A 51765-nucleotide genomic window follows, 5' to 3' on the forward strand; every position below is an offset into this window, starting at 1 on the left:
CCTTGCGCCTCGTCACCGTCGGCCGGGCGGTGGCGAAGAAGGGGTTCGACGACCTCCTCGACGCGCTCGCCGCCCTGCCCCCCGACCTGCATTGGCGCCTCGCCCATCTCGGCGGCGGCGAGGCATTGCCGTCGCTGCGCGAGAAGGCCGCGGCCCTCGGCCTGTCGCAAAAGGTGATGTTTCTCGGCGCGAAGCCCCAGCCCGAGGTGGTGACGCTCTTGCGCGAGGCCGACCTGTTCGTGCTGCCGGCCAAGCGCGCGCCCTCCGGCGACCGCGACGGGCTGCCCAACGTCATCATGGAAGCGGCGTCCCAGGGCCTGGCGGTGGTCGCCACCGACTTCGCCGGCATCCCGGAATTTCTTCGCGACGGCATCGAGGGCCGGCTGGTGCCGCCGGGCGACTGGGGAGCCCTCTCGAACGCCATCAACCTGCTCGCCCGCGATCCCGACGAGCGCGCCCGCCTCGCCGCGGCGGCCTTGGCCCGCCTCCGGGCCGAGTTCGGCGCCGAGGCCGGGTTCGAGACGGTGGCCCGGCTTCTCCGGGACGCCGCGGGGCGATGAGCCGAATCGCCTTCTACGCGCCCCTGAAGGCTCCCGATCACCCGGTCCCCTCCGGCGAGCGCACGATGGCGCGGCTGCTCATGCGGGCGCTGGCCGCGGCCGGCTTCGCGCCGGAGCTTGCCAGCACGCTCCGCACCCGCGATCCCGAGGGGTCGCGGCATCCAGCCCTGCGAGCGGAATCCCGGGCGGAGGCCGGGCGCCTGATCGCCGCCTACCGGGCCGATCCGCCCGCCCTCTGGTTCAGCTACCACGTCTACTACAAGGCGCCGGACTGGATCGGCCCGGCGGTGGCGCGGGCGCTCCGCATCCCCTACGTGGTGGCGGAGGGCTCGCGGGCGGGCAAGCGCGCGGCCGGCCCGCACGCCCTCGGCCATGCCGGGGCCGAGGCCGCCCTCGACGCCGCCGACTTGATCCTGGTCATGAACCGCCGCGACCGGCCGGCCTTGGAGGCGGCGCGGCCGGAGGGGCAAGTCATCACCGACCTGCCGCCCTTCCTCGATCCGGCCGAGTGGCCGCTGACGGAGGCCGTGCGGGCGCCCGGCCCCTTGCGCCTCGTCACCGTCGCGATGATGCGGGAGGGCGACAAGCTCGCCTCCTACCGCTTGCTGGCCGAGGCCCTGGCGCAGCTCGGCGACCGTCCCTGGATTCTCGACGTGGCCGGGGACGGGCCGGCCGCGATGGAGGTCGCGTCCCTGCTGGCGCCGTTCGGCGATCGGGTGCGTTGCCACGGCGCCCTGGCGCCCGCCGGCCTCTCGCACCTCTACGCCGCCGCCGACCTCCTGGTCTGGCCGGCCGTCAACGAAGCCTACGGGATGGCGTTGCTGGAAGCGCAGGCCCATGGCTGCCCGGTGGTGGCCGGTGGTTATGGCGGGGTGCCGGACGTGGTCGGCGACCGCGTGACCGGCCGGGTGGCGCCACCGGGCGACGCCGCGGCGCTGGCCGCCGCGATCCGCGATCTCGCCGGGGCGCCCGACACCCTGGCGGCGATGCGCAGCGCTGCCCTCGCCTTCGCCCGCCACCAGCGCGGGCTGATCGCCGCCGCGGCGCGGCTTCGCGCGGCGCTCGCCCCGCTGCTTCGGGGGCGCGCATGAGCCGGGTCCTGATCGTCGTCACCCATCTCCTCGGGGCCGGGCATCTCACCCGGGCGGTCTCCCTGGCGCGGGCCTTCGCGGGAGCCGGGCACACCGTGACGCTGGTCTCCGGCGGCATGCCGGTGACGCTGCCGCGCCTCGACCGTATCCGCCTGGTGCCGTTGCCGCCGGTGAGGATCACCGGCACCGCCTTCACGGCGCTCCTCGATCCGGAGGGCATGCCGGTGACCCCGGAGCACCTGGCGGCCCGCCGCGACGCCCTGCTCGCCGCCGTCGCGGAGGCCGCACCGGACGCGGTCATCACCGAACTCTACCCGTTCGGCCGCCGGGTGCTGGCGCCCGAATTCGAGGCGCTGGTCGCGGCCGTGCGGGCGGCCACGCCGCGCCCCCTGCTCCTCGCCTCGATCCGCGACATCCTGGCGACCCCGAGCCGCCCGGAGCGGATCGCCGCCACCCATAAGCGCCTCGACGCCTACGACGCGGTGCTGGTCCACGGCGATCCGGCCTTCCTGCCCCTCGACGCCTCCTGGCCGGTCGGGCCCGAGGTCGCGGCACGTCTGCATTATACCGGATACGTCGACGAGGCCGAGGCTGTCTCGGCCCCCGCCGGTTCGCGGTCCGGCATCGTGGTCTCGGGCGGCTCCAGTGCCGCCGGGCTGCCGTTGCAGGAAGCGGCGGTCGCGGCGGCGGCGCGGACGCCCGGCCTGTCCTGGCGCATCCTCGTCGGCCGCGCGGTGCCGGAGCCCGCCTTCGACGCGCTCGCCGCGGCGGCGCCGCCGAATGCGGTCGTCGAACGGGCCCGGCCGGATTTCCGCGCGCTCCTGGCGCGGGCCGCCCTCTCGGTCAGCCAGGCCGGCTACAACACGGTGCTGGATCTCCTGCATGGTGGCTGCCCGGCGCTGCTGGTGCCGTTCGAGGCCGGCCACGAGACCGAGCAGCGCCTGCGCGCCGAGAGCCTGGCGGCCCACGGCCTCGCACGGGTGCTGCCGGAGCGCGAGCTGACGGCCGAACGCCTCGCGCAGGCGGTCCTGGCCGCGCCGCCGCGAGCCACGGATCACGCCATCGCCCGCGACGGCGCGCGGCGGAGCGTGGCGATCGTGGAGGGGATGCTGGCGAGCGTCGAATCGGATCTTCCAGATCGCGAGGCGAAGCACCTCCTCTCCCCCTTGTGGGAAGGGGCTGAGCAGATTTCGCCGAAGTGGTCACCGGTTCGGCGGCAAAAATCTGCGGTCAAACAAGAGACTAAGCGGACGAAGCGTTGGCCTGCCAACGCAAGTCTGCTTAGGGATGGGGGTGGTGCGGGAGGCACCGCCGAGCCAGATGGGGCACCACCCCCATCCCTGGCCCCTCCCCACAACGTGCAGCGATACCGGGCAAGCCCGGGATCGCCCGGGGAGGCGAAGGCGCCTTGCCTCCATACCTCCTTCGACATCACCCCCCTCATCGACGCCCTCGCCCGCGCGGCCGATGAAGGCCGCATCACCCCCCTGTGGTGGCGCGACGACGACGCCACCGCCCACACCGCCGCCCTCGACCGCCTGCTCGCCCTGGCGGCGCGAACCGGCTGGCCGGTTGCCATCGCGGCGGTGCCGGCCCGGGCCGAGCCGTCGCTGGCGGCACGGGTCGCCGATGAAGCGGATGTGGATCTCCTGGTCCACGGGCTCGCCCACGCCAACCACGCCCCCGCCGACTCCAGGAAGGCGGAGTTCGGTCCGCACCGGCCCCTCGCGACGCTGAAGGCCGACGCGGCGGCCGCTCTGGCCCTCGCCGAGGCGCGCCTCGGCCCCCGCCTGCTGCCGGTGCTGGTGCCGCCCTGGAACCGCCTCGCGCCCGACCTGCCCGCGACCCTGCCGGCCCTCTTCTATCGCGGCCTCTCGGCGGCCCATCCCCTGCCCGCGGTGCCAGGCCTCATCCAGGCCCATGCCGCGATCGATCCGATCGCCTGGCGCGTCGGCGGCGGGTGCGCCGATCCGGCCTGGGTGATCGACCGTGCCGCCCGGGCGGTGGCGGAGGGCGGCCCGGTCGGCCTCCTCACCCACCACCTCGTGCAGGACGAGGCGACCTGGGATTTGTGCGAGCGCCTCCTCGATCGCCTCGCCTCTCACGCTGCGAAAGACCAGGCATTCAGAATGTCGCGGGCCGCCGCTTTGTTTGCGCCCACGGCGTCGCCCGTGTCACAAACGAACCCTATCTTCCGGTGAAGGTCCGGGGACGCCCCCGCGCCCGAGAGGACAGCACGGCCCAGGATGACGGCACCGCTCCTGTCGATCCGCGACCTCACGGTCGATTTCACCACCGATACCGGCTCGTTCCGGGCCGTCGACGGCCTGTCCCTCGACGTGCCGGCGGGCCGGACCGTCGCCCTCGTCGGCGAATCGGGCTCGGGCAAGTCGGTCACCGCCCAGGCGATCCTCCAGATCCTGCCCAAGGTCGCCCGAATCACCGGCGGTGCGATCCGCCTCCAGGATCCCTCCGGTCCCGCGGGCGGCACCGACATCGCGGCCCTGAAACCCGATTCCGCCCGGATGCAGTCGCTCCGTGGCGGACGGATCGCGATGATCTTCCAGGAGCCGATGACCTCGCTGTCGCCGCTCCACACGGTCGGCGACCAGGTCACCGAGGCGCTGCGGCTCCATGCCGACGTGTCGGCCGACCAGGCCAAGGCCCGGGCGATTGAGGTGTTCGAGCGCGTCGGCTTCCCCGACCCGAGGCGGGCGCTCGTGACCTATCCGTTCGAGTTGTCGGGCGGCCTGCGCCAGCGCGCGATGATCGCCATGGCGCTCATCACCAAGCCCGCCCTCCTCATCGCCGACGAGCCGACGACCGCCCTCGACGTGACGACCCAGGCCCAGATCCTCGAGTTGATGCGCGACTTGCAGGCCGAGACCGGCATGGCGATGCTGCTCATCACCCACGATCTCGGCGTCGTCGCCAACATGGCCGACGACGTGGTGGTGATGTATCGTGGCCGCGTGATGGAGGCGGGCGCGCGGGAGGACATCTTTCGCCGTCCCGGCCATCCCTACCTCAAGGCGCTGATGCGGGCGGTGCCCCGGTTCCACATGGCGCCCGGCGAGCGCCTGACCCCGATCCGCGAGGTAAGGAGCGCGGTGCTCGCCCGCAAGGCCGGCGAGCCGCATGCGCCCGATCCGGCCGGGCCGCTCCTCGCCATCGAGGGGGTGCGCAAGTCCTTCACCCTGCGCTCGGGCTGGTTCAAGGGCCAGACCCGCACCGTCAATGCCGTCAACGGTGTGTCGCTCTCGCTGCATCCGGGCCGGACGCTGGGCCTCGTCGGCGAATCGGGCTGCGGCAAGACCACCCTCTCGAAGGTGGTGATGCGGGCGCTGCGGCCCGATGCCGGCACCGTCACCTTCGACGACGGGTCGGGCCGCGGCCCGCGCGACGTCTTCGCCCTCAAGGACCGGGAGCTGAAGGACTTCCGCCGCGCGGCGCAGTTCGTGTTCCAGGACCCGTTCTCGTCGCTCAACCCGCGCATGACGGTCTACGAACTCTTGACCGAGCCCCTGCGCATCCACGGCATCGGCAGCTCGGACGAGCGCTACGAGCGCGCCAAGGAACTCCTGGACATGGTCGGGCTCGACCAGTCGTCCCTGCGTCGCTACCCGCACGCCTTCTCGGGCGGCCAGCGCCAGCGCCTCGGCATCGCCCGGGCGCTCGCCCTCAAGCCCCGGGTGCTGCTCTGCGACGAGCCGGTCTCGGCCCTCGACGTCTCGGTCCAGGCCCAGGTGCTCAACCTGCTGAAGGATTTGCAGGCGAGCCTCGGCGTCTCCTACCTGTTCGTCTCCCACAACCTCGCGGTGGTCGATTACATCGCCGACACGATCGCCGTCATGTGCCGGGGCTACATCGTCGAGGAGGCGCCGAAGGAGGCCCTCTTCCGGAACCCGGCCCACCCGTACACCCGGGCGCTCCTCGCCGCTGTCCCGGAACCCGATCTCGACCATCCCCTCGATCTCAAGCTGCTGATGAGCGACCGCTTCTCCGATCCGGCGAGCTGGCCCGAGCCGTACCGCCTCACCGGCGGTGCCGCCGGGACCATGACCGAGATCGAGCCTGGGCATCGCGTCCGGGTTGCCGGCCCGGTGCTCCAGCACGCCGCCTAACCGTGTTTCAAGAGCCCCCGATGTCCCACGGCGCCGCCCTCCGTCCCCACCCCTTCGTCGAGCGGCTGCGCCGCCGCTTCCTCGGCCGCCTGTTCGACCGGCTCGGCTACGATCTCGTTCCGGCGGTCTCCGACTGGAATCACCGCCCGCTCTCCGGCCCCGAGACCGACGCGCTGATCGCAGGCGCCGCCGCGCGCCTCGACCACGACCTGGCCGAAGCCGGGCTGTCGCTGCCCGGCGGCGCTGCCCCCGCCGTGGCGACCTTCTGGGACCTGATCGCCATGGCGCCGGTCGCGCAGAAGCGCGGCGGCAACGGGTTCAACGGCGCGCTCCAGCTCTACGTGCTGATGCGGGCGCTCTCGCCCGAGGTGATCGTCGAATCGGGCGTGTTTCGCGGATTGACCACCTGGGTGATGCGGCAGGCCTGCCCGCAGGCCGAGATCTTCTGCTTCGATCCCGACCTCTCGGGCCTGCGCTACCGCGACCCGCGCGCCCGCTACCACGCCGTCGACTGGTCGAGTGTTAGCCTGCCGCGCCTCGACCCTGACCAGACGGTGGGCTTCTTCGACGACCATATCAGCCAGGCCCGCCGGGTGCTGGAGGCCCGCGAGCGCGGCCTGACGCGGCTGATCTTCGACGACGACGCCGCGGCCCACCGCCTCCACGCCCATGGGGGGCCGGCGTTTCCCACCATCGCGATGCTGACCGCGCCCCGCTCCGGCGAGCCGGTGCGCTGGCGCCGCAACGGCCGGGAATTTGTCTACCGGCCCGACGACCCGGAGGCGACAGCCGCCCGCGCGGCCATCGCCGCCACCCACGCCTTCGACGACCTGCACGCCGCGACCGGCTACTCGCCCACCCGCCTCACCTGGGTGCGCCTGCACGGGAGGGACGGGACATGACGGTTCGGTTCCAAGATCTTTTCAGGAGCGCTGCCGCTGCTGAACCCTCTCCCCTCTGCGGAGGAGGGCGCCCCGCGGATGCGGGGCGGGAGAGGGGCAGCGCGACGCCGATCCAGGGAGCGCCCTTGGGAATGGTCGCGACCTCTCCGGAAGCGGCGTCCCCTCTCCCGGCCCCCTCCGGGGGCCACCCTCCCCCGCAGAGGGCGGAGGGTTGGGCGCGCGTCGCCGTTCTGTCCGTTCTGCTTCCGCTGCTTGTCTCCCCTGCCCTCGCCGAGTCCGCCTCCGACCGCCTGCCCAAGCAACCCCTGGTCGTCGATTCCACCGCGCAAGGGCGCCAGATCGGCAAGCCCGGCGGCGACATCGTCACGCTGGTCTCGAAGGCCCGGGACATTCGCTACATCTCGACCTACAGCTACACCCGTCTCGTCGGCTACGACGAGACCTTGGCGCTCAAGGCCGACATTCTGGAAAAGTTCGAGAACGACGGCGATCGGATCTACACCTTCACCTTGCGCGAGGGCCATCGCTGGTCCGACGGCCAGCCGTTCACGGCGGAGGACATTCGCTACTGGTGGGAGGACGTCGCCCTCAACAAGGAGCTGAGCCCGTCCGGCCCGCCGGAATTCATGATGGTCGATGGGCAGCCGCCGCGTTTCGAGGTGATCGACCCGCTGCATGTCCGCTTCACCTGGGACAAGCCGAATCCCCGCTTCCTGCCGGAACTGGCCTCGCCGCGCGATCCCTTCATCTATCGGCCCGCGCATTACCTGAAGAGGTTTCACGCCCGCTACACCCCGAAGGCCGAGATCGAGCCGCTGGTGAAGCAGGCCAAGGTCAAGGGCTGGGCGGCGCTCCACAACCGGCTCGACGCGATGTTCGAGCAGACCAATCCCGACCTGCCGACGCTCCAGCCCTGGCGGGTCACCAACACCGCGCCGGCAGCACGCTTCGTCTTCGTGCGCAATCCCTATTACCACCGTGTCGACAGCAACGGGCAGCAACTCCCTTACATCGACAAAGTCAACATGGATGTCTCGGCCGGCGGCCTGCTTGCCGCCAAGGCCAATGCCGGCGAGGCCGACCTCTTGTTCCGCGGTCTCAACATGGAGGACATCCCGATCCTGCGCGAGGGCGAGCGGGCCAAGGGCTACCGGACCCATCTCTGGCCCACCGCCCGCGGCTCGGAACTGGCGCTCTACCCCAACCTGACCGTCACCGATCCGGTCTGGCGCAACCTCAACCGCGACCTGCGCTACCGCCGCGCCCTGTCGCTCGCCATCGACCGGCGCACCCTCAACAATGCCCTGCTGTTCGGGCTGGGCACCGAGGGCAACGACACGGTGGTGGAGAAGAGCCCGCTCTACAAGCCGGAATACCGCACCCTCTATGCCGGCTACGATCCGGCCCAGGCCTCCCGCCTCCTCGACGAGATCGGGCTGACGCAGCGCAATGGCGCTGGCATCCGCCTGCTGCCGGACGGGCGCGAGCTGGAGATCGTGGTCGAGACCGATGGCGAGAGCAGCATGCTCACCGACGGGCTGACCCTGATCTCCGAGTTCTGGCGCGAGGTCGGCGTCAAGCTGTTCGTCAAGCCGCAGGACCGCACGGTCCTGCGCAACCGCGCCTATTCGGGCGCCTCCGTGATGGTGGCGGCGCAAGGACTCGATCTGGCGATGCCGACCGCCGAGATGTCGCCCGACGAGCTCGCCCCGGTCCACCAGGATACGTATGCCTGGCCGAAATGGGGCCAGTACGTCGAGACGCGGGGCAAGGAGGGCGAGCCTTGCGACATCCCCGAGGCGAAAGCGCTGATCGATCTCAACGCCCGCTGGATGGCGACGGCCGACAATGCCGAGCAGGCGGCGATCTGGGGCGAGATGCTCAAGAACCGCGCCGAGAACCAGTGGGTGATCGGCACCGTCTCGGGCGCGCTCCAGCCGGTCGTCGCCAAGACCCGGCTCCGCAACGTGCCCGACACGCAGACCTATAGCTGGAAGCCGACCGCCTTGATCGGAATCTACCGCATGGACCAGTTCTTCTGGGGGCCGAACCCGAAGGAGGCGTCGCGGTGATCCGCTACCTCGCCCGCCGCTTCATCACCATGGCGGTCACGCTGCTCATCATCTCGGCTGTGGTCTTCGTCATCATCAAGCTGCCGCCGGGCGACTTCCTCACCAACCAGATCGCCGAGCTCCGCTCGCAGGGCGAGGCGGCCTCGGTCGCCAAGGCGCAGTTCCTGATGCAGCAATACGGCCTCGACCGCCCGGTCTGGGAGCAGTACCTGCGCTGGGTCGGGCTATGGCCCAATCCCGAGGGCGCCTTCAACGGCCTGATCCAGGGCAATTGGGGCTGGTCGTTCGAGTATGACCGCCCGGTGCGGGAGGTGGTGGGCGACGCGCTCTGGCTGACCCTCGTCGTCAACCTGGCGGTGGTGATTTTCGTCCATCTGGTGTCGATCCCGATCGCCATCTACTCGGCGACGCGGCAATACTCGATCGGCGACTACGTCGCGACCTTCATCGGCTATATCGGGCTCGCCACCCCGTCCTTCCTGCTGGCGCTGGTGATGCTGTTCTACGCCAACCGCTGGTTCGAGGTGTCGATCGGCGGGCTCTACGACAGCGCCTATTCGGGCCTGCCCTGGACCTGGGAGAAGGTGCGCTCGCTGCTCGCCCATCTCGTCGTCCCGACCCTGGTGATCGGGTTGGGCGGCACCGCCGCGATGATCCGGCGGATGCGGGCCAACCTCCTCGACGAATTGGGCAAGCAATACGTCGTCACCGCCCGCGCCAAGGGCCTGCCGCCGACCCGGGCGCTTTTGAAATATCCGTTCCGGATGTCGCTCAACCCGTTCATCGCCGATATCGGCAACCTCCTGCCCCATCTGGTCTCGGGGTCGGTGCTGGTGTCGCTGGTGCTGAGCCTGCCCACCGTCGGGCCGATCCTGCTCGCCGCCCTCAAGAGCCAGGACCAGTTCCTGGCCGGGTTCATCCTGATGTTCGTGGCGATGCTCACGGTGATCGGCATGCTGATCTCCGACCTGCTGCTCGCCTGGCTCGATCCGCGCATCCGCCTCGGAGGGGACGGTCGATGAGTCGGGAACTGCGGGACCGGCCGCACCATTTCGTCGACACCGTCCCGTTCGATCCCGGCCGGACCGAGCCGGTCGGAGCGGAAAGCAGCGCCGTCGACCGCGCCTCGTCCTGGCGCCTGACCTGGTGGAAGTTCCGCAAGCACCGCGTGGCGGTGGCGGCGGGTCTGATCCTGATCGCCTTCTACGCGCTGATCCCCTTCGTCGAGGTGATCGCGCCCTACAACCCGGCCAAGCGCCACGGTGACTACCTCTACGCCCCGCCGCAATCGATCCACCTGTTTCACGAGGGCCGCTTCGTCGGGCCCTATACTCATCCGTACCACTTCACCTTCAACATCGAGACCTTCCACCGCGACTACACGGTCGATCGGAGTAGGGTGCAACCTCTGCGCTTCTTCTGCCGCGACGAAGGTTATTCCTTCTGGGGCCTGATCGATACGGACTGGCACGTCGTCTGCCCGCCGAAGGACGGGACGATGTTCCTGCTCGGCACCGACCGGCTCGGACGGGATCTGCTCTCGCGGATCATTTCGGGCACGCGGATCTCGCTCACCGTCGGCCTCGTCGGCATCGCGGTCTCCTTCGCCCTCGGGCTGTTCTTCGGTGGGCTTGCCGGCTATCTCGGCGGCTGGGTCGACAACGTGATCCAGCGCATGATCGAGATCCTGCGCTCGCTGCCCGAGCTACCGCTCTGGCTCGCCCTCTCGGCGGCCCTGCCGCCGAACTGGAGCCCGATCCTGGTCTTCTTCGGCATCACGCTGATCCTCGGGCTCCTCGACTGGCCGGGCCTCGCCCGCGCCGTGCGCTCGAAGCTCTTGGCGCTGCGCGAGGAGGATTACGTCCGCGCCGCCGAGCTGATGGGCGCCTCGAAGAGCCGGATCATCGCCCGGCACCTGATCCCGAACTTCATGAGCCACCTGATCGCGTCGGCAACGTTGTCGATCCCCTCGATGATCCTCGGCGAGACGGCCCTGTCGTTCTTGGGTCTCGGCCTGCGCCCGCCGGTGACGAGCTGGGGCGTGCTGCTCAACGAGGCGCAGAATCTCGCGGCGGTGCAGCTTCATCCCTGGCTGCTGGCGCCGATTCTGCCGGTAGTGATCGTGGTGCTCGCCTTCAACTTCCTCGGCGACGGGCTGCGCGATGCGGCCGACCCCTACCATTGAGAGCGTGATGCGCGAGCGCCCCGCCTCCCGGCTCCTCGTCCTCGACGGGGAGGACCGCCTGCTCCTGTTCCGCTTCGTCTTCCGCACCGGAGCGCTGGCCGGCGAGGCATACTGGGCGACGCCGGGCGGCGCCGTCGAGCCGGGGGAAAGTTTCGTCGACGCCGCCATCCGGGAATTGCGCGAGGAGACCGGGTTGCTCTGCCCGGCGGCGGCCCCGGAGATCGGCGAGCGCACCTTCACGATGCGGCTGGTGGATGGCGAGTGGGTCCAGGCACGGGAGCGCTTCTTCGCCGTGCGGGCCGAGAGCGATCTCCTCTCGCGCGATGGCTGGACGGCCCACGAGGTCGAGGTCCTGGCCGAGCACCGCTGGTGGTCGCGGGCTGAGCTGGCGAATCCCGCCTCGCAAATCCAACTGGAGCAAATCTACCCGGAGGATGTCGTGGACCTGTACGACGCGGCGCGGACTGCCCTGGACGATCCCGCGCCGTAGGAGCCGGGGGACCTGACGGCGTCCGCTGCCAAGCAGGTTTCGCCGAAGTGATCACCGGCCCAGCGGCAAAAAACCGCGATCAAACAAGAACCTAAGCCGACGAAGCGTTGGCCTGCCAACGCACGTCTGCTTAAAGGGTGGCCTCTTCGACGTCGAGAGAGGCCAGTTCGCTGCGTGCCTGCGAGATCAGGCGGGCATGCTGGAGCTGGAGGGCGCGGCTGTTGGCCCCCAGCCCCGCGGATGAGCGGATCTCCGCGAGGGCCCGCTCGTAGTCCTGAAGCTGCGCTTCGACGCGCCGGCGGCGCTCTGCGATGCTGTGCGGCATTCCGGTTTCCCTTGGTTGTGGGGCGGGCCTGCCCATTGGGCATTCCCGCTCAAGATGCCACGCCAGGCCGCCGGAACGGCCAGGCTTGTACAGCCAAGGTCATGGATGCGGCGAGAATGCGGCACGGCCGCCCCGGATGGGGCTGCCGGCCGGCGAGACGGTTCAGAAACCGCGATAATAGCCGCGCGGGCCGTGACCCCAGCCGCGGTGGTGGCCCCAATGCCGGTGATGACCCCAGTGGCGCGGGCCCCCGAAGCCATAGCGCGGCCCGAAATGGCGACGGTGGCCGTAATAGCCGTGGCGGGGTCCCCAATGGCGGTGGCGGCCATAGCCGTAGCCGTATTGCGCCCAGGTGGTCGGGACCGCGGAGATGTCGGGCGCGGCGGCGGTCTCGGTCAGGGGAGCGGCGATCACGCCCTGCGGCATGGCGGCAACGCCGCCCAGGATCAGGCCAGCGGCCAGCATCACGGTCTTCAGCACGTCGTCGGTCCTTACTCGTGCGGGCCTCCGGAGGGAGGCGTGGACGGCTGAAACGCGCGGGAGCGGAAAAGCGTTGCGCGGCTCGCGCCGAACCACCGCCCCAAGCGTTGGTCGATGCTTGACGACACGTTGCCACTGTCGGTTCGCGGCTGTCCCGGCAGGAGATGATCGACAGATGCGCGTCACGGACACGGTCCATGCCGGCACGGTGATGGCAGAGCGGAGTCTGGACACCGGGTGGGGCGAACGAACGGTTCGTCAGCCTGGCTAGGCCGAGCCGGATGGGAGAGATCCGGCCCTTCTCCGGGATGTGCGTTGCGCCGACGTGCCGGTCGCCAAGAGGTCAAGCTCGGCCTCATCCTCGACGTCGGCGCGAACCGCCGCCGCGCCGTCCTGGACATCCGCGACGCCTCGGCCTCGCTCGCGGCTGGCGCCGGTGTCCGGAAACTCGGCTCCGAGGCAGCGTGAGGTCGCTCGCGGCTGTCAGGCCATCTTGAGCGTCATGTCGACCACCCGCGCGTTGGTCGCCCCCTTCACCAGGGCGATTCCATGCTCGCAATCCTCGCGGCGGACATAGCCCTCGCCCGAATCGGCCACCACCTCGCCGTTCTCGGCCCGCAGGCGCCAGCGCCACTCGCCCTTGCCGTCCCGGTAGAGTTCGAAGCGCATCGTGGGCCTCCTGCGGTGATGATGTCGCACCACAGATGGGGCACGCAGGGAACGGCGACAACGCCGGCCGGTCCTCGGGTCCGACGGACAAGGCGACCTGGCCCCGGTTTCCTGAGGGCGATTTCGGCCGGATCCGCGCTGCGTCCGTCCCGATCAGTGCCCGCTGTCAGTGCCCGCCATGCGAGCTGCGCACGTCGCGCGGGGCCGCCAGGATCTCGTTCAAGGAAGTGGCGACGTGCCGCGCCTCCTCGTCGGTGAGGCGGAGCTGGAACGGCGGCAATCCACCGGCCTGGAGCGCCACCACCGCCTGACCCTGCTCGTCTGTGCCGACCTCGATCGCCGGGGAGGTCACGTCCAGCATCGCCGCCTCGTCGTCGCCGAGATCGTCCGCCTCGGCCTCGTCCGGCTCGTGCATGACCGTGAGGAGCTGGCCCACCGCGCGCACGAGGGCGCGGGCCGCGCTCGCATCCATGATGACCGCGGTCGCCTGGTCGTCCTTCTGGAACGAGAGCTGGATGTTGGAACCTTCGAGGGAAACCGAGATACCCGCCATGGAGCGTCCGACACTGCGCAATGTCGTCCGTATATGGGAGCAATCTCCCGGACGCGACAGGGAATTCCACGTATGGCCGGGCTGCGCCATCCGAAACGCCCTCGGCCTCGCCGGCGTTGATCCGCCGAAGACGGGCGCTCGAGCGCCCGCAGACGCGCGGATGACGCCATGGCCACACGCACAAGACGACGCAGGCGACCACCAAAGCCCAGAAGGGTACGATCGCCCGGGTGATGCACGCCTTCAAGGACGGCGCCCTGGAGCGGCGCGACGGCGAACCGGTGACCGACCGCCGGCAGGCCCTCGCTATTGCCTTGCGCGAGGCCGGCGCCTCGACGCAGGAAAGCCCGGCCGACAACCGGGCGAATGTCCGCCGCACCCGGGCCAAGGAGCGCGACACGCGGTCCCATGCGACCCGCGCCGCCCTCTACGACGAGGCCCGGCGCCGGACCATCAAGGGCCGCTCGCGCATGACCCGCACCGAACTGGAGCAGGCCCTCAACCGTTGAGCGGGCCCCGACCAGGAGCACCCGCATGACCTCCAAGCAGCCGAAGACCACCACCCCCACCGATGCCGACCTGAAGGGGAATCCCGGCATCGGCACCTCGAAGGGCATGACGATGTCCGGCGGTGATCCCCAGGATCTTGCCGGGGACAATACCGACGAGGGTGACGTGGGCAACGATGCCACGCCGCAGGGCGGGGTCGACCCGAACCAGCGCGGGCGTACCAACCGCTGACGGCAATCCGTACCGATCCGGCCACCCTGCCTTGTTCCGGACAGAGTGGGTTCCTACATGGGGTTCAGCGGCAACGGGCGGGCGCCGGGCGATTGAGCCACGCATGGGCTTTCAGGCCTCGCGAACACGAGCCCCCTCCCGAACAATTGGCGCCGTCGCGCCGCGCTGCTCTCACCCTTGAGGGCGGCCCGCTGCGACTTCTAACGAGACGAGGACGACCGCGTGAATACTGGTACTGTCAAGTGGTTCAACGACCAGAAGGGCTTCGGCTTCATCCAGCCGGATAACGGGGGCAAGGACGTGTTCGTCCACATCTCCGCGGTGGAGCGGGCTGGCCTGCGCGGCCTCGTCGAGGGCCAGAAGGTCTCCTACGAGCTTCAGGCCGACCGGCGCGACAGCACGAAGATGTCGGCCGTGAACCTACAGGTCGCCTGAGGGCGACCGATCGGCCCAGGTTTACGCGGCCTTAACGATAATCCCGTTAAGGTGGCGGAACCTAGGCCGCAAAGGAGCGTCATGAGCCTGCGGGCTCATCGCACGCTCCGCCGGCGGCCACAGGGCCGCCTGCCACGCACAGTCGCTCCCTGGCGGAGCGCCGCAACGATAGAAGAAAAGACATCATGTTGTTCGAATTCACCCGGCGCGACGGCGCGCCCTCCGTCTTCAACGACGGCACAACCTTTCATGTTGACCAGATCAGCCGTTTCGGCGAGGGCAAGAGCCCGATCGACGTGAGCCATCTGATCGACAAGAGCTACGGTTACCACTCCTCGCGCGAGCTGCGTTGGCACCTCGCCGAGCGCTTCGGCCTGACGCCGAACACCGTGGCCGTCCGCGAAGCCCATTAACGGCCGCGGGTCACCTCCAGACCGCCGTCACTGTACGAGGCGGGCCGCGCGCGAGCGCGGACCCGCCTTTGTCGTGTCTGGAGCCGGGGTGCTGCGATGTTCTGCGGGGCGTTCATCCCACCCGCAGCAACTCGGCCAACGCCGCCACATCCCCCGGATTGTCCGACAAGAGCGCGTCGATCTCGCCGTTGGCCAGGGCCCTGACATGCCGGCAATCGGGCCGGAACCGCGCCCCGGCGCAGGAGCAACGCAGGCGCGGACCGCCGCGGCCCTCGACCAGCCGCACGTCGTAGGGCGTGCCGGTGCTGCCACGAACGACGAAATGGAGCAGCGGCGCGCGGGTGCGGCTCGGCGCCACCCCGCGCAGCGCCCGGGCGGCGATGCCGTCGGGCGCGCGCACGCCCTCCCCGGCCCGCTCGCGGGCAAGGCCCAGGCGTCGCGCGAGGCTGGCGATGTCCGGCGCGCCGGCCTCCCGCATCACCGCGAGTGCGATCTCCGCGCAGGCATAGGCGTCCTCGCCGGCATCATGGTGGCGAAACGTCACGCCGACGCGGGCGGCCAGCGACGAGAGCCGGTAGGATCCCTGTCCCTGGCCGCCCTCCCCCGGCCAGTGCCGGCGGGCGAGCTGCACAGTGCAGAGCGAGGTATAGGCCGGTTGCGGCAATCCGTAAGCCTGAAGCGTCGCGGCCAGCACTCCGACATCGAAGCTGGCATTGTGGGCGAGCACCAGGCTGCCGGCGATCTCCGGAAAGGACGGCGCCCCCGCCACGTCCCGCGGCCGGATGCCGTGGACCCGGATGTTGCCCGGAGCAAAGCGCATCTCCGCCGGCCGGATCAGCCGTGATTCCCGCCGCACCACCCGGCCGCCCTCGATCCAGGCGAGGCCGACGGCGCAAGGGCTGTCGCGGCGCTCATTGGCGGTCTCGAAGTCGATCGCGAGGGTGCGGGAGCAGGTCATGCCCGCGCTCTCCCCCGCGAAGGCGCCGAATTTCAGGCGCTGGCCACCATCGTCAGCCACTCGTCCTCCGAGACCACCTTGACCCCGTGCTTCTCGGCATCCTTGAGCTTGCTGCCGGCGCCTGGCCCGGCCACGACGAGATCCGTCTTGGCCGAGACCGAGCCCGAGACCTTGGCGCCGAGACGCTCGGCCGTCGCCTTGGCCTCGCTGCGGGTCATCCTTTCCAAGGTGCCGGTGAAGACCACGGTCTTGCCGCTGAACGCCGCTCCTTGCGCCGCGGCCACCGCCCGCTCGGTCTCGACCTCGGCGAGCAGCGCCTGCACCGCCGCGACGTTGTGCGCCTCGGAGAAGAACTGGATCAGCGAGGCGGTGGTGACCGCACCGATCTCGCCATCATCGGCGAGCGCCCGGTAGGCGTCGCCGGGCACCTGCGCCGCCGCCCGCTCCACCGCCGCCCGCACTCCGGCGGAATCACCAAAGACCTCGACCAGGGCCTCGCGCTGCGGCGCCGACAGGCGGGCCACCGCGCCGCCGGCCAAGAGATCGACCTCCGGATCCCGTGCGGCGTCGAGCAGCCGGTCGCGGGTGGTGGCCCCGACCCGGTTGAGGCTGGCGAGCGCGATCCAGTCCGGCCCCGGCTGGCAAGCGGCCGCCGCGGCGACGCCCGCCATCAGGGCCGGCATGTCGGAAAAATGCTTGGCCAGCGCCTTGGCGGTGGCCTCGCCGACCTGCTCGATGCCCAGCGCGAAGATGAACCGGTTGAGCGGGATGGTTCGGCGTGCCTCGACCCCGGCGAGCAGGTTCTTGATCGCCTTGTCCTCGTCGTCCTTCTTCTTGGCCGCTTTCTTGATCTCCTTGCCGGCGGCGAGCGCCCGCTCGGCCGACAAAGCCTGGCGCCGCGCCACCAAGGCGGCCTTCAGGGGTTCGAAATCGAGGCGAAACAGGTCGGCGGGCTGGCGCACCAGGCCGGCCTCGAACAGGGTCTCGATCGAGGTCTCGCCGAAGCCTTCGATGTCGAAGGCATTTCGCGAGACGAAGTGCTTCAGCCGCTCCTGCCCCTGCGCCGGGCAGATCAGCCCGCCGGTGCAGCGGCGCACCGCGTCGAGCTTGCCCGTGCGCGGGTTGAGGCCGCGCACCGCGTGGCTGCCGCAGGCCGGGCAGGTCTCGGGGAAGCGGTAGGGCACAGCGTCCTTGGGCCGGCGCTCCAGCACCACGTCGGCGACCTTCGGGATCACGTCGCCGGCGCGCAGGACCACCACCGTGTCGCCGACGCGCACATCCGACCCTTGCGTCAGGTCGGCATCGTCCCGCAGGACCTGGCCTGTCCAGATCGCCACACCGCTGCGGATCGGGTTGCCGTCGGCATCGACGCCGTGGACGTAATCCTCGTTGTGGAGCGTCGCGTTCGACACCACCACGCCGCCGACCGTCACCGGCCGCAGGCGCGCCAGCGGGTTGAGCGAGCCGGTGCGCCCGACATTGATGTCGATCGCCTCGACGACGGTCGTGGCGCGCTGGGCCGCGAACTTGTGGGCCAGCGCCCAGCGCGGGGCGCGGGCGACGAAGCCGAGGCGGCGCTGGAGCGCGAAGTCGTCGACCTTGTAGACGACGCCGTCGATGTCGTAGCCGAGATCGGCGCGACGCGCCTCGATCATCCGGTAATGCGCCAGCATCGCGGCCGCGTCCTGGCACAGGACCGTCAGCGGGTTCACCGGCAGGCCCCACTCCCGGAACGCCTCGATCATCTCGAACTGCGAATCCGCCGGGAGCGACGACATCTCGCCGGCCGCGTAGGCGAAGAAGCGCAAGGGCCGCGAGGCGGTGATGCTGGAATCGAGCTGGCGCAGCGAGCCGGCGGCAGCGTTGCGCGGATTGGCGAAGAGCGGCTTGCCGGCCGCTTCCTGGCGGGCATTGATGCCGGCGAAATCGGCGTGCGACAGATAGACCTCGCCGCGCACCTCGCACACCGCCGGCCAGCCCCGGCCGGCCAGCACCTCGGGAATCTCCTTGATCGTTCGCACGTTGGCGGTCACGTCCTCGCCGACCTCGCCGTCGCCCCGCGTCGCCGCGGTGACGAGGCGGCCCGTCTCGTAGCGCAGCGACAGGGACAGCCCGTCGATCTTCGGCTCGGCCGTGAAGGCGACCGGCTCCTCGGCCCCGAGGCCGAGGAAGCGGCGCACCCGCTCGACGAAATCGCCGATCTCCTCGTCCGAGAAGGCGTTGCCGAGCGAGAGCATCGGCATTGCGTGCCGCACCTTGGCGAACTTGTCCGACGCCTTGGCGCCGACGCTGGCCGACGCCTCGCCGGTGCCGGCGAGATCGGGGAAGCGCGCCTCGATCGCCTCCAGCCGGCGCCGCAGGGCGTCGTACTCGGCATCCGAGATCGTCGGCGCATCCTCGCCGTGATAGCGCCGGTCGTGCTCCGCGATCTCCGCCGAGAGGGCGGCGTGGAGGCTCTGCGCGCTCGTCGGGTCGAGGTCGTCGCGGGCGGTGTCGCGGGTGGAGGGCATGGACGCTCTTACACGTGAATCTTGCGCGAGAATCTGGCCGGGCCTGGTGGCCGGCGCGAATCGGCCCTGTCCTGCTCGAGGATGACGTGGATTTCGTTAACCCGCCTACCCCGCTCGGGAGATGACACGGTCAGATCAGCTTCAGCCCCCGGAAGCTCGCATGGCCGTCCCGGCCGACGATGATGTGGTCGTGCACGACGATCCCGAGAGGGCCGGCCACCGCGATGATGTCGCGGGTCATCTTGATGTCGGCCTGGGACGGGGTCGGATCGCCGGACGGGTGGTTGTGGACCAGGATCAGGGCAGTGGCGGAGAGTTCGAGCGCCCGGCGCACCACCTCGCGGGGATAGACCGGGGTATGGTCGACGGTGCCGCGGCCCTGCACCTCGTCGGCGATCAGGCGGTTGCGCTTGTCGAGAAAGAGCAGCCGGAACTCCTCCCGCTGCGCGAACGCCATGGCGGCCCGGCAATAATCGATCACCGCAGCCCAGGACGAGAGCAACGTGCGCTCGGCCACGGCACCCCGGGCCAGCCGCCGCCCCGCCGCCTCCATGATCTTGAGGTCGGTGACGACCGACGGCCCGATGCCGTCGATCTCCAGAAGCCGCTCGGCGGGGGCGCTGATGACCTCGGCGAAGCTGCCGAAGCGGGCGATCAGCGCCTTGGCGATCGGCTTCACGTCGCGGCGCGGGATGGCGCGAAACAGCACCAGTTCGAGGAACTCGTAATCCGGCAGCGTGTCCCCTTGCGCGAAGCGGGCGCGCAGGCGGTCGCGATGGCCGTGGTAATGCGGCTCATCCGCCTTGCCGTCCTGAACCTTGATTCCGGGCGCGGGCGCGCCGGCCTCCGCGAAACCGGGAGTGGTGCGGCGGACCATCGGCCGGACCGTCAGGCGGCGGTGTCGCGCGGCTTGTCCAGCCCCTTGGGCGAAAGGGTGAAGATCTCGACGCCGGTCTCGGTGACCGCCACCGTGTGCTCGAACTGGGCCGAGAGCGAGCGGTCGCGGGTCACGGCGGTCCAGCCATCCGCCAGCACCTTCACGGCCGGGCGTCCGAGATTGATCATCGGCTCGACGGTGAAGAACTGGCCGGGCTTCAGGGCGACGCTGTAGCTCGGCTCGACGTAGTGCAGGATGGTCGGCGCGTCGTGATAGGTGCGGCCGAGGCCGTGGCCGCAGAAATCGCGCACCACCGAGCAGCGCTCGGCTTCGGCAAAAGCCTGGATCGCCGCGCCGATGTCGTTGGTGGTGCCCCCGGGCTTGATCGCCGCGATGCCGCGCATCATCGCCTCATGGGTGATCTCGCACAGGCGCGCCGCCTTGCGGGGCACCTCCCCGACATAGGCCATGCGGCTCGAATCACCGTGCCAGCCATCGACGATCAGGCAGATGTCGAGGTTGACGATGTCGCCCTCGCGCAGGGGCTTGTCGTTCGGGATGCCGTGGCAGACGACGTGGTTGATCGAGGTGCAGATCGATTTCGGATAGCCGCGGTAATGCAGCGAGGCCGGGAACGCGCCGTGATCCATCGCGAAGGTGTAGGCGAGGCGATCGAGCGCCTCGGTGGTGACGCCGGGCGCCACCGCCTCCATCAGCAGGTCGAGGGCCTCGGCGGTGAGCCGGCCGGCCTTGCGCATCGCCTCGAACGCCTCGGGGCCGTGGATCGGCGGCTCCTGCCGGCGGCTGTCCTTGACCGCACTCTGCTCGTCACGACTCATCGGGGGCTCGGGGAATGCTGCTGGCGCGTCACTGGATGAGATCCGGTTTAGGCGCTTCCGGCCTCGAAGCCAAGGAGGAAGGGCGCGCGCGTCACTGCGGGTCGACCCAGGCCCGCGGCCGGGCGGGCGCCCGCTGCGCGACGCGCACCGGATGCGGCGCCACCGGCCGCACCGCGTGGTGGCGCCGCACCCGGCGGGCGGCCCGCCGACGACCTTTCGACGACTCACCCCAGGCGGCGCCGACGACCCCGCCCACCACCGCGCCGATCGGCCCGGCGACCAGGGCGCCCGCGACCGCGCCGGCCCCGGCGCCGACCACGGTGCGGCTCTGGGCCTGCGCCGCGGGGGCGCCGATCAGGGTCGCGCCGCAGAGGGCGGCGAAAAGGGCGGCGAGGAGGCCGAGTCTCGGCGGGAAGCGGGTCACGGGCGATCCTCTCGTGTCGACGACGCTCCTGTCGTGGATGGTCGTGGATACCCGGATGTCGCAGGACCGTGACGAAACCGCGGCGCCTGCATCCCGCCGGCCCGCATCCCCTAGGCGCGGCGGCCCCGAGGGGCTAGGAGAACCCGATGTCCGGGGGCAGCTTGCCCCGCAAGCCAGGAACTCTGAGGCGATGGCAGACAAGGCGGTTCCGCACTTCCACAACCAGGACGGCGTTCCGGTCATCGAGGTCGGCTCGAAGGAGTTCATGTGCATCGGCGCACTGCCGCCGTTCGACCATCCCCACGTCTTCCTCGACATGGGCGCCGACCACGAGATCATCTGCCAGTACTGCTCGACCCTGTACCGCTACAACCCGGCCCTGAAGGCCGGCGTGGCGGCGCCGGCCTCGTGCGTCTGGGACGATCACGCCCGCCTCGCCGCCGAGTAAGCCTTGGCGCAGGATCATCGGCTGCCGGGACAGCGCCCGGTCCCGGACCGGCCGGGCCTGCGCGTCGCGATCGTCGGGGCCGGCATCGGCGGGCTCACGGCGGCCCTGTGCCTGAGCGCCCGCGGGCACGACGTGACACTCGTCGAGCGCCGCACCGCCTTCAGCGAGGTCGGGGCGGGCTTGCAGCTCTCGCCCAATGCCAGCCGGGTCCTGACCGAACTGGGCCTCGGGATGCCCTTGCGCCGGGTCGCCGGCGAGCCGGCCCGGGTGCGGATCCGCAGCCTGACCGGGGCCCGCGAGATCGGCGAGATCGCGCTGGGCGAGGCGATGCGCGAGCGGTTCGGCGCACCCTACTGGGTGGTGCACCGTGCCGATCTCCAGACCATCCTGCTCGAGGCTGCCCGAGGCCGCCCCGGCATCCGCCTGACGATCGGGCGCACCGTGACCGACGTGCAGGAGACCGCGACCGGCACCACCCTGAGCCTCGCCAGCGACGGCGGCCGCAGCGAGACCCTGGCGTCCGACCTCGTGGTGGCGGCGGACGGGGTGCGCTCCACATTGCGGGCCCGGTTCGACCGGCGCGCCTTGCGCCCCCGCGGCGAGGCCGCCTGGCGCGCCACCCTGCCCCGCGAGAGGGTGCCGCCGGACTTCCTCGCCGACGAGACCGGCCTGTGGCTCGGCCCCGGCCGGCACGTCGTGCATTATCCGATCAATGGCGGCCGCCGGCTCAACCTCGTGGCGGTGCTGCCGGACGAGGAGCGCGGCGAGGAATGGGGCGCCCCCGGCGAGCCCGCCCGCCTGCGCGCCGCTTTCGCCGACGCCGCGCCCGCCCTCGCGGGCCTGCTCGCCCGGCCCGAATCCTGGCTGGTCTGGTCGCTGGTCGACCGGCCCGCGGCCCGGCCGATGGCCCGCGGCCGGATCGCGCTCCTGGGCGACGCCGCGCATCCGGTGTTGCCGTTCCTGGCGCAGGGCGCCGCCATGGCGATCGAGGACGCCGCGGTCCTCGCCGCCTGCCTCGTCCCTGGCGAGCCGGTGCCGGCGGCGTTGTCCTGCTACGCCAAGGCCCGGGCCGAGCGGGTCGCCACCATCCAGGCCCATTCGCGCCGCAACGGTCGGATCTACCACGCCGGGACCCTGCTCTCGGCGGCCCGCGACGTGGTGCTGGGCCGCCTCGGGCCGGTGCAGATGACCGAGCGCTACGCCTGGCTCTACGGCTGGCGCCCCGTCGGTTCCGCCTCAGGACTCGGAAGCGAGGGTGACGCGGTTCGGCTGCGCGGGCGTCGTTGAGGGAGGCGGAGTTCCATCCGGCAATTTCGCGGCGTCGCTCGAGGGGTGAGCGTTCGGCCTGCGGCGGCGTCGTGGGCCAGGTTGATCGCCAAGTGGCGGACTACCGCCATGATGTGGGCGCCGTGGCCCTTGCGCAGGCGGGACTGAATCCTCAGCGAAGATCACGTCGAGGACCCCGTGCAAGCTGGTCTCGATCGCCCAGCGCCCGCGCACTGCCTCGGCCGCCTGGGCCGCGGTGAGCGGGGTGGAGGAGACGGAGGAACGTATCTCGCCCGGAAAGCGGCGCGGATCCTTCGAGCCAATCTGTCTCGCGTGCCACGCTGACCGTGCGGTGTTTGATGCGACCGTGGCCCTTGTCGTGCACGGTCACGGTGTCGAGGCGGTCGGGGGAGGTCTCGGCACACAGGCTCCCGACCTCGGCCCGCAAGGTCGGCTGGTTGGCTTTGAGCGCCAGAAGGTCATCGGCACCGGCAGCCCGGATGGTGGCGGCGATGGCGATCAGGTTGGGCCGCTCCGGCCAGGTCTCGCGCACCCAGTCGGCGACGGCGGCCGAGAACGGCGCTGGGTTGATCCGGTTCATCAGGATCGTCAGCCAGCGCCCGCCTGGGGCACGGCGTGGTCGTAGGGCCGGACGCGACGCCGGACGGCGCGGTGGCCACCCGCGGCTTTGGCAGGCACTCCAGGGTCGTCAGGCTCATCCGCGTGGCTCCTCAACCCCGCCGACTGAGTCAGCCTGCGCAATGAGGCAGCCTTCGCGCCAAACGTTGACTCCCGTTATCCCGGGTTCGGGGCCCTGCCCTTGCAACGTCCCGGCTTGCCTACCGCCCTCACACCCCCTCTGATGGGCTCACGGCGCCACGATCCGCTCGACCAGAAGCGGGACGCGCCCGGGAGAACGCCCAGATGCCCTTCACGCCCCTCCGTACCGTGCTGCTCGCCGCCGCGTCCCTCTGCGCGCTGGCCGCCCCCGCCAGCGCCGCCGAGCCGCGCCTGAGCGACGGCAAGGTCAAGCTCGCGGTCCTCAACGACATGTCGAGCGTCTATGCCGATTCCACCGGCCGCGGCTCGGTGATCGCCGCCGAGATGGCGGTGAAGGACTTTGGCGGCACCCTCGATGGCAAGCCGATCGAGATCGTCTTCGCCGACCACCAGAACAAGCCGGATATCGGCTCCAACATCGCCCGGCAATGGTACGACCGTGACGGCGTCGATGTGATCCTCGACGTGCCGACCTCCTCGGTGGCGCTCGCCGTCCAGCAGATCGCCAAGGAGAAGGGCAAGGTGCTGATCGTCTCGGGCGGCGGCACCTCGGACCTCACCGGCCCGCAATGCTCGCCCACCGGCATCCACTGGACCTACGACACCTACGCGCTCTCGCACGTCTCCGGGAACGCCGCGGTGAAGAAGGGCCTCGACACCTGGGCCTTCGTCACCGCGGATTACGCCTTCGGCCATGCGCTGGAGCGCGACGCCGTCGCGGAGGTGAAGCGATCGGGCGGCAAGGTGCTGTCCACGGTGCGCGCGCCCTTCGCCACCGCCGATTTCTCGTCTTTCCTGCTCCAGGCGCAAGCGTCGGGCTCGAAGCTGATCGCCTTCGCCAATGCCGGCGGCGACACCGTCAATGCCATCAAGCAGGCGCACGAATTCGGCATCGTCCAGGGCGGCCAGACCCTGCTCGCCTTGCTCATCAACATCGACGACGTCCACAGCCTCGGCATCGAGGTGGCGCAGAACCTGCTGCTCACCACCGCCTTCTACTGGGACCGCACGCCGGAGACCCGCGCCTTCGCGACCCGTTTCAAAGAGAAGGCCGGGCTGATGCCGACAATGCATCAGGCCGGCGTCTATTCCTCGGTGCTGCACTACCTGAAGGCCGTGCAGGCGGCCGGCAGCGACGAAGCGAAGACCGTGGTCGCCAAGATGCGACAGACGCCGGTCAACGACATGTTCGCCACCAACGGCCGGATCCGCGAGGATGGCCGCATGGTCCACGACATGTACCTGATGCAGGTGAAGACCCCGAAGGAATCGACCGGCGAATGGGACCTCTACAAGCTCGTCGCCACCGTGCCGGGCGACGAGGCGTTCCGGCCGCTGGCGGAGGGCGGCTGCCCGCTGGTCAAGGCGGCGGCCCAATGAGGCGGAGGCTTCAGCGGACCATGTTGCGCAGGCGGCAATAGCCGCCATTGTCCTGATAGCCCGCCGGGCAGCGCCGCACGCAAGCGCCGGCCGCGAATTTCAGCGGCGGCCGGCAGACCTGGCCGCGGCCGAGCTGCCGGCGCTGGTACTGGTAATCCTGCGCCGGGCCGGCTTGCGCGGGCGTGAGCGGCAGAGCGGCGGCGAGGAGAAGCAGGGCGGCGCAGGTCAAGCGGATGGGCATCGGGGGCTCCGGCGCGAGGCGCAGGAACAACGACCGCCGCGGCGGGGAGTTCAGCATGCGATGGAGGCGGAATACCGACGGCCGAAGCTGCCGGCGCATCCGGCGGCTGATTCCCGCTCGAAGTCCCGATGCCACGTCAGAACCTTGGCGACAATCCGCGGACGGAACCAACGGTCGTTTCCTGTCGACCGGTGATCGGGGCTCTCCCCGAAGGCGACAGGACTGTCCGGGCAACGGGGCGGCGCGGGAGATCCCCTCTCCCCGCCCGCCGGGAGAGGAGAAAACCCGCGACTTTTCCTGCCACTGAAGAGCCCTGCGAAAACCGGGACGTGGGTGACCGAAGTCGCCGCCCCTACCCCTCCACCACCAGCTCCACCCGGTCCGCCGCGAACAGGCTGCGGGTCGCCTGGATCGGCACGCCCGCCGCGTCGACGTTGACGCTGGAGAGCACGATCAGCACCCGGCCCGGCGCGAGGTCGAGGCGGGCGGCCTCGTCGGCGGCGGCCGGGCGGGCATGGATGCGGGTCGAGAGGCGGGTGTAGTCGGCGACACCGAATTCCGCATAGGCGCGGGTGAGCGAGCCTAAGCCCGCGTAGGCCGCCGCGAAGCCCGCAAAGCGCGGCAGCGGCAGGCAGGTCCGGGCCGTCGAGAGCGGCGTGCCGTCGGCGCGGTGGATCGTCTGCAATTCGAGCATCGGGTCCCCGGGTCCGATCCTCAACGCCTCCGCGGTGGCCGGATCGGCCGGCACGGTCTCCGCGGCGAGCAGGTCGCCCCAGGCTTCGCGGCCGGCCTTGCTCACGATCTCCGAGAAGCGGGTGCGCCGGCCGATCGGGTAGGCGAGCCGCGGCGTCTCCACGAAGGTGCCGCGCCCCTGCGTCGCCCGCACCAGCCCGCGCTCCGCCAGCGCCGCCAGCGCCCGGCGCACGGTGTGGCGGTTGACCCCGAATCGCGCCGCCAGCGCTGCCTCCGTCGGCAACTGGCTGCCCGGGGCGAGGTGCCCCGCCTCGATATCGGCGGACAACCCGTCGGCGATCTGGCGCCACGCCGCCAGGCCCTCGCCCCGCGCCAGGATCGTCACCGCTCCGTCCGTCACCGGGCCGTCGCCGCCCGCGCTCATACCGTCATCCAAGTTTCATTTGCTCCTCGGTTGTCGGTTGTCTATACCATTAGACAACACGGAAGCCAGCAGGCAGGCCGACCCGACGATGCACGACCATACCCCATCTCCCGGCGAATCGCCCGACCTCGCCGCCCGCCGCGCCGTGATGGCATTGTGCGGCGACGCCCGGCCCGAAGAATTGCGCCAGGCACTGACGCAGCTCGGCGCGACCGACGCCCCCGAGGATCTGCGCCCGCCCGAGACCGGCCTCGTGATGACCCGCGGCCGCATCGGCGGCGACGGCCGGCCGTTCAACCTCGGCGAGGCGACGGTGACCCGGGCTGCGGTGCGCTTGCGCGGCGGCGAGACCGGCTTTGCCTACCATCTCGGCCGCGACCGGGCGAAGGCGCGGCTCGCCGCGACCCTCGACGCGCTGTGGCAGGTCCCTCACCGGCGCGAGGCGGTCGAGGCGGCGCTCGCTCCCGTCGCGGCCCGCCGGGCCGCCGAGCGCGCCGCCGAGGCGCGGCGGATCGCGGCGACGCGGGTGAACTTCTTCACCATGGCCCGAGGAGAGGATTGATGCTCGCCCGCGGCTTTGCCGACCCCGTCCACGACGCTCAGGGCGTCTTCCGCGCCGTGATGGAGGCGCTCGCCCGCCCCGGCACGGTCCAGCCGCTCGCCCCGCGCCTGGAACCTCCGGCACCGCTGACGCCGGAGCTAGCCGCCATCGCGCTGGCGCTGGCGGATGCCGACGCGCCGCTCTGGCTCGATGCCGGCCTGGCGCGAAGCCCGGCGGTGGCGGGGTTCCTGCGCTTCCATACCGGCGCCCGCATCACGGACAACCCGGACGAGGCGGCCTTCGCCCTGGTCTCGGAGGCCGCCGCCTGCCCGGATTTCGCCACCTTCGCGCAAGGAACGCCGGCCTACCCTGACCGCTCCGCCACCCTGGTTCTCGCGGTCTCGACCCTGTCGGACCGGGACGGCTGGCACCTCGACGGGCCGGGCATCCGGGGGAGTGCCCGTCTCGCGGCCTCGCCGCTGCCGGCCGACAGTCTCGACCGGCTCGGCCGCAACCATGCGGGCTTCCCGCAAGGGGTCGACCTGATCCTGGCGGCCCCCGGCCGCCTCGCCGCGCTGCCGCGCTCCACCCGCGTCACGACCTGAGGTTAGAGCCATGTACGTGGCCGTGAAGGGCGGCGAGGCCGCCATCGCCAACGCGCACCGGCTGCTGGCCGAGACCCGCCGGGGCGACACCGCGGTGCCGGAACTCTCGGTGGCGCAGATCCGCGAGCAGATGGCCTTGCTGGTCGACCGGGTGATGACCGAGGGCTCGCTGCACGATCCCGACCTCGCCGCGCTCGCCCTGAAGCAGGCGCGCGGCGACCTGATCGAGGCGGTGTTCCTGGTGCGGGCCTACCGCACCACCCTGCCCCGCTTCGGCGCCTCCGAGCCGGTCGAGACCGGCGCCATGACCTTGCGCCGGCGCATCTCCGCCACCTACAAGGACCTGCCCGGCGGCCAGGTGCTCGGCCCGACCTTCGACTACACCCACCGCCTCGTCGATTTCGCGCTCGCCGCCGAGGGCGAGGCGCCGGTGGCGGCCGAAGCCGAGCCGCTGCCGGACGCCGCCCACGCCCCGCGGGTCACCGACCTTCTGGGCAATGCCGGGTTGATCGAGCCCTCCGCCCCGGACGACGGCACCCCGCCCGCCGACCTCACCCGCGAACCGCTCGACTTCCCGGCCGACCGGGCGCTCCGGCTCCAGGCCCTCGCGCGCGGCGACGAAGGCTTCGTGCTCGCGCTCGGCTACTCGACGCAGCGCGGCTACGGCCGCACCCACCCCTTCGTCGGCGAGATCCGGGTCGGCACGGTGGCGGTCGAGTTCGTGCCGGAGGAGCTGGGCTTTGCCGTCCCCCTCGGCGAGATCGACCTCACCGAGTGCCAGATGGTCAACCAGTTCCACGGCAGCGCCGAGGTGCCGCCCCAGTTCACCCGCGGCTACGGCCTCGCCTTCGGCCAGAGCGAGCGCAAGGCGATGGCGATGGCGCTGGTCGATCGCGCGCTCCGGGCCGAGGAACTCGGCGAGCCGATCGGCGCACCGGCGCAGGACCAGGAATTCGTGCTCGCCCATTGCGACGCGCTCCAGGCGACCGGCTTCGTCGAGCACCTGAAGCTGCCCCACTACGTCGATTTCCAGGCCGAGCTGGAGCTGGTGCTGCGCCTGCGCGCCGAGCACGCCGCCCGGCACGCGACGCCTCAGACCGAGATGAAGGAGGCCGCCGAATGAGCGCCGCCACCCCTGAGACCGGCTACAACTTCGCCTATCTCGACGAGGGCACCAAGCGGATGATCCGCCGGGCGATCCTCAAGGCGATCGCGATCCCCGGCTACCAGGTGCCCTTCGCCTCCCGCGAGATGCCGATGCCCTATGGCTGGGGCACCGGCGGCGTGCAGGTCACCGCGGCGATCCTGGGGAAGCGCGACGTGCTCAAGGTCATCGACCAGGGTTCGGACGATACCACCAACGCGGTCTCGATCCGCGCCTTCTTCGCCCGCACGGCCGACGTGGCCGTCACCACCCGGACCCGCGACGCGACCGTCATCCAGACCCGCCACCGCATCCCGGAGGCGCCGCTGCACGAAGGGCAGGTGCTGGTCTATCAGGTGCCGATCCCCGAGCCGCTGCGTTTCCTGGAGCCGCGGGAGACCGAGACGCGCCAGCTCCACGCGCTCGCCGAGTACGGCCTGATGCACGTCAAGCTCTACGAGGACATCGCCCGCCACGGCCACATCGCCACCACCTACGCCTACCCGGTCGAGGTGGCAGGCCGCTACGTCATGGACCCCTCGCCGACGCCGAAATTCGACAACCCGAAGATGGACGATTGCCCGGCGCTCCAGCTCTTCGGTGCCGGCCGCGAGAAGCGAATCTACGCCGTGCCGCCCCACACGCGGGTGCGCAGCCTCGACTTCGAGGACCATCCGTTCCGGGTCCAGAGCTTCGACACGCCGTGCGCGCTCTGCGGCGCGGAAGGCGTCTATCTCGACGAGGTGCTGCTCGACGATGCCGGCAAGCGGATGTTCGTCTGCTCCGACACCGACCATTGCGAGGAACGCCGGGCGGACGGGCATGTCGGCACCGGCGGGATGGAGACGGCGCATGTCTGAGGTCATCGTCCGCCGCGCCGGCAAGCCCGACCTGCCGGCCGTGCTCGGCCTTTACGCCGAACTGAACGACGGCCGGGTCGCGACCCTGGACCAGGCCGAGGCGCTGCTGGCCCGCCTCGACGCCTATCCCGATTACGGGCTCTACGTGGCCGAGGTCGAGGGCCGGATCGTCGGCACCTTCTGCCTCGTCATCCTCGACAACATCGCCCATTGGGGCACGCCCTCCGCCCTGGTCGAGAGCGTCGTCGTCGGCGCCGCCGAGCGCGGCACCGGCCTCGGCCGGCGGATGATGCAGGAGGCCGGGCGCCTCGCGGCCGAGAAGGGCTGCTACAAGCTCGCCTTGTCCTCGAACGTCGACGCCAAGCCCGCGCACCGCTTCTACGAGAGCCTCGGCTTCGAGCGCTACGGCTACAGCTTCCGCCTCGATCCGCCCTTTGCGGCCGAGACGGGACTTTCGGAAGACGGAGACGCGGCGGCTTCCTCCTCTCCCCGCGGGCGGGGAGATGCGTCGAGCCTCCCTCACCCTCGCTCCGGCTTCGCCTCCCCTCGCTTCACCCCCGACGAGGGAGGTGAAGCCCTCTTCCCGCCCGCGGGGAGAGGAGACGTCCCGCGCCTTTCCCGTTCCTCGAACAGTCACGCAACCGACGTGGAGGAGACCGCATGAGCGACGCCCTGCTCCAGGCCCGCGGCCTGACCAAGCATTACGGTGCCCGCCTCGGCTGCGCCGACGTGTCCTTCGATCTCGATCCCGGCGAGGTGCTGGCGATCGTCGGCGAATCCGGCTCCGGCAAGTCGACGCTGCTCTCGCTCGTCGCCACCGAGCTTGCCCCCGATTCCGGCAGCGTCTCCTACCGGATGCGCGACGGGGTGATGCGCGATCTCAGCCGCTTGAGCGAGGCCGAGCGCCGGGCCCTGATGCGAACCGATTGGGGCTTCGTGCGCCAGGACGCGCGCCAGGGCCTGCGCATGGCGGTCTCGGCCGGCGGCAATGTCGGCGAGCGGCTGATGGGGGCCGGCGCCCGCCATTACGGCACCATCCGCGGCACGGCGCTGGATTGGCTCGCCAAGGTCGAGATCGCCGCCGACCGGGTCGACGATCCGCCGACGCGGTTCTCCGGCGGCATGCGCCAGCGGCTCCAGATCGCCCGCAACCTCGTCACCGGCCCGCGCCTCGTGCTGATGGACGAGCCGACCTCCGGCCTCGACGTCTCGGTCCAGGCCCGCCTCCTCGACCTGATCCGCGGCCTCGTCGCCGAACTCGGGCTGGCGGTCATCATCGTCACCCACGATCTCGCGGTGGCCCGCCTGCTCTCCCACCGCGTGATGGTGATGCGCGCCGGCCGGGTGATCGAGACCGGCCTCACCGACCAGGTGCTCGACGATCCGGCCGAGCCCTATACCCAGCTCCTCGTCTCATCGGTGCTCGCCGCATGACGTCCGCCAAGATCACGTCCGCCACGATCGTGCCAGCCCTCGAATTCCGCGACGTCGCCAAGACGTTCACGCTCCACCTGCGCGGCGGCGTGCAACTGCCGGTGATGGGCGGCGCCGACCTCGCCGTCTATCCGGGCGAATGCGTCGTGCTCGGCGGCCCCTCGGGCGCCGGCAAGTCCTCGCTCCTCAAGATGGCCTACGGCAATTACCGCTGCGACCGCGGAACGATCCTGGTGCGCGACGGCGAGACGGTGACCGACGTCGCCTCGGCCTCGCCCCGGGAGGTGCTGGCCCTGCGCCGGCACACGATTTCCTACGTGTCGCAGTTCCTGCGGGTAATCCCGCGGGTCGGCGCCCGCGAGGTGGTGGCCTCCGCCGGCCGCGAGGGCGGCCTGGCGGCGGACCGCGCCCTCGCCCGGGCCGAGGAGCTTCTGTCCTGCCTCAATCTCCCTGAGCGCTTGTGGGACTTGCCGCCCGCGACATTCTCGGGCGGCGAGCAGCAGCGGGTCAACATCGCCCGCGGGCTGATCGCCGAGCGGCCGATCCTGCTCCTCGACGAGCCGACGGCCTCCCTGGATGCGCGGAACCGCGCCGTGGTGGTCGAGCTGATCCGTGCCCGGCAGGCGGCCGGCGCGGCACTCCTCGGCATCTTCCACGACACCGACGTGCGCGAGGCGGTGGCGACCCGGGTGGTCGACGTCACCGCCTTTCGCCAACGCCAAGCCGCCTAGACCAGTTGCCGCCTAAACCAAAAGCCGCCTGAACGGGGGACCCCCATGCAAGACCGGATCCTCGAGAACGCCACCCTGGTGCTGCCCGACCGGGTGCAGAACGGCTGGCTCGCCATGGTCGATGGCCGCATCGCCGAGATCGGCGAGGGCCGGGCGCCGGAACGCGGCCTCGACCTCGACGGCGACCACCTGATCCCGGGCCTCGTCGAACTGCACACCGACCACCTCGAGAGCCACTACGCCCCCCGCCCCAAGGTGCGCTGGCACCCGCTCGGCGCCGTGCTCGCCTACGACGCGCAGATCGCGGCGTCCGGCATCACCACGGTGTTCGATTCGTTGCGCGCCGGCAGCGACCCGGATGGCAGCGGCTTGGGCCCCGAGCTGATGCAGCTCGCCGCAGCGATCGAGACCGCCAAGGGCGCCGACCTGTTCCGCGCCGAGCACCGGACGCATCTGCGCTGCGAGATTCCCTCCGGCGACCTGCTCGACACGGTGCGGGACTTCACGGCGCTCTATCCCGTCGGGCTGATCTCGCTGATGGACCACACCCCGGGCCAGCGCCAGTTCCGCGACATCGAGAAATACTACACCTACGCCACCCGCGGCGGCCGCTCGCTGTCGGAGATCCAGGCCAACACCGCCCTGAAGATCCGCGACGGCGAGGCTTTCAACGCGGTCAACCGCCCGGCCCTGGTGGCGCTGGCCCGGGCCCACGGCATCGCGCTGGCGAGCCACGACGACACGACGCGCGCCGACGTCGCCCTGGCCCAGGACGAAGGCGTGCGCCTCGCCGAGTTCCCGACGACGCTGGAAGCCGCGGACGCCGCGCATGCGGCCGGCATCACCGTGATGATGGGGGCGCCGAACCTGATCCGCGGCGGCTCGCATTCGGGCAACGTCGCGGCGGAGGACCTGGCCCGGGACGGGCTCCTCGACGTGCTCTCCTCCGATTACGTGCCGGGAAGCCTGGTGATGGCGGCCTTCGGCCTGCCCGAACGGGTCGAGTCCATCACCCTGCCCGAGGCGATCGCCACCGTCACCGCCAACCCCGCCCGTGCCACCGGCCTCGACGACCGTGGCGCGCTGGCCCCGGGCCTGCGGGCCGACGTCGTCCGCGTGCGCCTCGCCGCGGGCGTGCCGGTGGTGCGCCAGGTCTGGCGCCAAGGCCGGCTGGTGGCCTGATGGGCGACGGCGGCTTCGTCCTGGTGGTCGGCCCGAGCGGGGCCGGCAAGGACACCCTCCTGCGGCTCGCCCGCGAGGCCCTGGCGGGGGATCCCCGCTACGTCTTCCCGCGCCGCCTCGTCACCCGTCCGCCTTCGGCGCACGAGGACAACGCTCCGATCACCGAGGAGGCGTTTTGCGCCGGCGAGGCGGAGGGCCGCTTCGCCCTGTCCTGGCGCGCCCATAATCTCGGCTATGCCCTGCCGGCGGAGACGGTGGCGCTCGCCCAGGCCGGGCACATCGTGGTCTGCAACGTCTCGCGCCGGGCGGTGGGCGAGGCGCGCCGGCGCCTGCCCGGCGTCACCGTGGTCGAGATCACCGCACCGCCCGAGGTGCTGGCCGCCCGCCTCGCCGCCCGCGGGCGGCGCGAGGACGGCGATCTTAGGGCACGGTTGTCGCGCTCGGCCTCGGTCACCGCCGACCTCGTGGTGATGAATGACGGACCGCCCGAGGCCGCCGCGGACCGGCTCCTCGCCCATCTGCGGGCGCGCTGACCATCCCCGCCCCGCGCGCGCCGACCGCTCTCCTCCCGCCGCACGCGCGTCGCTCCTGCGGCGGCGTCATTGCGGCCGCGCTTTGCGAAACTTTTCCGGCTCGTCCATGATTTCCACCCAGGACCCCCTTATCTGGCGGTCCGAACGGGAGATCAGGACCACCGTGATGAGCGATCCGCGCGAGACCGAGTTGAAGCTGGATGTCGAGGCTTCCGACATCACACGCCTGCGGGAGCACCCGCTGCTCGCCGGAGACTGGACCGAGACCGAGCTGACCTCGGTCTATTACGACACGCCGGACGGGCGCCTGCGCGAGGCCGGCTACACCCTGCGGGTACGCCAGGACGGCGACCGCCACATCCAGACCGTGAAGGCACGGGGCGGCGGCGGGGTCGGCCTGTTTGACCGACCGGAATGGGAGAGCGACATTGCGGGGCCGAATCCCGAGCCCGCCTCCTTTGCCGGCACGCCTATCGCCAAGCTCCTCGACGGTGCGGCGGAGTTGAGCCCGCTCTATTCGTCCACGGTGACCCGCAGCGTGCGCCGCCTCGCCGATACCGGACCGGCCGGCAGCCGCATTGAGGTCGCCCTCGACCGCGGCCGGGTCTGGGCGCCGGACGACCGAGTCTCCCCGATCAGCGAGCTTGAGCTCGAACTGACCGGCGGCGCGCCCTCGGCCCTGTTCGATCTCGCCCGCAGCCTCGGCGCCGACGTGCCGCTGCGCCTCGGGGCGCTGAGCAAGTTCGAGCGCGGCGACGCCCTGATCAGGGGCCGCCTCGGCCGCGCGGTGAAGGCCGATCCGGTGCCGCTCGACCCCGAGATGAATGCCGCCCAGGCGTTCCAGGCCGTGGCCTTCGCCTGCCTGCGCCAGATGCGCCTCAACGAGACCGTGCTGCTCTCGCGCCGCGACGTCGAGGCGCTGCACCAGCTGCGGGTGTCCCTGCGCCGGCTACGGTCAGCCTTCTCGCTGTTCGGTAGCGTGATCGAGGACCGGCGGATCCCCGCCCTCAAGGCCGAGCTGAAGCGCCAGAGCGAGCCCTTCGGGCACGCGCGCAACCTCGACGTCTATCTTGGCAAGACGCTGCCGCGGGAGCGCGAGCGGCGCCCGGACGAAACCGGGCTGCTGATCCTGGAGCGCCATCTCGAGACCGAGCGCGCGGCGGCCCACGAGGCGGTGCGGGCGGTGCTGGAGAGCCACGCTTGGCGCGACCTCCTGCTCGACCTCGTCGCCTGGATCGAGGCCGGTCCCTGGCTCGGCCCGGACAGTCCGAATGCTGACCTCCGCGACGGCCCGGCCCCGACCTTCGCCACGGCGGAGCTGGAGCGCCGCCGCCGCCAGGTCAAAAAGCGCGGACGCCACCTCGCCGACCTCGACCCCGAGGCGCGCCACGGGGTGCGGATCGCCGCCAAGAAGCTGCGCTACGGCGCCGAATTCTTCGCCGCCCTCTACGACGGGAAGAAAGCGGCCAAGCGCCACACGCATTTCGTGGAGGCCCTGGCCGACCTGCAAGACCATCTTGGCGATCTCAACGACATCGCCACCGCCCACACCCTGGCGGCCGAGCTTGCCAGGGGCGCGCCAGAGGGCGCCGTCTTCGCGGCGGGCCTCGCCACCGCCGACAATGAGGCCCGCACCGGGCGCCTGCTGGCCGAGGCCGCCAAGGCGCACGAGGCGCTGATCGACATCCGCCCGTTCTGGCGCTGAACCGGGGACCAGGGCTTTTGCGCCTGATCCGTCAGGCGCGGGGCATCAGGGCGTAGAGGGTGATCGCGGCGGCGTTCGAGACGTTGAGGCTCTGGATCGCGCCCCGGAACGGGATCCGGGCCATCACGTCGCAGCATTCGCGGGTGCGCTGGCGCAGGCCCTTGCCCTCGGCCCCGAGCACCACCACGAGCGGCGCCCGCGGCCCGACCGCGTCGAGGGTCTCGGGCGCCTCCGAATCGAGGCCGACCCGGGTGAAGCCGCGCTCGCCGAGTTCGATCAGCGCCTCGGCGAGGTTGCGCACCACCACGAACGGCACGTGCTCCAGCCCGCCCGAGGCGGATTTGGCGAGCACGCCGGTGACCGTCGGCGAATGCCGGGCGGTGGTGACGATGGCGGTGACGCCGAAGGCGGCCGCCGTCCGCACGATGGCGCCGACATTGTGCGGGTCGGTGATCTGGTCGAGGGCGAGCAGCACCGCATCGTCCGGCAGCGCGTCGAAGGCCGGGCCCGCGAGCGGCTCCGCCTCGAGATAGAGCCCCTGATGCACCGCATCGGGCCCGAGCAGCCCGGTGATGGCGCCAGGCTTGACGATCTCAGGGGTGATGCGCAGCTCGCCGATCTCCTCGGCGAGGCGGAGCGCTGCATTCTCGGTGGCGAGAAGCTTGATGAGCGCCCGCTTCGGGTTGCGCAGGGCCTCCGAGACCGGATGCCAGCCATAGAGGATCGTCAGCCCGTCACGGTCGTCCTGCGCCTCGGCCCCCGGCCGCCGCCCTGCCCCGCCCTTGCTCTGCCCGAACCGGCCCTGGGCGGGTTTGCCCGCCCCGAATCGGGTCTGCCCGCCCGCACGCGGGCCCTGCCTCGTCGTCATTCCGTCGTCCCGCTCGCGTTCGAGGCCCAACCCGGACCCGACAAGGCGAACCTGCCGTCCCCCGTCAAGCCCATCAATCCGGTTGCCCTCCCGGCAGAACCCCACTATAGCTCCCCTCGCCCCGCTTGAGCGCCCTTCGTCTAGCGGTCTAGGACGTCGCCCTTTCACGGCGAAAACACGGGTTCGAGTCCCGTAGGGCGCGCCAATAATATCAAGCGCTTAGCTCGATTTTATGCGGCGCGTGTCCAAGGTTTGTCCAATAAGCAGCCTTGCAGCGGGGTGGAGTGCTACGGAGCGGCATATGCGATGCCGCCGCCCTACCCGTAACGATCGATCTCCCAGGACCGAACCCCCAGCCAGACCGTTATGAGCGGTCGGGTTTGACGATAGCCTCCCACTTTGCTCAGGAGCGGGCGTTCCGCATCCGACCCAGCCTCGCCGTTCTGGATGTCCCACGATCCACGGCTAGTCAGCTATTCAGGGCAAGCGCACACCGCGCTCGGCCTCGAAGTGGCACTTCCAATCTCGCCGCAGATCGCCGGGCCGTCGCTCGAAACGTTCATCGAGAAAGACCGCGGCCTCAATACGGTCGGCGCGGAAATGACGGAAGGCTTGTCGGAGTTCACACCACGCGGCAAGCAGGCGGACGGTGTCGGCGTAGCCGACGATCACCGGCCAGACGACGCGCTCACTCGCGCGGCCAGCCTTATCGCGGTAGCGGATGCGCACCTTGCACCCCGCGCGGATCGCAGCACGCAGCCGCGCCATGTCGAGGCCATCGACGGACGTAGCGCGGGCGGGAGCAGCGCCGACGCCCGGGTCGGCAATGAACGGGCGCAGATGGTCGGGGACGACGTTGGCGATCTTAGCGAGCAGATCGCGCGCCGCGTTCGCCAGCCCTGGATCGCCGCGGTCTGCGACCCACTGCGCGCCCAGCACCGCCGCTTCCAACTCGTCAGTGCTGAGCATCAACGGCGGCATGTCGTAGTCGCGGTCGATGACGTAGCCCACCCCTGCTTCACCCCGGATCGGGACGCATTGCGCGATCAGGTCCGCGACGTCGCGGTAGACCGTGCGGATCGTCACTTCGAGTTCGGCCGCCAGCATTGAGGCCGTGATCGGTCGCGCCGAGCGGCGCAGAATCTGGATGATCTGGAACAGGCGATCGGCGCGACGCATCAGCTCATCCCTGCTGACAGGACGGTGTCAGCAGGGTTCGGTTACGCCCATGCTCCGCGGCGTCAATGCCGCGGCCGTTCCGGAGGACAGCGTGCATCTCGCCTCGACCCGCATTATCACCGCCGACGTTGATCGTCTTATCGCGTTCTACGAGGCGGTGACGGCGCTCCCCGCCACCCGCTACACGCCTGACTTCGCCGAGTTGCGCACGACGGGCGCGACGCTGGCGGTCGGCAGTACACGTACCCTGGCCCTGTTCGGCGGTGACACCGCCACCCAGGCGGCGGCCAACCGGAGCGCGATCATTGAGTTCCGGGTCGGGGATGTCGACGCGGAATACGCACGGCTCGCGCCCGACCTTGGTTGGGCGCTGGTGCAACCGCCGACGACGATGCCATGGGGCAACCGCTCCCTGCTGCTGCGCGACCCGGACGGCTCGCTCGTCAATCTGTTCGCCCCGGTGACGGCGGAAGCCAAGCAGCGTCTCGACCAACCATAATCTCTGTCGTGATTTGATCGTCCGCGTCCTAAGGGTCGGAAGCGGACGTTTGCAACGTCTGCAACGGGTGGGAAGTCATCGTTGGCTTGGTAGCCGGAAGCAGGTTCTCTGTCCCTGATTACGGCACTTGGCAACCTCTCGTAGGGCGAGTTCTAGTCTTGGTTTCACGCGCTGGCGATGACGAATGCCTGCTGCGCCGCCCTGACCTCATCTCCGTGCTCTGCCGCCCAGGACAGGATCGCCTGAAGATGGGGCTCCAACGACCGCCCCAGAGGCGAGATCTCGTAGGTGACGGCGACCGGAGCGGTGCTGACGACGGACCGCTTGATGAACCCGTTCGCCTCCAGCCTGCGCAGGCATTGCGTGAGCGCCTTCTGGGTGATGCCCTTTTGCGCCCGGCGCAGTGCATTGAAGCGCATGGGGCCGTCGCAGAGGCTGGCCAGGACCAGCAACGTCCATTTGCTTGTGATGTGCTCCAGGATCACGCGGTTCAGTTCGAGGTCGTCGGGGGACGATGCCGCCATCGGTGGGATACTCCAGGCTACCAAGTCGCCTTCTGGTGCCTAATTGCATACAGGTATAGATACTATACCAAACTGCCTCCGTAGACACAGGAGGCCGTCGTGCCAACCACGCAACCCGATACCCAACCGGCAACGGACCATCGAACGAGCGCCGGGCGGACCGTGCTGGTGCTCGGGGCAACCGGGCAGCAAGGTGGGGCCGTCGCCGCTGCCCTGCGGGCGAACGGCTGGTCCGTCAGGGCGCTCGTGCGCGATCCGGACGGCGGGAAGGCCAAGAGGCTTTCGTCCACGGGCGTCGATGTGATCCGGGGCGACCTCGACGACCCAGCCTCCGTCCAAGCGGCAATAGTCGGCGTTCACGGGGTCTTCAGCGTGCAGCCGAGTTCCGGCCAAGGTCCCACCTACGGCGTAACCGACGAGCAGGAGATCCGTTGGGGAAAGAGGATTGCCGACGTCGCGTTGGCCGCGGGAGTCCAACACCTCGTCTACTCGTCCGTGAACGCGGTCGGTCGAGGCCCGACCGGGATGGGCCATTTCGACAGCAAGTTCGCGATCGAGGAGCACATCCGCGGCCTCGACCTACGCAGTACTATCGTCCGGCCTGCTGCCTTCATGGAACTATTGATGCTCCCCGGCATGGGGCTGGACCACGGGTATTTCAGCTTCTTCCTTCGGCCAGAGCAGGTCGCGCAGGTGATCGCTGTCCAGGACATCGGGGCGATTGTTGCGGCAGCGTTCGCTGCCCCGGACCATTTCGCCGGTCGGACCATCGAGATCGCGGGCGACGAGGTAACGGGGGCGCAACTCGGCGAGGCGCTGAGCCGAGCGGCGGGCAGGACCATCACCTATCTGCGCTTCCCCGACGATGTCCTCGCAGGGAACGCGTTCTTGGGTCGGTTAGCGGCCCTGGTCGATGACGGTCGTCTGGCGGGCAACGCCGACATCGACGCGCTCCGAAGGGAGTTTGGCAGGCTGACGCGCTTCGACGAGTGGCTCTCCGGTCCCGGCAAGCCGTTGTTGCAGCATGCGCTTCAAGCGAGAAGCACGTCGGTGTCCCTTCGCTAACAGGCGCTCGGACGGTCCGAGATCGCGCCGGGAAACGGCACAGCGTCTGAATGCGGGCTCCACAACGGTCAGACGGCGAGGCGCCTGTCAGGCCGTAGATCGGCTATGCCGAATGGCGGAAAGCAGACCTTTGCCGGGTCTGCTTTGGGTCGGGAGCAGCGGTTCACTCCCCCGCCGAGCGTGAAGATTTCCAGGGCTCGGGCCGTTTGAGCACTCCAGTAACGCCCCGCGGGACTTGATGTCGGGCCGTAGGCATCGTGTTCGAGGCGGGAGTCGTTGGACATGAGCGGGTACCTCCCGTGCATTGGTCGATGCGCAGCCTGATGCACCCTTACCTTGGATCCACGAGCGAGAAGGCCATCAGGAACGACGTCGCCGCGACATCATCCATGATGGCCCGGTGATCAGGCCGCCAGTGCCTTCTCGGCCCGCATCCGGGCAAGAGCGTCGCGGGCCATGACCTCGTCGAACTCGCCCGCGAGCTTTGCGGTGACGACGGTCGCCACGCTGTTGCCGATCACGTTGGTGGTCGCGATCGCGATCGACATGAAGCGGTAGACCCCGAACAGGATCGGCAGACCCTCCAGTGGCAGCACGCCTGTGGCGGCCACCGTTGCGGCGAAGACCACGAAGCTGCCCCCCGAGACCGTCGCGGCGCCCTTGGACGTCAGCAGCATGATCGCCAGGATGCCAAGCTGCTGCCCGAGATCGAGCGGCACGTGGTAGGCGCTCGCCAGGAAGATGACGCCCATCGACATGTAGATCGAGGTGCCGTCGAGGTTGAATGCGTAGCCGGTGGGCAGCACGAGACCGACAGACTGCCGCGAGCAGCCGTAGGTCGGCAGCTTCTCCAGCAGGCGCGGCAGCACGCTCTCAGAGGAGGCGGTCCCGAGCACGATGTAGATCTCCTCCTTGATGAAGGCGAGGAACCGGAACAGGTTGATCTTGAACGCGGCCGAGATCGCGCCGAGCACCACCACGATGAAGAGGATCACCACGGCGTAGAAGCTGAGCACGAGGTAGATCAGCGAGAGTAGGACACTCGTGCCGCTCGATCCGACCGCGAAGGCGACCGCCCCGAAGGTGCCGATCGGCGCGCACCACATGATCAGGTGGATGAACTCGAAGAATGCGTCAGAGATCGTGTTGAGGCCGCGCTCGATCGGCTGGCGCTTCTCGGGCGACAGATTCAGCAGGGCCGCACCGAAGATCAGCGCGATGACCAGTACCTGGAGCAACTCGCCGCGGGCGAAGGCGCCGATGAAGTTGTCCGGGAAGACGTTGAGGATGAAGTCGAGCGTCGAATGCGGCGCGGTTGCCCCGGTCGGTGCCTTGCCCTGCGCGAGCGTGGCCTTGGTCGTCTCCGCCATGCCCTGGCCGACGCCGAGGAGGTTTCCGGCGAGCAGGCCCACGGCCAGCGCGATGGTCGAAACGATCTCGAAATAGAGCATCGCGATCAGCCCGACCTTGCCGACGCGCTTGAAGTCGCCCGCCGAGGTCACGCCGACCACCACGCACAGGAAGACCAGCGGCGCCACCGCGGTCTTGATCAGGCGCAGGAAGATGTCGCCGAGGATCTTGAGCTGGGACGCGAAGCTCGGGAACAGGAAGCCCACCGCGGCGCCGAGCACCATCGCCACGATGATCTGGAAGCCGAGGTTGGTCCAGATCGACGTGCGCGGCTTGGCGGTGGATGCGGGTGGCGGGTGCAGACCGGTGGGCGTGCTGGCGGTCATCGACATGGTTTCCTCCTGTGGGTCGGCGAAGACCGCGTGCTCTTGTTGTCGCCGAGGGCGGTGAAGCCCTGCGGCGCGGCGCGTTCGGTCGGCGGGATGCGATGGGGGGTGAGGTTCAGCGGTCGCGCGGCACCGAGGCGAGCACGCGGTCGACCATCTGCGGGGCAGAGCCAAGGTAGTTCGCCGGGTCGGTCAGGCGATCGATCGCGGCACGGTCGAAGTGGGCTGCAACCTCGGGCACCGCGGCCAGTGCCTCGGCGAGCGTGCCGCCCTGCTCGTTCACGACGCGGCAGGCGGCGTAGACGAGGTCGTGCGCCTGCTGGCGGCCGGTATGGGGCGCGAGCGCCATCATCACGGCCTCGGCGACGATCAAGCCCCGGCTGATGCCGAGGTTCTTGCGCATCTGCGCCTCGTCGACGATCAGCCCGCCGAGCGCGAACTTGGCCTGATGCAGGGCCCCCGCCGCGAGCACGAAGCTCTCGGGGATCGCCATCCATTCGGCGTGCCAGGGGCCCGTCGCCCGCTCGAAGTCCTGCACCATGGCATCGAGCATCAGACCCGCCTGCTGGCGCACGCCCTTGGAGGCGGCGAGCATCAGTTCGGACGAGATCGGGTTGCGCTTCTGCGGCATGGTCGAGGAGGCGCCGCGCCCGGTGACGAAGGGCTCGTAGACCTCGGCGAACTCGGTCGAGGCCATGATCATGACGTCGAGGGCGATCTTGCCGAGGGAGCCGGTGATCAGGGCGAGGAGGTTGACCACCTCGGCGAAACCGTCGCGGGCCACGTGCCACGTCGAGACCGGCACGCCGAGACCGAGTTCGCGGCAGAGGGCTTCCTGGACGGCAAGCCCGTGCTCGCCAAGCGAGGCCAGGGTCCCGGCGGCCCCGGCGAATGAGCCGACCAGCACCCGCGGGCGGACCTGGGCGAGGCGCTCGGCGTGGCGGTCGAGGGCGGCGAGCCAGATCGCGGTCTTGTAGCCGAAGGTGACCGGGAGGGCCTGCTGAAGGTGGGTGCGTCCTGCCATCGGGGTGTCGCGGTGGCGGCGCGACAGGTCGGCCAGGATCGCCCTCAGGGCGTCGACGTCGGCGGCAACGAGGTCCAGACCTGCGCGGATCTGGAGCACGTTGGCGGTGTCCATGATGTCCTGGGTTGTGGCACCCCAGTGAACGTAGCGGCCTGCCTCACCGCACTGCTTCACCAACTGGTGCACGAGCGGCAGGATCGGGTAGCCGACGGTGTCGGTCTCGTGGCGCAGGAGGTCGAAGTCGAGCGTGTCGAAGTTGCAGTTCGCCGCAATCTGGTCGGCCGCCTCGGTCGGAATGATGCCACAGGCAGCCTCGGCCTTGGCGAGCGCGACCTCGACTTCGATGTAGCGCTGGATCAAGGCATGATCGGAGAAGATCGCGCGCACGGCCGGTGTGCCGAAGGCATCGCGGAACAGGAGTGAGTCGATGACGGTGGTGGTGGGTGCGGGGATCGGGCGGCTCATCGTTTCCTCCAGCCGCCGTGCGAGCGGCACTTTTATGTTCGGACATAAAACTCCTAAGATATGTACGGACATTTTGTCAACGGGGGTGGCGCGCATCGGTGCGCGCGTTTACGGACAGCGTCGATGAGCGAGACGTTATGGGCGCAGGTCGCGCGCGATCTGACGGCTGGGATCACCACGGGCAGGTTCCCAATCGGGTCGCTGCTGCCGACCGAACTGGAACTCTGCGAGCACTACGGAGCGAGCCGCCACACGGTGCGCACCGCGATCCGGCAGTTGCAGGATCAAGGACTGGTCTCGCGCAAGAAGAAGGCGGGCACACGGGTCGAGGCGGCGGCGCCGACGAGCGGCTACCGGCAGTCGCTCGCCTCGCTGGAGGACCTGATCCAGTTCGGCGTCGCCCATATCCGCACGGTGCAGGAGACGGCCGAGGTCACGGCGGATGCGAGCCTTGCCGCGGAACTCGGCTGCGAGGAGGGGACGCGCTGGTTCCGGATCTCAAGCCTGCGCCTGGATGGGCGACCGGGGGGTGCCCCGATCGGATGGACCGACGTATACATCGACCCGACCTACGCCGATCTCGGCGACGTCGTTCGCGCATCACCAGATGTTCTGATCACCACGCTGATCGAACAGCGCTACGGCCGCCGCAGCGCCGAGATCCGGCAGGACGTCGACGCTATCGCGCTCCCGGCTGTCCGCGCCGCCGCGTTGCAGGCGAAGCCCGAGGCGCCCGCGCTGCGGATCGTGCGCCAGTACCTCGACGAGAAGGGCAAGGTCTTCGAGATTTCGTCGACCATCCATCCGGCGGGTCGGTTCACGGTCTCGCAGCGCTTGCGGCGCATGTACGAGAATGGACACGCCTGATGCTCGACGGAGCGCGCGCCCATGAACATTCTTGGCTTAGTTGCCGACTTCGCCGAGATTACCCGACCGTATTGCTTACATTTCCGATCGGGGATGGTTGATGCGGTCGATCCAAGAGCACAGAACCCCGGCCAATGCCAGTCTGGAGCGCTTCATGATTGCGCAGCAATCGCGAAGTTTCTCTCTCTTTGATTTTGTTGCACTTTCTACGACGAACCAGCATCCACTTCGTCGGAAAATGCTCTAGGGTCTTGGACGGTCCTGAGATGAGTGGGCCCATCATGAGCCGTCAGATGGACATCCGAGAGCACGAAGACCTTGTCCTTGGCCAAATGGCTGGTCGTCGTCTTCGGCTGCCCGCGGGCTGCTCACGGCGTTTGACGCTCAGCGACACCCGCGCGTGAGCGCGGTGAGCAACTCCTTCTGGACCTCGACACCCGATGGCGGCCTGGGTTGCAACGGCGCGCCAAGCCCGATGTTCAATATATTTTAACCATTCGCATCGAACCGCTCGCCCTCGTAGTCGAGATGCAGGTAATCCGGAACGAACCGGGCCACGCTCGTCAGGGCATCGACATCCGGAATGCAGAGCTGCTTGTCACGCCAGTCGATCACGCCGGAGACGCGCAGCTCGCGCAGGGTGCGATTGACGTGCACCGCCGAGAGGCCGAGCGCATCGGCCAGCTCGACCTGGGTGATCGGCAAGTCGCAGCAGCCGTCCTTCGCCCGTCCGACCGCCCGCTGGCGAACATAGACCTCGCAGAGCAGGTGAGCGACGCGCTCCAGCGCGGTGCGCCGGCCGATATTCACCAGCCATTCCCGATGGATCGCCGCCGTCACCAACACCTCCCACCACAGGGCCCGGGTCAGACGCGGATCGGCGTTCAGCATCTCCTGGAGCAGATCGCGGGAGATCTTGGCCACCACCACCGGGGTGAGCGTGCCGAGCGCGTGGTCCATCCGGCGCAGGAGGAAGATGTTGAGATCGCAGAGGTCGCCGGGCAGCAGGAACGACATGATTTGCCGGCCGCCATCGGCGAGCTGCTTGTAGCGGCAGACCCAGCCGGCGAGGATCAGGTTGACGTCGGTCGGCTCCTCGCCCTCGGCGATGATGTCCTGGTGGGTGTCGTAATTGACGATCCGCGCGGTAGCCGCCTGGTGCAGGAGGCGCTTGTCCGCATCGCTCAGGCGGGTGAACCGTTCGAGCTTCCGGATCAGCGGATTCATCATGCTCCCTCCGGCCCGCGGCGCGTCAGCACGAGGGTCTCGTCGTTCCCGCTGGTCAGGTAGTGCCGGTCGCGGCTCGGGAAAGCGCCCGGTCGAGCCCCGCCGCGACGACGCCCTCTCCGATGCTCCCGGGGGGAGGCAAGGAGGCCCGAAGGACGGCCGCGGCAACGGTACGGGAGAGGAGGTCCCTCCCCCTCTCCCGGGCGCACCGTCGTTATGACGGGGCCGTCGGCTCCCGGATCACACCTGCGCCAGAGCCGCCGCGACCCGGCGGGCGAAAGCGACAGGGTCGCGGGGCGGGTCGCCGCCCTGGACGTGGGCGAGATCGACGAGGGTCTGGGCTGCCTCGCCGACATCCTCCCCCGCCGCCGCCCGCTCGGCGATGCGGCGGATCAGCGTGTGGCGCGGGTTCAGCTCCAGCACCGGCTGGCCGCCCATCCCGCCGGCACCGCGTCCGGCCCGGCGCAGCAGGCGCTGCATCTGGAGGTCGGGCCCGAAGGCCGGGGCCGAGAGCAGGACCGCGCTGTCGACGAGGCGCTGGCTCGCCTTCACGTCGGAAACGTCGTCCTTGAGCGCCTCCTTGAGCTTGGGCAGGAGATCGGTGAGGTCGGCCGGAGCGTCCGCCTCGGAGACCTCCGGCTCGAAGGCCGAGAGGTCGTCGCTCCCTTGCGTGATGCTGCGGATGGGCTTGCCGTCATGGGTGTCCATCCGCTCGGGCCAGAAGGCGTCGACGTGGTCGGAGAGCAGCAGCACCTCGAGGCCGCGGGCGGAAAAGCCCTCGATCTGGGCCGAGCGCTTGAGCGCCTCCACGTCGTCGCCGACCAGGATGTAGATCGCCTCCTGGTTCGGCTTCATGCGCGAGACGTAATCGGCGAGCGAGGTCCAGCCCTCGGTGGTCGAGGAGCGGAAGCGCAGCAGGTTGGCGATGTCCTGGCGATGCTCGGCATCCTCCCACAGCCCCTCCTTCAGCACCGGGCCGAAAGCCTGCCAGAAGGTGGCGTAGGACTCGGCGTCCTTCGCCCGGGTCTTCAGCTCGGACAGGACCTTGGCGGTCACGGCCCGGCGGATGCGGGCGAGGACGGGCGTCGCTTGCAGCATCTCGCGCGAGACGTTGAGCGGCAGGTCCTCGGTATCGACGACACCCTGGACGAAGCGCAGCCAGGACGGCAGCAGCCCGGCCTCGTCGGTGATGAACATCCGGCGCACATGCAGGCGCACCTTGCTGTCGCGCTGCTCCTCGATCGCCATGAAGGGCTTCATGCCCGGCACGAACAGCAGCGCGGTGAACTCGAGCTGGCCTTCCGCCCGCCAGTGCAGCGTCGCCCAGGGCTTGTCGAAGGCGTGCGCGACCTGGCGGTAGAACTCGGTATACTCGTCCTCGCTGACCTCGGACTTGGATTTACGCCAGAGCGCCGTGCCCTTGGTGCCGGGAACCTCCTCGCCGTCGCGCACGAGCGTCACCGGCACGGTGATGTGGTCGGCCCATTTGCGCACGATGGTCTCGAGCCGCAGCGGCTCCAGATACTCCTCGGCATCGGCCTTCATGTGCAGGACGATGTCGGTGCCGGGCTCGGACCGGGTCGCGGGTGCCAGGGTGTATTCGCCCTGCCCCTCCGAGGCCCAGGTCCAGGCGTCGTCCGCGCCGGCCTTGCGCGAGGTGACCTCGACCCGGTCGGCCACCATGAAGGCCGAGTAGAAGCCGACGCCGAACTGGCCGATCAGGCTCGGGCGCTCCTCGGGCTTGGCGTCGGCCAGCGACTGGCTGAACGCCCGGGTGCCGGAACGCGCGATGGTGCCGAGGTTCTGCGCCAGCTCGTCCTTGGCCATGCCGATCCCGGGATCCGAGAGGGTCAGGGTCCGGGCCGCCTTGTCGGGCACGATCCGAATCTTGGCCTCCGTCGGCAGGGCCAGGGCGGAGTCGGTCAGCGCCCCGAACCGGCGCCGGTCGACCGCATCGGCGGCGTTGGCGACCAGCTCGCGGAGGAAGATCTCGCGCTCGGAGTAGAGGGCGTGGACCACGAGATCCAGGAGGCGCCCGACCTCGGCGCCGAACGAATGCCGCTCCACAGTCTCGCTCACGTGTTGGTTCTCCGATGGGACCATTTCGTCGCAGGCGGATATGCGGGGCCGCTCCCGGCTTTTCAAGGAAGCGGCAGCGTGAGGCGGGCGACGATCGCCCGGACCTCCTCGCGGCTCGCCGGGCGCGGATCGACCGAGCGATGGATCGACAGGCCCTCGATCATCGCATCGAGGGCGCGCGCGGTCTCCGGCGAGAAATGCCGCTCCAATGCCTCCCGGCTCTTGCCCATCCACCCCTGCATCACGCGGCGCAGGGCGGGCACCCGGGCGGCATAGGCGTAGAGTTCGTAGCTCAGGAGCAGGGTGCGGGGCGTCGCCCAGATCTCGTCGACGACGAGGTCGACCACCGCCTCGCAAGCGTCCGCGCGGGTTCCGGCGGCGGCGAGCCGCTCGCCGAACCGGGCCGCCACGGTGTCGGCGAGCAGCGTGAACGCCTCGGTCAGGAGATCGTCGAGGCTCGCGAAGTGATAGGTCATCGAGCCGAGCGGCACGTCGGCCGCCGCCGCGATCCGCCGATGCGTCGTGCCGGCGACGCCGTGCGCGGCGATCGTGTCGAGGGTGGCCCGGAGGATGCGGGCGCGGCGATCGGGATCGTGGCGGCGGGTGGTGGCGGACAAGCGGGTCTCGGGGGGCGGGTTGGCTTTCGCGCGATATGTACATATGTACGCATCACGATCGAAGGTCACCCCAGCGCGAGGAACCATGCCGAGCCAGAAGCAGAAGATGCTCGCCGGCGAACTCTACATCGCCAACGATCCGGAGCTGATGGCCGACAACCGGCGCATCTCGGAATGGATGGACCGCTACAACGCCCGCACCACGTCGAGCCAGCCGGAGCGGCAGGCGCTGATGGCGGAGGCTTTCGCCCGGGTCGGCGAGGGCTGCGACATCCGCCCGCCGTTCCATTGCGACTACGGCTACAACATCAGCCTCGGCCGCGGCGTCTTCCTGAACTTCAATTGCTGCATCCTGGACATCGTCGCGGTGACGATCGGCGACATGACGCAGATCGGGCCGGGCGTGCAGATCCTCACCGCCGACCATCCGCGCGATCCGGCCCAGCGCCGGCAGATGCTCGAATTCGGCCGGCCGATCGCGATCGGGGCCAATGTCTGGATCGGCGGCGGCGCGATGATCCTGCCGGGCGTGACGATCGGCGACGACGCCATCATCGGGGCGGGCAGCGTGGTGACCCGCGACGTGCCGGCGGGCTGCGTCGCCGTGGGCAATCCGGCGCGGGGGAGACTGCCGGGATAGCCCAGCCTCAGCTCTCCGGCCGGCACACCACCAGCAGGTTGGCGACGAGCACCTGCACCGGCTCGCCATGCTGGTTCAGCGTCGTGGTCCGCACCTTGGCGAGGCCCTGGCCCGGCCGCGAGCGGGAGGGTCGCACCTCGATCACCTCGCTCTCGAGCCGGATCGTGTCGCCCGGCCGCAGGGGCTTCGGCCAGCGCAGCTCGTCCATGCCGGCCCCGATGATGCCGCCGGCAAGGCGCAGCCCGCCCCCGACGAGGAGCCGCATGGTGAGCGATGCGGTGTGCCAGCCGCTCGCCGCGAGGCCGCCGAAGAAGGTCGACTCAGCCTTCCCGGCATCGAGGTGGAAGGGCTGGGGATCGAAGCTTTCGGCGAACCGGACGATGTCGGCCTCGGTCACCGTGGTCTCCCCCGAGCGGTAGATCTGGCCCGGCGCCAGATCCTCCAGATACAACTCCTTGCCATCCCGCTCCCGCGTCATCGCTCGTCCCCTCCCACCGCGACCAGGACCGGCGCCGTCCCGGTCCCGCGAAACCACGCCCCGGCGGCGACGGCACCGGCATTGATGAGCCCGAGCGCGGCGAGCCCGAGGCCGAGCGCCAGGAAGACCCCGTCGAGCGAGAGGCCGAGGTGTAACGCCAGGACGCCGCCGCCGATCGACACCGCCATGCGGGCGAGCCCCGCCACCAGCGGCCAGCCGACCCGGCCGGCCCCTTGCGAGGCGAAGTAGAGGGCGAGCCCGACGCCGGCGAAGCCGTAGAACGGCCCGACGAGATGGAGGTAGCGGCTGCCCACCGTGAGCATCTGCGGATCGTCCCCGAACAGGCTCAGGAACGGCCGAGGCCACAGGGCAGCGGCGAGCCCGATTCCCTCCGTAAGCCCGCCCGCGATCGCCGCCCCGGTCCAGGCCACCCGGAGCGCACGCGCCCGGTCGCCGGCGCCGATGCAGGTGCCGACCATCGCGCCGATCGGCGCGCCGAGGCCGAAGACGAGGGGCACCAGCAGGTATTCGAGCCGCGCCCCGGTGCCGTAGCCCGCGACCGCGGCCGGGCCCGCCTCCCCCGCGAAGGCGGTGGCGACGGCGATGGTGACGTTGGTGGTGGCGCTGACGATCGACGAGACGGCGCCGATCCGCAGGATGTCGCGCAACGGCTCCCAGGCGAGGCGCGGCGGCCGGGTACCCGGCCGCAACAGCCCGCGCCCGGCCCAGAGGTGATGGGCGAAGACCAGCGTGCCGGCGGCGTAGTAGGCCAGCACCGCGGCGCCGCCGCCGACGATGCCGAGGCCCGGAAGCGGCCCGAACCCGTAGATCAGGGCGGGCGAGAGCGGCACCAGCACGGCGGCGCCGATGCTGATGACGACGGCCGGCAGCGCCATGTTGCCGGTGCCGCGGATCACCGCGGCGAGCGCGTTGAACAGCCAGACCAGCACCGCGCCGCTGAAGACCACGCCGCCATAGGTCGTGGCCGCGGCGAGCGACGCGCCCTCACCTCCCATGACCCGATAGAGTGCCGGCCCGAAGGCGAGTTCGAGCGCCGTGGTGAGGAGCCCGAGAGCGAGGCCGATGGCGGCGGCGTACCACGGCAGCCTGTCGGCCTCCGCCCGCCGTCCGGCGCCGAGGCTGCGGGCCACCGCCGACAGGATGCCGCCGCCCATGGCCCCGGCGGAAATCATCTGAACCAGCATCAGCACCGGGAAGACCAACGCCATGCCGGCCAGTGCATCGGTGCCGAGACCAGCAACGAAGGCGGTCTCGATCAGCCCGACCAGGGACTGGACCAGCATCACCACCACGTTCGGCGCGGCGAGGCGAAGCAGCGTCGGCCCGATCGGGGCGTGGAGCAGGCGGTGGGTGCGCGCATCCATCGGGCGGCACGTCTCGTCAGTGAGCGCGGCCGGCGACCCCGGCACGGGGCAATTACTCGCATATGCAAGTTTTCCGTCAAGCCATATGACGGAGGCGGTTCGGGTCAACCGGCGCGCAGATGCGAGAAATGACTGGCCTGCCTGCGCTCACGCCCGCCACGTCAGGATCGAGCATGGCACACGGCAGGAGCGTGACTGCTTCGGGCTCGGGGCTCTCCCACCCTCAACCCCATGCCATGGTCGTGTACCGTGAAGATCAAGGTCGTCGGTCAGCAGAATGGTCATTGTCTTAACGCAGATTCTTGCCGCCGAACCGGTGACCGCTTCGGCGAAATCGGCTCAAGCCGCCACCCCCAACGCCGCCAGCCGCTCCGCCTCCACGGTGGCGAGGTCGAAATCGTCCTCGGGAACCCGCGGCAGGAAGCGCTCGACCTGCTCGCAGAGCACGATGTCGGGCAGGATCCGCTCGACATAGCCCCAGTCGAGGTTCGACGACCAGATGAAGTGGACCTCGCGGAAGGTCTCGGCCAGCATCGCGGTCAGGCCGTTCCCCGAGAAGTTGGCGCAGGAATCGCCGAACAGTACCAGGATGCGGGGATCGGCGTCGGGCGAGCGGTTGCGGTAGACCGCGTGGGCGCCGCTATGCAGCTCGCCGAGACGGCCGGCCGCCGCATAGGCGTCGATGAGGCGGCCGCCGCCGACCCGCTCGGCATCGCGAAACAGGTGGTAATTGCGCACGGTCTCGACGGGCGGCGCGTCGAGCTTGTTGCCGATGTCGAGCACGGCCTCGAACTCGTCGAACGGCCGCGCCAGGAAGTCGGTGCGCGGGGTGGCACCGCAGGTGCGGCAGACCAGCCGGTAGGCGAGCAGGCAGCCGTGGATGTTCCAGTGGGTGTCGGTGCGGTAATGCAGGTCGCGCTCGTTCCGCCGCGCCCGCATCGGCCCAAGGAGATCGATCCAGGCCCGGCGGCCCAGCCACGACCATCGCATCAGGGCGCCGAGGCGGCGGGCCGGCGCGTGGCGCGGATCGAGGGTGAGACCCTCGAAGCGATCCTCGTAGATGCTGAGCTTCTCGGGGACCACGAGATGCAGGTAGCGCGCGCCGAAGGTGTGGCCGCGCCGGACGCGCCGCAGGATCTGCCGGCGCCACTGGCGCAGGACCCGGTCCATCGGGCGGACCCGCCGGTACTGGTCCGCTACCTCGTTGGTGCCCCCGGTGAGGAACAGCCACCCGTCCTTGCCCGCGTGATACATCCGCTTCCCTACACGCGGTCCCGCAGGAGGGGAGATCCGCCACCGGGGCGATCTGCTACGGCAGAATGGAAAAATAAAGGTGCCCCCGCCCGAGGGGGCCCGCCGTCAGCGCTCGCGGACCTTGGCACCGTAGCGGCGGCGCCACTCGGCCAGGATGCGGGACCGGTTGCGGGCCATCCAGCCGAGGTCGTTGCGGATCATTCGGGCCTCGGCATGGGGCGGGTAATGCGGGCCCGGGCTGGAGAGACCCGGATAGGCCACGATGGCGAAGCTGCGGGCGTAGAGCATGTTCGCCTCCCGGCTCGCTGCCCAGTCCGCCACCCGCCGGGCCAGCGCGAGGTGGGGCCGGCGGGCCACGACCGCGAAGCCCTCCGCCTCCCAGCCGGTGCCGTCGACCGGCACCACGATGTCGATCGGCGCCCCCGCCGCCTTCTCGGCGGCGGCCCGCATGTCGAAGGACAGGCCGACGGCGGCACCGCCCGACGCCGCCTCCCGGCAGGGGGCCGAGCCGCTCGGCAGATAGGCGGCGACGTTCTCGTGCAGGGCGTCCATATAGGTCCAGCCCGCATCCTCCCCGAAGGTCTGGAGCCAGCCCGCGACGAGCAGGTAGCCGGTGCCGGAGGCCGACGGGTCGGGCATCACGATCCGACCCTTGAAGGCGGGACCGAGGAGATCGCGCCAGAAGCTCGGGCGCGAGATCCGGTGCCGGCCCGCCACCTCGGTGTTGAAGCAGAGCACCCCCAGATAGGCGTCCATGCCGGTCCAGCTATAGGGCGGAGCCGGATCGCGGAAGAACGGCCGCAGCGCCTCGACGCCGGCGGGGCGGTAGGGATCGAGGAGACCCGCCGCCTCGAATTGCAGCAGGCTGGTGGTGGCGATGCCGATCACCAGGTCGGCCTGCGGCGCATCCCGCTCGGCGAGCAGGCGATCAGTGACGATCCCGGTCGAGGCCCGCAGCCAGGCGATCTCGACCTGGGGCAGAGCCGCCTCGATTGCCTGCCGGACCGGGTCGAGCTGCTCGATCTCGAGGGCCGTGTAGGCGACGAGCCGGGTCCGCTCCGCCCCGGCGGCGGGCGCCAGGCAGGCGGTGGCTCCCGCCACGGCGAGGGCGAACCCGGCCCGAAGCCACCGGAGGGCTAAGCAGACTTGCGTTGGCAGGCCAACGCTTCGTCCGCTTAGGTTCCTGATTGATCGCAGATTTTTGCCGCCGAACCGGTGACCACTTCGGCGAAATCTGCTGAGG

54 protein-coding genes, 1 tRNA gene and 1 pseudogene are annotated in these 51765 nt (G+C 70.3%); 32 read left to right on the top strand and 24 right to left on the bottom strand.

Features of this window, described 5'->3' with window-relative positions:
- The 9 genes from VP06_RS06550 to VP06_RS06590 form a co-directional block, all read left to right on the top strand.
- Nucleotides 1–560 (top strand): glycosyltransferase (locus tag VP06_RS06550; protein WP_048463028.1); only part of this gene is annotated, 560 nt, incomplete at its 5' end.
- Nucleotides 557–1651 carry a glycosyltransferase family 4 protein gene (locus VP06_RS06555; RefSeq protein ID WP_048463029.1) on the top strand — a complete coding sequence of 365 codons (1095 nt, stop codon included), beginning with the start codon at nucleotides 557–559 and terminating at the stop codon, nucleotides 1649–1651. The genes VP06_RS06550 and VP06_RS06555, both read left to right, overlap by 4 nt.
- Nucleotides 1648–3852, top strand: a complete 2205-nt coding sequence (locus VP06_RS34545; RefSeq protein ID WP_082167218.1) for a glycosyltransferase — start codon at nucleotides 1648–1650, stop codon at nucleotides 3850–3852. The genes VP06_RS06555 and VP06_RS34545 overlap by 4 nt, the downstream gene beginning before the upstream one ends.
- A 45-nt stretch (nucleotides 3853–3897) precedes the next feature.
- Nucleotides 3898–5775, top strand: a complete 1878-nt coding sequence (locus VP06_RS06565) for an ABC transporter ATP-binding protein (RefSeq protein WP_048463030.1) — start codon at nucleotides 3898–3900, stop codon at nucleotides 5773–5775.
- Nucleotides 5776–5795: 20 nt separating this feature from the next.
- A complete protein-coding gene (locus tag VP06_RS06570) occupies nucleotides 5796–6677 on the top strand; it encodes a hypothetical protein (protein ID WP_048463031.1) in 882 nt (293 codons plus the stop codon).
- Between the two features lie 131 nt (nucleotides 6678–6808).
- Nucleotides 6809–8749 carry an ABC transporter substrate-binding protein gene (locus VP06_RS06575; RefSeq protein ID WP_082167219.1) on the top strand — a complete coding sequence of 647 codons (1941 nt, stop codon included), beginning with the start codon at nucleotides 6809–6811 and terminating at the stop codon, nucleotides 8747–8749.
- Nucleotides 8746–9771 carry an ABC transporter permease gene (locus VP06_RS06580; protein WP_048463032.1) on the top strand — a complete coding sequence of 342 codons (1026 nt, stop codon included), beginning with the start codon at nucleotides 8746–8748 and terminating at the stop codon, nucleotides 9769–9771. The genes VP06_RS06575 and VP06_RS06580 overlap by 4 nt, the downstream gene beginning before the upstream one ends.
- Nucleotides 9768–10934, top strand: a complete 1167-nt coding sequence (locus tag VP06_RS06585; protein WP_048463033.1) for an ABC transporter permease — start codon at nucleotides 9768–9770, stop codon at nucleotides 10932–10934. Before VP06_RS06580 ends, VP06_RS06585 begins: the two co-directional genes overlap by 4 nt.
- A gap of 7 nt (nucleotides 10935–10941) precedes the next feature.
- Complete coding sequence (locus VP06_RS06590) at nucleotides 10942–11424, top strand: NUDIX hydrolase (RefSeq protein ID WP_048463034.1); 483 nt, start codon at nucleotides 10942–10944, stop codon at nucleotides 11422–11424.
- 130 nt (nucleotides 11425–11554) lie between these two features.
- On the opposite strand, the gene VP06_RS06595 is transcribed toward VP06_RS06590, so the two are convergent.
- Nucleotides 11555–11749 (bottom strand): hypothetical protein, encoded by a 195-nt coding sequence (locus VP06_RS06595; RefSeq protein ID WP_048463035.1) that lies wholly within the window; start codon nucleotides 11747–11749, stop codon nucleotides 11555–11557.
- A gap of 162 nt (nucleotides 11750–11911) precedes the next feature.
- On the bottom strand, nucleotides 11912–12229 hold the full coding sequence (locus VP06_RS06600; RefSeq protein ID WP_048463036.1) for a hypothetical protein: 318 nt from the start codon (nucleotides 12227–12229) through the stop codon (nucleotides 11912–11914).
- Between the two features lie 315 nt (nucleotides 12230–12544).
- Here VP06_RS06600 and VP06_RS36025 point away from each other — a divergent pair, with 315 nt between their 5' ends.
- Complete coding sequence (locus VP06_RS36025; protein WP_156295483.1) at nucleotides 12545–12697, top strand: hypothetical protein; 153 nt, start codon at nucleotides 12545–12547, stop codon at nucleotides 12695–12697.
- Between the two features lie 15 nt (nucleotides 12698–12712).
- Here the strand turns inward: VP06_RS36025 and VP06_RS06605 are convergent, their stop codons facing one another.
- Together VP06_RS06605 and VP06_RS06610 are read right to left on the bottom strand one after the other, a co-directional pair.
- On the bottom strand, nucleotides 12713–12898 hold the full coding sequence (locus tag VP06_RS06605) for a YegP family protein (RefSeq protein WP_048432187.1): 186 nt from the start codon (nucleotides 12896–12898) through the stop codon (nucleotides 12713–12715).
- 166 nt (nucleotides 12899–13064) lie between these two features.
- On the bottom strand, nucleotides 13065–13451 hold the full coding sequence (locus VP06_RS06610; protein WP_048463037.1) for a hypothetical protein: 387 nt from the start codon (nucleotides 13449–13451) through the stop codon (nucleotides 13065–13067).
- A gap of 233 nt (nucleotides 13452–13684) precedes the next feature.
- On the opposite strand from VP06_RS06610, the gene VP06_RS06615 reads away from it, so the two are divergent.
- From VP06_RS06615 to VP06_RS06630, 4 genes are all read left to right on the top strand, one after another.
- Nucleotides 13685–13960 carry a hypothetical protein gene (locus VP06_RS06615; RefSeq protein WP_048463038.1) on the top strand — a complete coding sequence of 92 codons (276 nt, stop codon included), beginning with the start codon at nucleotides 13685–13687 and terminating at the stop codon, nucleotides 13958–13960.
- A gap of 25 nt (nucleotides 13961–13985) precedes the next feature.
- Nucleotides 13986–14192 (top strand): hypothetical protein, encoded by a 207-nt coding sequence (locus tag VP06_RS06620; RefSeq protein ID WP_048463039.1) that lies wholly within the window; start codon nucleotides 13986–13988, stop codon nucleotides 14190–14192.
- A gap of 222 nt (nucleotides 14193–14414) precedes the next feature.
- Nucleotides 14415–14627, top strand: a complete 213-nt coding sequence (locus tag VP06_RS06625; protein ID WP_048429112.1) for a cold-shock protein — start codon at nucleotides 14415–14417, stop codon at nucleotides 14625–14627.
- A gap of 185 nt (nucleotides 14628–14812) precedes the next feature.
- On the top strand, nucleotides 14813–15040 hold the full coding sequence (locus VP06_RS06630) for a hypothetical protein (protein ID WP_048463040.1): 228 nt from the start codon (nucleotides 14813–14815) through the stop codon (nucleotides 15038–15040).
- A gap of 112 nt (nucleotides 15041–15152) precedes the next feature.
- Here VP06_RS06630 and VP06_RS06635 read toward each other — a convergent pair whose 3' ends face one another.
- From VP06_RS06635 to VP06_RS06655, 5 genes are all read right to left on the bottom strand, one after another.
- Entirely contained in the window at nucleotides 15153–15998 is an 846-nt protein-coding gene (locus VP06_RS06635; protein WP_048463070.1) for a 3'-5' exonuclease, read from the bottom strand.
- Between the two features lie 32 nt (nucleotides 15999–16030).
- Nucleotides 16031–18508, bottom strand: a complete 2478-nt coding sequence (ligA, locus tag VP06_RS06640) for an NAD-dependent DNA ligase LigA (RefSeq protein ID WP_048463041.1) — start codon at nucleotides 18506–18508, stop codon at nucleotides 16031–16033.
- A gap of 130 nt (nucleotides 18509–18638) precedes the next feature.
- A complete protein-coding gene (gene radC / locus VP06_RS06645) occupies nucleotides 18639–19385 on the bottom strand; it encodes a RadC family protein (protein WP_048463042.1) in 747 nt (248 codons plus the stop codon).
- 11 nt (nucleotides 19386–19396) lie between these two features.
- Complete coding sequence (map, locus tag VP06_RS06650; protein ID WP_048463043.1) at nucleotides 19397–20224, bottom strand: type I methionyl aminopeptidase; 828 nt, start codon at nucleotides 20222–20224, stop codon at nucleotides 19397–19399.
- A gap of 91 nt (nucleotides 20225–20315) precedes the next feature.
- A complete protein-coding gene (locus tag VP06_RS06655; protein ID WP_156295484.1) occupies nucleotides 20316–20648 on the bottom strand; it encodes a DUF456 family protein in 333 nt (110 codons plus the stop codon).
- 190 nt (nucleotides 20649–20838) lie between these two features.
- On the opposite strand from VP06_RS06655, the gene VP06_RS06660 reads away from it, so the two are divergent.
- Both VP06_RS06660 and VP06_RS06665 read left to right on the top strand, forming a co-directional pair.
- Entirely contained in the window at nucleotides 20839–21096 is a 258-nt protein-coding gene (locus VP06_RS06660; RefSeq protein ID WP_048463044.1) for a zinc-finger domain-containing protein, read from the top strand.
- Nucleotides 21097–21099: 3 nt separating this feature from the next.
- Nucleotides 21100–22383, top strand: coding sequence for an FAD-dependent oxidoreductase (locus VP06_RS06665; protein ID WP_425350890.1), 1284 nt, complete (start codon nucleotides 21100–21102; stop codon nucleotides 22381–22383).
- Nucleotides 22384–22393: 10 nt separating this feature from the next.
- Here VP06_RS06665 and VP06_RS06670 read toward each other — a convergent pair.
- Nucleotides 22394–22876: pseudogene (locus VP06_RS06670) on the bottom strand (transposase); the annotation flags it as partial.
- 410 nt (nucleotides 22877–23286) lie between these two features.
- On the opposite strand from VP06_RS06670, the gene VP06_RS06675 reads away from it, so the two are divergent.
- Nucleotides 23287–24522 (top strand): ABC transporter substrate-binding protein, encoded by a 1236-nt coding sequence (locus tag VP06_RS06675; protein WP_048463045.1) that lies wholly within the window; start codon nucleotides 23287–23289, stop codon nucleotides 24520–24522.
- Between the two features lie 10 nt (nucleotides 24523–24532).
- Here VP06_RS06675 and VP06_RS06680 read toward each other — a convergent pair whose 3' ends face one another.
- On the bottom strand, nucleotides 24533–24763 hold the full coding sequence (locus tag VP06_RS06680; protein ID WP_048463073.1) for a hypothetical protein: 231 nt from the start codon (nucleotides 24761–24763) through the stop codon (nucleotides 24533–24535).
- 352 nt (nucleotides 24764–25115) lie between these two features.
- The gene (gene phnF, locus VP06_RS06685; protein WP_048463046.1) at nucleotides 25116–25880 is read right to left on the bottom strand and encodes a phosphonate metabolism transcriptional regulator PhnF; all 765 of its coding nucleotides are present in this window, start codon (nucleotides 25878–25880) and stop codon (nucleotides 25116–25118) included.
- 88 nt (nucleotides 25881–25968) lie between these two features.
- Between phnF and phnG the strand changes: the two genes are divergently transcribed.
- From phnG to VP06_RS06735, 10 genes are all read left to right on the top strand, one after another.
- The gene (phnG, locus tag VP06_RS06690) at nucleotides 25969–26442 is read left to right on the top strand and encodes a phosphonate C-P lyase system protein PhnG (RefSeq protein ID WP_082167220.1); all 474 of its coding nucleotides are present in this window, start codon (nucleotides 25969–25971) and stop codon (nucleotides 26440–26442) included.
- On the top strand, nucleotides 26442–27026 hold the full coding sequence (gene phnH, locus VP06_RS06695) for a phosphonate C-P lyase system protein PhnH (RefSeq protein ID WP_048463047.1): 585 nt from the start codon (nucleotides 26442–26444) through the stop codon (nucleotides 27024–27026). Before phnG ends, phnH begins: the two co-directional genes overlap by 1 nt.
- Nucleotides 27027–27036: 10 nt before the next feature.
- Entirely contained in the window at nucleotides 27037–28149 is a 1113-nt protein-coding gene (locus tag VP06_RS06700; RefSeq protein ID WP_048463048.1) for a carbon-phosphorus lyase complex subunit, read from the top strand.
- Complete coding sequence (locus VP06_RS06705; protein WP_048463049.1) at nucleotides 28146–29030, top strand: alpha-D-ribose 1-methylphosphonate 5-phosphate C-P-lyase PhnJ; 885 nt, start codon at nucleotides 28146–28148, stop codon at nucleotides 29028–29030. The genes VP06_RS06700 and VP06_RS06705 overlap by 4 nt, the downstream gene beginning before the upstream one ends.
- Nucleotides 29023–29694 (top strand): GNAT family N-acetyltransferase, encoded by a 672-nt coding sequence (locus VP06_RS06710; protein ID WP_245291081.1) that lies wholly within the window; start codon nucleotides 29023–29025, stop codon nucleotides 29692–29694. Before VP06_RS06705 ends, VP06_RS06710 begins: the two co-directional genes overlap by 8 nt.
- Complete coding sequence (gene phnK, locus VP06_RS06715) at nucleotides 29691–30464, top strand: phosphonate C-P lyase system protein PhnK (protein ID WP_048463050.1); 774 nt, start codon at nucleotides 29691–29693, stop codon at nucleotides 30462–30464. The genes VP06_RS06710 and phnK overlap by 4 nt, the downstream gene beginning before the upstream one ends.
- Entirely contained in the window at nucleotides 30461–31195 is a 735-nt protein-coding gene (phnL, locus tag VP06_RS06720; protein WP_048463051.1) for a phosphonate C-P lyase system protein PhnL, read from the top strand. Before phnK ends, phnL begins: the two co-directional genes overlap by 4 nt.
- 45 nt (nucleotides 31196–31240) lie before the next feature.
- Nucleotides 31241–32377 (top strand): alpha-D-ribose 1-methylphosphonate 5-triphosphate diphosphatase, encoded by a 1137-nt coding sequence (locus VP06_RS06725; RefSeq protein WP_048463052.1) that lies wholly within the window; start codon nucleotides 31241–31243, stop codon nucleotides 32375–32377.
- Nucleotides 32377–32910, top strand: coding sequence for a phosphonate metabolism protein/1,5-bisphosphokinase (PRPP-forming) PhnN (phnN, locus tag VP06_RS06730; RefSeq protein WP_048463053.1), 534 nt, complete (start codon nucleotides 32377–32379; stop codon nucleotides 32908–32910). The genes VP06_RS06725 and phnN overlap by 1 nt, the downstream gene beginning before the upstream one ends.
- 166 nt (nucleotides 32911–33076) lie before the next feature.
- Nucleotides 33077–34615 carry a CYTH and CHAD domain-containing protein gene (locus VP06_RS06735; RefSeq protein ID WP_048463054.1) on the top strand — a complete coding sequence of 513 codons (1539 nt, stop codon included), beginning with the start codon at nucleotides 33077–33079 and terminating at the stop codon, nucleotides 34613–34615.
- Between the two features lie 31 nt (nucleotides 34616–34646).
- Here the strand turns inward: VP06_RS06735 and rlmB are convergent, their stop codons facing one another.
- The gene (rlmB, locus tag VP06_RS06740; RefSeq protein ID WP_048463055.1) at nucleotides 34647–35483 is read right to left on the bottom strand and encodes a 23S rRNA (guanosine(2251)-2'-O)-methyltransferase RlmB; all 837 of its coding nucleotides are present in this window, start codon (nucleotides 35481–35483) and stop codon (nucleotides 34647–34649) included.
- Between the two features lie 129 nt (nucleotides 35484–35612).
- Here rlmB and VP06_RS06745 point away from each other — a divergent pair.
- A tRNA-Glu gene (locus VP06_RS06745) sits at nucleotides 35613–35688 on the top strand.
- A 272-nt stretch (nucleotides 35689–35960) separates the two neighbouring features.
- Here the strand turns inward: VP06_RS06745 and VP06_RS06750 are convergent.
- Entirely contained in the window at nucleotides 35961–36662 is a 702-nt protein-coding gene (locus tag VP06_RS06750; protein WP_048463056.1) for a helix-turn-helix transcriptional regulator, read from the bottom strand.
- 49 nt (nucleotides 36663–36711) lie between these two features.
- Between VP06_RS06750 and VP06_RS06755 the strand changes: the two genes are divergently transcribed.
- Entirely contained in the window at nucleotides 36712–37161 is a 450-nt protein-coding gene (locus VP06_RS06755) for a VOC family protein (protein WP_425350891.1), read from the top strand.
- A gap of 164 nt (nucleotides 37162–37325) precedes the next feature.
- Here the strand turns inward: VP06_RS06755 and VP06_RS06760 are convergent, their stop codons facing one another.
- Nucleotides 37326–37685 carry a winged helix-turn-helix transcriptional regulator gene (locus tag VP06_RS06760; protein WP_048463057.1) on the bottom strand — a complete coding sequence of 120 codons (360 nt, stop codon included), beginning with the start codon at nucleotides 37683–37685 and terminating at the stop codon, nucleotides 37326–37328.
- A 99-nt stretch (nucleotides 37686–37784) separates the two neighbouring features.
- Here VP06_RS06760 and VP06_RS06765 point away from each other — a divergent pair, with 99 nt between their 5' ends.
- A complete protein-coding gene (locus tag VP06_RS06765) occupies nucleotides 37785–38750 on the top strand; it encodes an NmrA/HSCARG family protein (protein WP_048463058.1) in 966 nt (321 codons plus the stop codon).
- A 404-nt stretch (nucleotides 38751–39154) separates the two neighbouring features.
- Here VP06_RS06765 and VP06_RS06770 read toward each other — a convergent pair whose 3' ends face one another.
- On the bottom strand, nucleotides 39155–40492 hold the full coding sequence (locus tag VP06_RS06770; RefSeq protein WP_082167222.1) for a cation:dicarboxylate symporter family transporter: 1338 nt from the start codon (nucleotides 40490–40492) through the stop codon (nucleotides 39155–39157).
- Between the two features lie 109 nt (nucleotides 40493–40601).
- Nucleotides 40602–41975: a 3-carboxy-cis,cis-muconate cycloisomerase gene (pcaB, locus tag VP06_RS06775; protein WP_048463059.1), complete on the bottom strand. Its 1374-nt coding sequence runs from the start codon at nucleotides 41973–41975 to the stop codon at nucleotides 40602–40604.
- Between the two features lie 123 nt (nucleotides 41976–42098).
- Here pcaB and VP06_RS06780 point away from each other — a divergent pair, with 123 nt between their 5' ends.
- Complete coding sequence (locus VP06_RS06780; RefSeq protein WP_048463060.1) at nucleotides 42099–42842, top strand: GntR family transcriptional regulator; 744 nt, start codon at nucleotides 42099–42101, stop codon at nucleotides 42840–42842.
- A gap of 489 nt (nucleotides 42843–43331) precedes the next feature.
- On the opposite strand, the gene VP06_RS06785 is transcribed toward VP06_RS06780, so the two are convergent.
- From VP06_RS06785 to VP06_RS06795, 3 genes are all read right to left on the bottom strand, one after another.
- Nucleotides 43332–44072 carry a Crp/Fnr family transcriptional regulator gene (locus tag VP06_RS06785; protein WP_048463061.1) on the bottom strand — a complete coding sequence of 247 codons (741 nt, stop codon included), beginning with the start codon at nucleotides 44070–44072 and terminating at the stop codon, nucleotides 43332–43334.
- A gap of 237 nt (nucleotides 44073–44309) precedes the next feature.
- Nucleotides 44310–46148, bottom strand: coding sequence for a molecular chaperone HtpG (gene htpG / locus VP06_RS06790; protein WP_048463062.1), 1839 nt, complete (start codon nucleotides 46146–46148; stop codon nucleotides 44310–44312).
- A 62-nt stretch (nucleotides 46149–46210) separates the two neighbouring features.
- Complete coding sequence (locus tag VP06_RS06795) at nucleotides 46211–46765, bottom strand: TetR/AcrR family transcriptional regulator (protein WP_048463063.1); 555 nt, start codon at nucleotides 46763–46765, stop codon at nucleotides 46211–46213.
- A gap of 85 nt (nucleotides 46766–46850) precedes the next feature.
- On the opposite strand from VP06_RS06795, the gene VP06_RS06800 reads away from it, so the two are divergent.
- Nucleotides 46851–47405 (top strand): sugar O-acetyltransferase, encoded by a 555-nt coding sequence (locus VP06_RS06800; protein ID WP_048463064.1) that lies wholly within the window; start codon nucleotides 46851–46853, stop codon nucleotides 47403–47405.
- A 7-nt stretch (nucleotides 47406–47412) separates the two neighbouring features.
- Here VP06_RS06800 and VP06_RS06805 read toward each other — a convergent pair whose 3' ends face one another.
- The 4 genes from VP06_RS06805 to VP06_RS06820 all read right to left on the bottom strand — a co-directional run bounded on the left by VP06_RS06805 (nucleotide 47413) and on the right by VP06_RS06820 (nucleotide 51623).
- Nucleotides 47413–47883, bottom strand: coding sequence for a MaoC family dehydratase (locus VP06_RS06805; RefSeq protein ID WP_048463065.1), 471 nt, complete (start codon nucleotides 47881–47883; stop codon nucleotides 47413–47415).
- A complete protein-coding gene (locus VP06_RS06810; RefSeq protein WP_048463066.1) occupies nucleotides 47880–49268 on the bottom strand; it encodes an MATE family efflux transporter in 1389 nt (462 codons plus the stop codon). The genes VP06_RS06805 and VP06_RS06810 overlap by 4 nt, the downstream gene beginning before the upstream one ends.
- A 339-nt stretch (nucleotides 49269–49607) precedes the next feature.
- Nucleotides 49608–50522 carry an alginate O-acetyltransferase AlgX-related protein gene (locus tag VP06_RS06815; RefSeq protein ID WP_048463067.1) on the bottom strand — a complete coding sequence of 305 codons (915 nt, stop codon included), beginning with the start codon at nucleotides 50520–50522 and terminating at the stop codon, nucleotides 49608–49610.
- Nucleotides 50523–50627: 105 nt separating this feature from the next.
- Nucleotides 50628–51623 (bottom strand): extracellular solute-binding protein, encoded by a 996-nt coding sequence (locus VP06_RS06820; protein WP_048463068.1) that lies wholly within the window; start codon nucleotides 51621–51623, stop codon nucleotides 50628–50630.
- Nucleotides 51624–51765 lie beyond the last annotated feature (142 nt).

Source organism: Methylobacterium aquaticum, assembly GCF_001043915.1.
Classification (GTDB): domain Bacteria; phylum Pseudomonadota; class Alphaproteobacteria; order Rhizobiales; family Beijerinckiaceae; genus Methylobacterium; species Methylobacterium aquaticum.

What these genes read in the sequence shown, in the direction of transcription:
- VP06_RS06555 (WP_048463029.1), top strand. Translation starts at nt 557, where the DNA reads ATGAGCCGAATCGCCTTCTACGCGCCCCTGAAGGCTCCCGATCACCCG.
- VP06_RS34545 (WP_082167218.1), top strand. Translation starts at nt 1,648, where the DNA reads ATGAGCCGGGTCCTGATCGTCGTCACCCATCTCCTCGGGGCCGGGCAT.
- VP06_RS06565 (WP_048463030.1), top strand. Translation starts at nt 3,898, where the DNA reads ATGACGGCACCGCTCCTGTCGATCCGCGACCTCACGGTCGATTTCACC.
- VP06_RS06570 (WP_048463031.1), top strand. Translation starts at nt 5,796, where the DNA reads ATGTCCCACGGCGCCGCCCTCCGTCCCCACCCCTTCGTCGAGCGGCTG.
- VP06_RS06575 (WP_082167219.1), top strand. Translation starts at nt 6,809, where the DNA reads ATGGTCGCGACCTCTCCGGAAGCGGCGTCCCCTCTCCCGGCCCCCTCC.
- VP06_RS06585 (WP_048463033.1), top strand. Translation starts at nt 9,768, where the DNA reads ATGAGTCGGGAACTGCGGGACCGGCCGCACCATTTCGTCGACACCGTC.
- VP06_RS06590 (WP_048463034.1), top strand. Translation starts at nt 10,942, where the DNA reads ATGCGCGAGCGCCCCGCCTCCCGGCTCCTCGTCCTCGACGGGGAGGAC.
- VP06_RS06595 (WP_048463035.1), bottom strand. Translation starts at nt 11,749, where the DNA reads ATGCCGCACAGCATCGCAGAGCGCCGCCGGCGCGTCGAAGCGCAGCTT.
- VP06_RS06605 (WP_048432187.1), bottom strand. Translation starts at nt 12,898, where the DNA reads ATGCGCTTCGAACTCTACCGGGACGGCAAGGGCGAGTGGCGCTGGCGC.
- VP06_RS06610 (WP_048463037.1), bottom strand. Translation starts at nt 13,451, where the DNA reads ATGGCGGGTATCTCGGTTTCCCTCGAAGGTTCCAACATCCAGCTCTCG.
- VP06_RS06615 (WP_048463038.1), top strand. Translation starts at nt 13,685, where the DNA reads ATGCACGCCTTCAAGGACGGCGCCCTGGAGCGGCGCGACGGCGAACCG.
- VP06_RS06620 (WP_048463039.1), top strand. Translation starts at nt 13,986, where the DNA reads ATGACCTCCAAGCAGCCGAAGACCACCACCCCCACCGATGCCGACCTG.
- VP06_RS06630 (WP_048463040.1), top strand. Translation starts at nt 14,813, where the DNA reads ATGTTGTTCGAATTCACCCGGCGCGACGGCGCGCCCTCCGTCTTCAAC.
- VP06_RS06635 (WP_048463070.1), bottom strand. Translation starts at nt 15,998, where the DNA reads ATGACCTGCTCCCGCACCCTCGCGATCGACTTCGAGACCGCCAATGAG.
- ligA (WP_048463041.1), bottom strand. Translation starts at nt 18,508, where the DNA reads ATGCCCTCCACCCGCGACACCGCCCGCGACGACCTCGACCCGACGAGC.
- radC (WP_048463042.1), bottom strand. Translation starts at nt 19,385, where the DNA reads ATGGTCCGCCGCACCACTCCCGGTTTCGCGGAGGCCGGCGCGCCCGCG.
- map (WP_048463043.1), bottom strand. Translation starts at nt 20,224, where the DNA reads ATGAGTCGTGACGAGCAGAGTGCGGTCAAGGACAGCCGCCGGCAGGAG.
- VP06_RS06660 (WP_048463044.1), top strand. Translation starts at nt 20,839, where the DNA reads ATGGCAGACAAGGCGGTTCCGCACTTCCACAACCAGGACGGCGTTCCG.
- VP06_RS06675 (WP_048463045.1), top strand. Translation starts at nt 23,287, where the DNA reads ATGCCCTTCACGCCCCTCCGTACCGTGCTGCTCGCCGCCGCGTCCCTC.
- VP06_RS06680 (WP_048463073.1), bottom strand. Translation starts at nt 24,763, where the DNA reads ATGCCCATCCGCTTGACCTGCGCCGCCCTGCTTCTCCTCGCCGCCGCT.
- phnF (WP_048463046.1), bottom strand. Translation starts at nt 25,880, where the DNA reads ATGAGCGCGGGCGGCGACGGCCCGGTGACGGACGGAGCGGTGACGATC.
- phnG (WP_082167220.1), top strand. Translation starts at nt 25,969, where the DNA reads ATGCACGACCATACCCCATCTCCCGGCGAATCGCCCGACCTCGCCGCC.
- phnH (WP_048463047.1), top strand. Translation starts at nt 26,442, where the DNA reads ATGCTCGCCCGCGGCTTTGCCGACCCCGTCCACGACGCTCAGGGCGTC.
- VP06_RS06700 (WP_048463048.1), top strand. Translation starts at nt 27,037, where the DNA reads ATGTACGTGGCCGTGAAGGGCGGCGAGGCCGCCATCGCCAACGCGCAC.
- VP06_RS06705 (WP_048463049.1), top strand. Translation starts at nt 28,146, where the DNA reads ATGAGCGCCGCCACCCCTGAGACCGGCTACAACTTCGCCTATCTCGAC.
- VP06_RS06710 (WP_245291081.1), top strand. Translation starts at nt 29,023, where the DNA reads ATGTCTGAGGTCATCGTCCGCCGCGCCGGCAAGCCCGACCTGCCGGCC.
- phnK (WP_048463050.1), top strand. Translation starts at nt 29,691, where the DNA reads ATGAGCGACGCCCTGCTCCAGGCCCGCGGCCTGACCAAGCATTACGGT.
- phnL (WP_048463051.1), top strand. Translation starts at nt 30,461, where the DNA reads ATGACGTCCGCCAAGATCACGTCCGCCACGATCGTGCCAGCCCTCGAA.
- VP06_RS06725 (WP_048463052.1), top strand. Translation starts at nt 31,241, where the DNA reads ATGCAAGACCGGATCCTCGAGAACGCCACCCTGGTGCTGCCCGACCGG.
- phnN (WP_048463053.1), top strand. Translation starts at nt 32,377, where the DNA reads ATGGGCGACGGCGGCTTCGTCCTGGTGGTCGGCCCGAGCGGGGCCGGC.
- VP06_RS06735 (WP_048463054.1), top strand. Translation starts at nt 33,077, where the DNA reads ATGAGCGATCCGCGCGAGACCGAGTTGAAGCTGGATGTCGAGGCTTCC.
- rlmB (WP_048463055.1), bottom strand. Translation starts at nt 35,483, where the DNA reads ATGACGACGAGGCAGGGCCCGCGTGCGGGCGGGCAGACCCGATTCGGG.
- VP06_RS06750 (WP_048463056.1), bottom strand. Translation starts at nt 36,662, where the DNA reads ATGCGTCGCGCCGATCGCCTGTTCCAGATCATCCAGATTCTGCGCCGC.
- VP06_RS06755 (WP_425350891.1), top strand. Translation starts at nt 36,712, where the DNA reads ATGCTCCGCGGCGTCAATGCCGCGGCCGTTCCGGAGGACAGCGTGCAT.
- VP06_RS06760 (WP_048463057.1), bottom strand. Translation starts at nt 37,685, where the DNA reads ATGGCGGCATCGTCCCCCGACGACCTCGAACTGAACCGCGTGATCCTG.
- VP06_RS06770 (WP_082167222.1), bottom strand. Translation starts at nt 40,492, where the DNA reads ATGTCGATGACCGCCAGCACGCCCACCGGTCTGCACCCGCCACCCGCA.
- pcaB (WP_048463059.1), bottom strand. Translation starts at nt 41,975, where the DNA reads ATGAGCCGCCCGATCCCCGCACCCACCACCACCGTCATCGACTCACTC.
- VP06_RS06780 (WP_048463060.1), top strand. Translation starts at nt 42,099, where the DNA reads ATGAGCGAGACGTTATGGGCGCAGGTCGCGCGCGATCTGACGGCTGGG.
- VP06_RS06785 (WP_048463061.1), bottom strand. Translation starts at nt 44,072, where the DNA reads ATGATGAATCCGCTGATCCGGAAGCTCGAACGGTTCACCCGCCTGAGC.
- VP06_RS06800 (WP_048463064.1), top strand. Translation starts at nt 46,851, where the DNA reads ATGCCGAGCCAGAAGCAGAAGATGCTCGCCGGCGAACTCTACATCGCC.
- VP06_RS06805 (WP_048463065.1), bottom strand. Translation starts at nt 47,883, where the DNA reads ATGACGCGGGAGCGGGATGGCAAGGAGTTGTATCTGGAGGATCTGGCG.
- VP06_RS06810 (WP_048463066.1), bottom strand. Translation starts at nt 49,268, where the DNA reads ATGGATGCGCGCACCCACCGCCTGCTCCACGCCCCGATCGGGCCGACG.
- VP06_RS06815 (WP_048463067.1), bottom strand. Translation starts at nt 50,522, where the DNA reads ATGTATCACGCGGGCAAGGACGGGTGGCTGTTCCTCACCGGGGGCACC.